Source organism: uncultured Reyranella sp., assembly GCF_945957355.1.
Classification (GTDB): Bacteria; Pseudomonadota; Alphaproteobacteria; order Reyranellales; family Reyranellaceae; genus Reyranella.
The window spans coordinates 275,941-332,049 of the sequence record NZ_CAMFKM010000002.1 but is presented as its reverse complement, the minus strand read 5'-3'; the positions used below and the strand labels follow the sequence as shown (position 1 = coordinate 332,049).

General features: G+C 67.0%; 51 protein-coding genes (2 of these 51 cut by a window edge). 31 read left to right on the top strand and 20 right to left on the bottom strand.

What is annotated here, in order from left to right:
- Nucleotides 1-393: the 5' portion of a carboxymuconolactone decarboxylase family protein gene (locus Q0Q48_RS04670; protein WP_295134714.1), read on the bottom strand. Its footprint begins 165 nt before the window's first position; 393 of the gene's 558 nt are visible here — the first part of the coding sequence; it begins with the start codon at nt 391-393; its stop codon lies beyond the left edge, outside the window.
- Between the two features lie 68 nt (nt 394-461).
- Complete coding sequence (locus Q0Q48_RS04665) at nt 462-656, bottom strand: hypothetical protein (protein ID WP_295134712.1); 195 nt, start codon at nt 654-656, stop codon at nt 462-464.
- Between the two features lie 282 nt (nt 657-938).
- Here Q0Q48_RS04665 and Q0Q48_RS04660 point away from each other — a divergent pair, with 282 nt between their 5' ends.
- Nucleotides 939-1,760 carry an aldo/keto reductase gene (locus Q0Q48_RS04660; RefSeq protein WP_295134711.1) on the top strand — a complete coding sequence of 274 codons (822 nt, stop codon included), beginning with the start codon at nt 939-941 and terminating at the stop codon, nt 1,758-1,760.
- On the opposite strand, the gene Q0Q48_RS04655 is transcribed toward Q0Q48_RS04660, so the two are convergent.
- The 4 genes from Q0Q48_RS04655 to Q0Q48_RS04640 are packed head-to-tail and all read right to left on the bottom strand — an operon-like array spanning nt 1,757 to nt 5,832.
- Nucleotides 1,757-2,656, bottom strand: coding sequence for an NAD-dependent epimerase/dehydratase family protein (locus tag Q0Q48_RS04655; RefSeq protein WP_295134709.1), 900 nt, complete (start codon nt 2,654-2,656; stop codon nt 1,757-1,759). The genes Q0Q48_RS04660 and Q0Q48_RS04655 overlap by 4 nt on opposite strands.
- A 10-nt stretch (nt 2,657-2,666) precedes the next feature.
- Nucleotides 2,667-3,746, bottom strand: coding sequence for a DNA polymerase IV (gene dinB, locus Q0Q48_RS04650; RefSeq protein WP_295134707.1), 1,080 nt, complete (start codon nt 3,744-3,746; stop codon nt 2,667-2,669).
- Between the two features lie 50 nt (nt 3,747-3,796).
- A complete protein-coding gene (locus Q0Q48_RS04645) occupies nt 3,797-5,152 on the bottom strand; it encodes an ATP-binding protein (protein ID WP_295134705.1) in 1,356 nt (451 codons plus the stop codon).
- Nucleotides 5,149-5,832 (bottom strand): response regulator transcription factor, encoded by a 684-nt coding sequence (locus Q0Q48_RS04640; RefSeq protein ID WP_295134702.1) that lies wholly within the window; start codon nt 5,830-5,832, stop codon nt 5,149-5,151. The genes Q0Q48_RS04645 and Q0Q48_RS04640 overlap by 4 nt, the downstream gene beginning before the upstream one ends.
- Nucleotides 5,833-5,967: 135 nt before the next feature.
- On the opposite strand from Q0Q48_RS04640, the gene Q0Q48_RS04635 reads away from it, so the two are divergent.
- The 6 genes from Q0Q48_RS04635 to Q0Q48_RS04610 all read left to right on the top strand — a co-directional run bounded on the left by Q0Q48_RS04635 (nt 5,968) and on the right by Q0Q48_RS04610 (nt 17,071).
- Nucleotides 5,968-7,215 carry an efflux RND transporter periplasmic adaptor subunit gene (locus Q0Q48_RS04635; RefSeq protein ID WP_295134700.1) on the top strand — a complete coding sequence of 416 codons (1,248 nt, stop codon included), beginning with the start codon at nt 5,968-5,970 and terminating at the stop codon, nt 7,213-7,215.
- A gap of 48 nt (nt 7,216-7,263) precedes the next feature.
- Complete coding sequence (locus tag Q0Q48_RS04630) at nt 7,264-10,419, top strand: CusA/CzcA family heavy metal efflux RND transporter (RefSeq protein WP_295134697.1); 3,156 nt, start codon at nt 7,264-7,266, stop codon at nt 10,417-10,419.
- The gene (locus tag Q0Q48_RS04625; protein WP_295134694.1) at nt 10,416-11,951 is read left to right on the top strand and encodes an efflux transporter outer membrane subunit; all 1,536 of its coding nucleotides are present in this window, start codon (nt 10,416-10,418) and stop codon (nt 11,949-11,951) included. Before Q0Q48_RS04630 ends, Q0Q48_RS04625 begins: the two co-directional genes overlap by 4 nt.
- 28 nt (nt 11,952-11,979) lie before the next feature.
- The gene (locus tag Q0Q48_RS04620) at nt 11,980-13,026 is read left to right on the top strand and encodes an adenylate/guanylate cyclase domain-containing protein (RefSeq protein WP_295134690.1); all 1,047 of its coding nucleotides are present in this window, start codon (nt 11,980-11,982) and stop codon (nt 13,024-13,026) included.
- A 71-nt stretch (nt 13,027-13,097) separates the two neighbouring features.
- Nucleotides 13,098-16,256: a CusA/CzcA family heavy metal efflux RND transporter gene (locus tag Q0Q48_RS04615; RefSeq protein WP_295134687.1), complete on the top strand. Its 3,159-nt coding sequence runs from the start codon at nt 13,098-13,100 to the stop codon at nt 16,254-16,256.
- A gap of 20 nt (nt 16,257-16,276) precedes the next feature.
- On the top strand, nt 16,277-17,071 hold the full coding sequence (locus Q0Q48_RS04610; protein ID WP_295134683.1) for an alpha/beta hydrolase: 795 nt from the start codon (nt 16,277-16,279) through the stop codon (nt 17,069-17,071).
- 3 nt (nt 17,072-17,074) lie between these two features.
- Here Q0Q48_RS04610 and Q0Q48_RS04605 read toward each other — a convergent pair whose 3' ends face one another.
- Nucleotides 17,075-18,088: a hypothetical protein gene (locus tag Q0Q48_RS04605; RefSeq protein WP_295134681.1), complete on the bottom strand. Its 1,014-nt coding sequence runs from the start codon at nt 18,086-18,088 to the stop codon at nt 17,075-17,077.
- Between the two features lie 112 nt (nt 18,089-18,200).
- On the opposite strand from Q0Q48_RS04605, the gene acnA reads away from it, so the two are divergent.
- The 6 genes from acnA to Q0Q48_RS04575 all read left to right on the top strand — a co-directional run bounded on the left by acnA (nt 18,201) and on the right by Q0Q48_RS04575 (nt 26,649).
- Nucleotides 18,201-20,888 (top strand): aconitate hydratase AcnA, encoded by a 2,688-nt coding sequence (gene acnA / locus Q0Q48_RS04600; RefSeq protein ID WP_295134678.1) that lies wholly within the window; start codon nt 18,201-18,203, stop codon nt 20,886-20,888.
- Between the two features lie 20 nt (nt 20,889-20,908).
- The gene (locus Q0Q48_RS04595) at nt 20,909-21,463 is read left to right on the top strand and encodes a DinB family protein (RefSeq protein ID WP_295134675.1); all 555 of its coding nucleotides are present in this window, start codon (nt 20,909-20,911) and stop codon (nt 21,461-21,463) included.
- The gene (locus Q0Q48_RS04590) at nt 21,463-22,584 is read left to right on the top strand and encodes an alpha/beta fold hydrolase (RefSeq protein ID WP_295134672.1); all 1,122 of its coding nucleotides are present in this window, start codon (nt 21,463-21,465) and stop codon (nt 22,582-22,584) included. Before Q0Q48_RS04595 ends, Q0Q48_RS04590 begins: the two co-directional genes overlap by 1 nt.
- 6 nt (nt 22,585-22,590) lie before the next feature.
- Nucleotides 22,591-23,262, top strand: coding sequence for a nitroreductase (locus Q0Q48_RS04585; protein ID WP_295134669.1), 672 nt, complete (start codon nt 22,591-22,593; stop codon nt 23,260-23,262).
- A gap of 85 nt (nt 23,263-23,347) precedes the next feature.
- On the top strand, nt 23,348-25,285 hold the full coding sequence (gene acs / locus Q0Q48_RS04580) for an acetate--CoA ligase (protein ID WP_295134666.1): 1,938 nt from the start codon (nt 23,348-23,350) through the stop codon (nt 25,283-25,285).
- Nucleotides 25,286-25,293: 8 nt separating this feature from the next.
- On the top strand, nt 25,294-26,649 hold the full coding sequence (locus Q0Q48_RS04575; RefSeq protein WP_295134662.1) for an amidase: 1,356 nt from the start codon (nt 25,294-25,296) through the stop codon (nt 26,647-26,649).
- Between the two features lie 31 nt (nt 26,650-26,680).
- On the opposite strand, the gene Q0Q48_RS04570 is transcribed toward Q0Q48_RS04575, so the two are convergent.
- Complete coding sequence (locus Q0Q48_RS04570; RefSeq protein WP_295134660.1) at nt 26,681-27,316, bottom strand: flavin reductase family protein; 636 nt, start codon at nt 27,314-27,316, stop codon at nt 26,681-26,683.
- A 94-nt stretch (nt 27,317-27,410) separates the two neighbouring features.
- Here Q0Q48_RS04570 and Q0Q48_RS04565 point away from each other — a divergent pair, with 94 nt between their 5' ends.
- The 8 genes from Q0Q48_RS04565 to Q0Q48_RS04530 all read left to right on the top strand — a co-directional run bounded on the left by Q0Q48_RS04565 (nt 27,411) and on the right by Q0Q48_RS04530 (nt 33,602).
- Nucleotides 27,411-27,989 (top strand): SCO family protein, encoded by a 579-nt coding sequence (locus tag Q0Q48_RS04565; RefSeq protein WP_295134658.1) that lies wholly within the window; start codon nt 27,411-27,413, stop codon nt 27,987-27,989.
- A 127-nt stretch (nt 27,990-28,116) separates the two neighbouring features.
- Entirely contained in the window at nt 28,117-29,286 is a 1,170-nt protein-coding gene (gene phaZ / locus Q0Q48_RS04560; RefSeq protein WP_295135212.1) for a polyhydroxyalkanoate depolymerase, read from the top strand.
- 45 nt (nt 29,287-29,331) lie between these two features.
- Nucleotides 29,332-30,135: a mechanosensitive ion channel domain-containing protein gene (locus tag Q0Q48_RS04555; RefSeq protein WP_295134656.1), complete on the top strand. Its 804-nt coding sequence runs from the start codon at nt 29,332-29,334 to the stop codon at nt 30,133-30,135.
- Nucleotides 30,136-30,153: 18 nt separating this feature from the next.
- Complete coding sequence (locus Q0Q48_RS04550) at nt 30,154-31,011, top strand: metallophosphoesterase (RefSeq protein ID WP_295134653.1); 858 nt, start codon at nt 30,154-30,156, stop codon at nt 31,009-31,011.
- Between the two features lie 75 nt (nt 31,012-31,086).
- Nucleotides 31,087-31,476 (top strand): YciI family protein, encoded by a 390-nt coding sequence (locus Q0Q48_RS04545; RefSeq protein ID WP_295134650.1) that lies wholly within the window; start codon nt 31,087-31,089, stop codon nt 31,474-31,476.
- Complete coding sequence (locus Q0Q48_RS04540; protein ID WP_295134647.1) at nt 31,473-32,714, top strand: RNA polymerase sigma factor; 1,242 nt, start codon at nt 31,473-31,475, stop codon at nt 32,712-32,714. The genes Q0Q48_RS04545 and Q0Q48_RS04540 overlap by 4 nt, the downstream gene beginning before the upstream one ends.
- 78 nt (nt 32,715-32,792) lie before the next feature.
- Nucleotides 32,793-33,203, top strand: coding sequence for a glyoxalase/bleomycin resistance/extradiol dioxygenase family protein (locus tag Q0Q48_RS04535; protein WP_295134645.1), 411 nt, complete (start codon nt 32,793-32,795; stop codon nt 33,201-33,203).
- 9 nt (nt 33,204-33,212) lie between these two features.
- Nucleotides 33,213-33,602, top strand: coding sequence for a DoxX family protein (locus Q0Q48_RS04530; RefSeq protein ID WP_295134642.1), 390 nt, complete (start codon nt 33,213-33,215; stop codon nt 33,600-33,602).
- Nucleotide 33,603: 1 nt separating this feature from the next.
- Here Q0Q48_RS04530 and Q0Q48_RS04525 read toward each other — a convergent pair whose 3' ends face one another.
- The 3 genes from Q0Q48_RS04525 to recQ all read right to left on the bottom strand — a co-directional run bounded on the left by Q0Q48_RS04525 (nt 33,604) and on the right by recQ (nt 39,061).
- Complete coding sequence (locus Q0Q48_RS04525) at nt 33,604-35,643, bottom strand: PAS domain-containing sensor histidine kinase (RefSeq protein WP_295134640.1); 2,040 nt, start codon at nt 35,641-35,643, stop codon at nt 33,604-33,606.
- A complete protein-coding gene (locus Q0Q48_RS04520; RefSeq protein ID WP_295134638.1) occupies nt 35,640-37,133 on the bottom strand; it encodes an ATPase domain-containing protein in 1,494 nt (497 codons plus the stop codon). Before Q0Q48_RS04520 ends, Q0Q48_RS04525 begins: the two co-directional genes overlap by 4 nt.
- A gap of 110 nt (nt 37,134-37,243) precedes the next feature.
- Entirely contained in the window at nt 37,244-39,061 is a 1,818-nt protein-coding gene (recQ, locus tag Q0Q48_RS04515; protein ID WP_295134636.1) for a DNA helicase RecQ, read from the bottom strand.
- A 158-nt stretch (nt 39,062-39,219) separates the two neighbouring features.
- Between recQ and Q0Q48_RS04510 the strand changes: the two genes are divergently transcribed.
- Nucleotides 39,220-39,429, top strand: a complete 210-nt coding sequence (locus Q0Q48_RS04510; RefSeq protein WP_295134634.1) for a DUF3309 family protein — start codon at nt 39,220-39,222, stop codon at nt 39,427-39,429.
- Between the two features lie 65 nt (nt 39,430-39,494).
- Entirely contained in the window at nt 39,495-39,848 is a 354-nt protein-coding gene (locus tag Q0Q48_RS04505; protein WP_295134632.1) for a hypothetical protein, read from the top strand.
- 86 nt (nt 39,849-39,934) lie between these two features.
- Here Q0Q48_RS04505 and Q0Q48_RS04500 read toward each other — a convergent pair whose 3' ends face one another.
- The 3 genes from Q0Q48_RS04500 to Q0Q48_RS04490 form a co-directional block, all read right to left on the bottom strand.
- Nucleotides 39,935-40,708 (bottom strand): SDR family oxidoreductase, encoded by a 774-nt coding sequence (locus Q0Q48_RS04500; RefSeq protein ID WP_295134630.1) that lies wholly within the window; start codon nt 40,706-40,708, stop codon nt 39,935-39,937.
- A gap of 176 nt (nt 40,709-40,884) precedes the next feature.
- Nucleotides 40,885-41,775: an MBL fold metallo-hydrolase gene (locus Q0Q48_RS04495; RefSeq protein ID WP_295134628.1), complete on the bottom strand. Its 891-nt coding sequence runs from the start codon at nt 41,773-41,775 to the stop codon at nt 40,885-40,887.
- A gap of 24 nt (nt 41,776-41,799) precedes the next feature.
- A complete protein-coding gene (locus tag Q0Q48_RS04490; RefSeq protein ID WP_295134626.1) occupies nt 41,800-43,485 on the bottom strand; it encodes a PQQ-binding-like beta-propeller repeat protein in 1,686 nt (561 codons plus the stop codon).
- A 124-nt stretch (nt 43,486-43,609) separates the two neighbouring features.
- Here Q0Q48_RS04490 and Q0Q48_RS04485 point away from each other — a divergent pair, with 124 nt between their 5' ends.
- The 3 genes from Q0Q48_RS04485 to Q0Q48_RS04475 are packed head-to-tail and all read left to right on the top strand — an operon-like array spanning nt 43,610 to nt 45,877.
- A complete protein-coding gene (locus Q0Q48_RS04485; protein WP_295134624.1) occupies nt 43,610-44,761 on the top strand; it encodes a CaiB/BaiF CoA-transferase family protein in 1,152 nt (383 codons plus the stop codon).
- Between the two features lie 24 nt (nt 44,762-44,785).
- Entirely contained in the window at nt 44,786-45,481 is a 696-nt protein-coding gene (locus Q0Q48_RS04480; RefSeq protein ID WP_295134623.1) for an EI24 domain-containing protein, read from the top strand.
- Between the two features lie 9 nt (nt 45,482-45,490).
- The gene (locus Q0Q48_RS04475; RefSeq protein WP_295134622.1) at nt 45,491-45,877 is read left to right on the top strand and encodes a hypothetical protein; all 387 of its coding nucleotides are present in this window, start codon (nt 45,491-45,493) and stop codon (nt 45,875-45,877) included.
- Nucleotides 45,878-45,882: 5 nt separating this feature from the next.
- On the opposite strand, the gene Q0Q48_RS04470 is transcribed toward Q0Q48_RS04475, so the two are convergent.
- The gene (locus Q0Q48_RS04470) at nt 45,883-47,373 is read right to left on the bottom strand and encodes an alpha/beta fold hydrolase (RefSeq protein WP_295134621.1); all 1,491 of its coding nucleotides are present in this window, start codon (nt 47,371-47,373) and stop codon (nt 45,883-45,885) included.
- 119 nt (nt 47,374-47,492) lie between these two features.
- On the opposite strand from Q0Q48_RS04470, the gene Q0Q48_RS04465 reads away from it, so the two are divergent.
- Entirely contained in the window at nt 47,493-48,296 is an 804-nt protein-coding gene (locus Q0Q48_RS04465) for a LytTR family DNA-binding domain-containing protein (protein ID WP_295134620.1), read from the top strand.
- A 2-nt stretch (nt 48,297-48,298) separates the two neighbouring features.
- On the opposite strand, the gene gtdA is transcribed toward Q0Q48_RS04465, so the two are convergent.
- Nucleotides 48,299-49,342: a gentisate 1,2-dioxygenase gene (gene gtdA / locus Q0Q48_RS04460; protein ID WP_295134619.1), complete on the bottom strand. Its 1,044-nt coding sequence runs from the start codon at nt 49,340-49,342 to the stop codon at nt 48,299-48,301.
- Between the two features lie 12 nt (nt 49,343-49,354).
- The gene (locus tag Q0Q48_RS04455) at nt 49,355-50,173 is read right to left on the bottom strand and encodes a gamma-glutamyl-gamma-aminobutyrate hydrolase family protein (protein WP_295134618.1); all 819 of its coding nucleotides are present in this window, start codon (nt 50,171-50,173) and stop codon (nt 49,355-49,357) included.
- A 162-nt stretch (nt 50,174-50,335) separates the two neighbouring features.
- Between Q0Q48_RS04455 and secB the strand changes: the two genes are divergently transcribed.
- Nucleotides 50,336-50,857: a protein-export chaperone SecB gene (secB, locus tag Q0Q48_RS04450; RefSeq protein WP_295134617.1), complete on the top strand. Its 522-nt coding sequence runs from the start codon at nt 50,336-50,338 to the stop codon at nt 50,855-50,857.
- A gap of 139 nt (nt 50,858-50,996) precedes the next feature.
- Here the strand turns inward: secB and dnaQ are convergent, their stop codons facing one another.
- The 3 genes from dnaQ to Q0Q48_RS04435 all read right to left on the bottom strand — a co-directional run bounded on the left by dnaQ (nt 50,997) and on the right by Q0Q48_RS04435 (nt 53,504).
- The gene (gene dnaQ / locus Q0Q48_RS04445) at nt 50,997-51,680 is read right to left on the bottom strand and encodes a DNA polymerase III subunit epsilon (protein ID WP_295134616.1); all 684 of its coding nucleotides are present in this window, start codon (nt 51,678-51,680) and stop codon (nt 50,997-50,999) included.
- A gap of 25 nt (nt 51,681-51,705) precedes the next feature.
- Nucleotides 51,706-52,368 carry a dephospho-CoA kinase gene (coaE, locus tag Q0Q48_RS04440; RefSeq protein WP_295134613.1) on the bottom strand — a complete coding sequence of 221 codons (663 nt, stop codon included), beginning with the start codon at nt 52,366-52,368 and terminating at the stop codon, nt 51,706-51,708.
- Nucleotides 52,369-52,526: 158 nt separating this feature from the next.
- Nucleotides 52,527-53,504 (bottom strand): quinone oxidoreductase, encoded by a 978-nt coding sequence (locus Q0Q48_RS04435; protein ID WP_295134612.1) that lies wholly within the window; start codon nt 53,502-53,504, stop codon nt 52,527-52,529.
- Between the two features lie 113 nt (nt 53,505-53,617).
- Here Q0Q48_RS04435 and Q0Q48_RS04430 point away from each other — a divergent pair, with 113 nt between their 5' ends.
- The 3 genes in view from Q0Q48_RS04430 to Q0Q48_RS04420 are tightly spaced (at most 5 nt apart) and all read left to right on the top strand, a layout consistent with a single transcriptional unit that may run on beyond the window.
- On the top strand, nt 53,618-54,757 hold the full coding sequence (locus tag Q0Q48_RS04430) for a PQQ-dependent sugar dehydrogenase (RefSeq protein WP_295134609.1): 1,140 nt from the start codon (nt 53,618-53,620) through the stop codon (nt 54,755-54,757).
- A gap of 5 nt (nt 54,758-54,762) precedes the next feature.
- On the top strand, nt 54,763-55,362 hold the full coding sequence (locus Q0Q48_RS04425) for a Maf family protein (protein ID WP_295134606.1): 600 nt from the start codon (nt 54,763-54,765) through the stop codon (nt 55,360-55,362).
- A protein-coding gene (locus Q0Q48_RS04420; protein WP_295134605.1) for a shikimate dehydrogenase crosses the window boundary here: on the top strand, nt 55,359-56,109 show its 5' portion. Its footprint extends 140 nt past the window's final position; only the first 751 of its 891 coding nucleotides appear in the window; its start codon is at nt 55,359-55,361; the stop codon falls past the right edge of the window. Before Q0Q48_RS04425 ends, Q0Q48_RS04420 begins: the two co-directional genes overlap by 4 nt.

The following is a 56,109-nucleotide window of genomic DNA, read 5'->3' as shown; positions in this document are numbered from 1 at the left end:
GTTCTCGAACAGGTCGTCGGCGAGCTGCATCAGCGCCGCCTCGTGCTCGTTCCAGCCCTTGGCCTTGGGCCCTTCCTTGAGGTTGGCGATGTCGGCATCGCTGACGCCGCCCCTCTTGGCGATCAGTTCGTGCTGCGCGAACTCGTACTCGGCCTGGTTCAGCCAGCCGATCCGCAGGATCAGCAGCTCGCGGTCGCGGAACGGCAGCGTCTGCTTGGAGAGGATGTGGCCGGCGAACGGCGTCCACCGCTTGGTCAGCGCGGGGTGATTGGCCATCACCTTGAAGATGTTGAACACCTGGCCGTTCATCGCGTTCTTCTCGATGGCCTCGCGATCCTCGGCCTTCATGGTCGAGAGGTCGCGAATCGGAATACGCTGCTTGCGCTTGATCACCACTTTCCTCCGTTGTCGGTCGTGATGTGGACTAGCGTCCCGTCCGGCGACCGACAAGGCGAAAGGACCTACTCCGCGCGCGCGCTTTCGCCCGGCGGCTGGAGCTTCGCCGCCGCGAGCCTTGCCTGACCCGGCGTGTTGAACTGGTGACCGTCGAGTTCGAAGAAGGGGCGGGCGAAGGCATGGAAACGGAACGCATTGCCTTCCTTGAGGACGACGCCGGCGGGCTTTCCCCAGATTTCGACGACGAAGGGCTCGGGCATGGCGCGGTCTCCTTCAGGCTGAGTGGTCTGCGATCCGCTCTGAGATGGTGTCGGCATGGGAGAAGACAATGACCGGAAGTGTCGAAACAACAGACGGTCACAGGAGAACCTTCGCGTACGGCATCAATATGGCGGCAACGCCTTTCCCCGCTGGTGCAGCGGTGATCATTGCTGAACAATGACACTCCAATGTCACGCCCTCTCACCCGTTCACGCCTTATGGGTATCGTCGGTGCCGGCCTGCTCGTTGCAGGCCACGGTGCCGCGCAGTCGGGAGTCCGCATGCATCAACGCAGGATTCCCTCCTCCGGGGAGATGCTGCCGGTCGTCGGGGTCGGCACGTGGCGCACCTTCGATGCCGGCGGCAAGCCGGAGGACCGCGCCCCGCTCGCGGAGGTGCTGCGGCTCCTGTTCGAGGCCGGCGGCTCGGTGATCGACACCTCGCCGATGTACGGCTCGGCCGAGGCGGTGGTTGGAGACCTGCTGGCCGCGGCCAACGCGCGCGCCACGGCCTTCATCGCCACCAAGGTCTGGACGACAGGTCGCGACAACGGCGTCGTGCAGATGCGCAACTCGATGCGCTTGCTCAAGACCGATCGCATCGACCTGATGCAGATCCACAATCTCGTCGACTGGCGCGCCCACCTGCCGACCCTGCGCGCCTGGAAGTCGGACGGCCGCATCCGCTATCTCGGCATCACCCACTACACACAGAGCGCCCACGACGAGCTGGAGAGCGTGATGCGTGCGGAGAAGTGGGATTTCGTGCAGATCAACTACGCGCTGGACGACCGCGCCGTCGAACGCAGGCTACTGCCGCTGGCCGCCGAGCGCGGCATCGCGGTGATCGTGAACCAGCCGTTCGGCGGCGGCGGACTCCTGCGCAAGCTCATGAGCCGCAAGCTGCCCGACTGGGCCGGCGAGATCGGCGTCGCGAGCTGGCCGCAGCTTCTATTGAAGTTCGTGCTGGCGAACCCGGCCGTCACTTGCGTGATCCCCGGCACCAGCAAGCCCGAGCACATGAAGGACAATCCGCAGGCGGGCTTCGGTGCCTATCCAGACGCCGCGCTGCTCAAGAAGATGATCGGCGAGATCGCCATCTAAAGCGGCAGTTCCGCCTCGATCCAGGCCGTCGCGGACGAATGCCTGGGCTGCCAGCCGAGCTCGCGACGAGCGCGCCTCGCACGGACGCGGCTGTTGGAACCGAATGTATAGGCCGCGCTGTTCTCACCGAGTTCCTTCGCTGCGTCTTCAAACGGCCAGGCCTGCGGCTCGCCCAGCTTCAGGCGGCGCGCGATGGCCACGCAGATATCGCGATACGATGCCTCGCCGTTCTCGGCGAAATAGAAGGAGCCCGCCGGCGCTCCGGCGAGCGCCAGGCGATAGAGGTCTGCCACGTCCTCGACATGGACGTTCGACCAGATGTTCAGGCCCTTGCCGACATGGTGCACCACGCCGGTCGCCTTTGCCTTTCTTGCGAGACCGGGGATCTGGGCGCTGTCGCGCGCCAGGCCGAGACCATTGCCGTAGATCATGGTCGGGCAGACCACGATGGAGCGCACGCCGCCGCGGCTCGCGTCGCGGATCGTCCGGTCGATCGCGACCCGCGACTGCTTCCCCGGCATGGGCTCGAACGGCGTGTCCTCGTCGTGGATCTTCTGCGAGGCGAAGTCGCCGTGGGCGTCGTCGGCCACGATGCTGGAGCCGCTGGTATGGATGAACGGCTTGTCCGATCCGGCGAGACCCTCGAGGAGCGCCTCCACGGCGCCGCGATGGTCGCTGTTGGCCGTGTTCACCACCGCATCGGCGCGCCGGGCTTCCACCATCAGCATGGCAGCATCGTCGAGGCTACCCGTCACCGGCTCCACGCCGAATGAGGCGAGCCTGCGGGCCTTCTCCGTATCGCGGACGAGACCACGCACCCTGTGACCGTCGTCGAGCAGGCGGCGTGCGATCGTACCGCCGATATAGCCGGTCGCGCCGGTCATGAAGATGTTCATGGAGTTGCTCCTAGAGGGCCAGCGTCATCTGCGGCGGCACGGTGCGCTCTTCGCGCTGGTGCAGGTTATGGAGGGAGACGCCGAGCAGCCGCACTTTCTTCTCGAGGGGAAAGACGGATCGCACCAGTTCGCGCGCCGTACGTTCCAGGACTTCGCGGCTTTCGACACTTTCTTCGAGCGTGCGGCTCCTCGTCACGATCCGGAAGTCGGCATACTTGATCTTCACGGTCACCGTGCGGCCGACGATGCCGGTGCGCTCGCAGTAGGACCACACATCGCCGAGCACCGAGGCGACGCCGTCCTCCACCGCGGCCGGCCGGTCGAGATCCTCCATGAAAGTCGTTTCCGAGCCGACCGACTTGCGCGGCCGGTTGGGCACGACCCTGCGCTCGTCGTGGCCGCGCGCAATGGCGTGATAGTAGGTGCCGGCACGCCCGAAATACTGCTGCAGGAACTCCAGCGACTGCGCCTTCAGGTCGGCGCCGGTATGTATGCCCAACCGGTTCATCTTCTCCGCCGTCTTCGGTCCGACACCGTGGAAGCGGCCGACCGGCAGCACCTCGACGAACGCCGGTCCCTTCTCCGGCGGAATCACCGTCTGGCCGTTGGGCTTGCGATGGTCGGAGGCGAGCTTGGCCAGGAACTTGTTGTAGGAGATGCCGGCCGATGCGGTGAGGCCCGTGCGCTCCAGGATGCGCGCCCGGATCTCGCGGGCGATTTCGGAGGCAAGCGGCATGCCCTTCAGGTTGGTCGTGACGTCGAGATAGGCCTCGTCGAGCGACAGCGGTTCGACCAGCGGCGTGTAGTCGAGGAAGATCTCGCGGATCTGGCGCGACACCTCCTTGTAGACGTCGAAGCGCGGCTTCACGAACAGCAGCGCGGGACACAGGCGCTTGGCGGTGACCGAGGGCATGGCCGAGCGCACGCCGAACTTGCGTGCCTCGTAGCTCGCCGCCATCACGACGCCGCGCTGCCGACCACCGACCGCGACCGGCTGGCCGCGCAGCGAAGGATCGTCGCGCTGCTCCACGGACGCGTAGAAGGCGTCCATGTCGACGTGGATGATCTTGCGGATCTCTGCTTCCGCCATGAGCGGAGTATAGGCCCGTGGAGGAGGGCGGTCCCCCTCGTCGTCCCCGATCAGGCGGGACGCAGGCGGAGCGTGAAGACCGCCCCTCCCCCGGGCCGGTCGTCGACCGAAATGGTGCCGCCATGAGCGGTGGCCACGCGGGTCACGATGGCCAGTCCCAGCCCGCGGCTCTCGGGTCGCGCCCGGTCGCGCCGCCAGAAGCGCTTGAAGATCGTCTCGCGCTCGGCCTGCGGCACCCCGGGGCCCTCGTCCAGGACCCGGACCGTCCCGTCCGTGGCGACGTCGACCTCGATCGCCCCGCCGGCCGGCGTGTGGCGAATGGCATTCTCGATGAGATTGCGGACCGCCCGAAACAGCGCTTCCGGATGGCCATGCACCCACACCGGCGCTTCGGTGCCCGTCAGGCCGATTGTCTTGTCGCTGTCGACGACGAGCGGCGCCATGAAGGCCACCGCATCGGCACAGACGTTCTGCAGATCCGCCCGGGAGCTGCCGTCCACCACGAACGCCTCGAGTTCGGCAATGTCGAGGACCTGGTTCACCGTGCGCGTCATGTTGACGATGTCGGTTTCCAGCGACCGGCGCAGCGGCGTGTCCTCCATCGAATCGATGCGGGCGCGCATGATGGCGAGCGGCGTCCGCAGTTCGTGCGCCATGTCGGCGGTGAATTCGCGCTGTGCCTGGAAGCCCGCTTCCAGACGGTCAAGTGCCTGGTTGACCGCATGCACGAGCGGCACGATCTCCGCCGGCATCGACTGCTCGGAAAGCCGGACGTCGGTACTGGTCGGGCCGATCGACGCCGCCGTGTCGGAGGCGGCGCGGACCGGATCGAGCGCGCGCCGGAAGATCATGATGTCGATCAGCAGAAGCAGCAGCAGGATCGGGAAGGTGATCCAGGCGACGCGCGGCAGGAACGAGGCGACGATATCGTCGATGATCACGTCGCGGTGCGCCAGGTCCTGCCCGACCTGGATCCAGTAGAGGCGGTCGCCGATGGGGCGCGGCACGTTGACCCCGATGAGCAGGGTGCCCTTGCTGCGATGCCGGGTAAAGGAATCGTTGGTCATCGGATCGCCCGGCGCCGAAAGCGGCGCATCGTCCGGACGCGAGGTGAACAAGACGTTCCCCTTGGAATCAAGGACGGCATAGGCATAGAGGGCGTAGTCGCCCGAATAGATAGGCTGCGCCTCCGGCGGGATATCCAACGCAACGCCCCCGCCATCGGGCGTGGGGCGCAGGAAGCTCGCGATCGTTAGGGCCTGGCTACGCAGCGCATCGCGATGGAGGCTGTTGGCGGCCTCGTTGAGCAGCCAGTAGAGCGCCAGCGGCATCAGGATGGACGTGGCGCCGATCGCCACGACATGCAGCGCGACGACGCGCGAGATGATCGAGCGGAAACGCCTCAAGCGGCAGCCTTTTCCTCGGCCAGCAGATAGCCGACCCCGCGGACGGTATGAATCTTCACCGTCGCACCGCAATCCTGCAGCATCTTGCGCAGGCGGTGGACATAGACCTCGACCGCGTTCGAGCCGACATCGCCCGACAGGCCGAAGAGCTGGTCCTCGAACAGGCGCTTGGGCACGACGTTACCGCCACGCCGCAGCAGGATTTCGAGGATGGCCGTCTCGCGTGCCGGAAAGACGCGGACCGTGCCGTCGACAAAGACCTGCCGCCCCTCCGTCTCCAGCGAGACGTTGCCGAAGGTGAGCTGGCGGCCGAGCAGGTTGCCGGGCCGGCGCAGCAACGCCTGCAGGCGCGCCACCAGCTCCTCCATGGCGAACGGCTTCACGAGATAGTCGTCGGCGCCGGCCCTGAGCCCGTTGACCCGGTCGCTCACCCCGTCGCGTGCCGTCAGCACGAGGACCGGCGTCGAATCGCCGCGCGCGCGGATGCTGCGCAACAGCGACAGCCCGTCCTGATCGGGCAGGCCGAGATCGAGCACGATGGCCGAGTAACGCATGGCGGCCAGGGAGTGCGCGGCATCGCCGGCATTGCCCACTGAATCCGCCGAGAAACCATTGCGCGCCAAGCCCTTGACCAGCAAGGCGACGAGTTCGGCATTGTCCTCGACGAGAAGGACTCTCATGGGTGTCCTCCCTCCCTGAGCATGTTCGCAATCGAATCGATCCTAGCACGGCCCCGGCGCGGCCAGCGTGCCGCGAATCGCCGTCTGAAGGTCAATTCAGGCGCACGTAATGTGAAGCCACTAGTTTTTGCGGCCATGAGCACCGCGCCCAAGATCTCAACCGCCACCCGCCTTCGCCGCCACCGCCTGTGGTTCGCCGGCGCCGGCATCGCAGCCCTCGCGCTCGTCGCGGTCTGGACCATCGACACCGGCCCGACCAACGCCCTGGTGCGCCCCGCGGCGCCGGCGGTCGAGAACGACGGCACGTTCCATCCGAGCGAGACCCAGTGGGCCGGCCTGCGCTTCGCTCCGGTCGAGGCGATGTCCTTCCGCGACGAGCGCGCAACCGACGGCAAGATCGGCATCAACGAGGACACCACGACGCCGGTCTTCTCGCCTTACTCGGGACGCGTCACGCGCCTGATCGCCAAGCCGGGCGACCATGTCGAGCGCGGCGCGCCGCTGTTCGCCATCGAGGCCAGCGAGTTCGTCCAGGGCCAGAACGACCTGGTGAGCGCCGTCGCAGCCGTCGAGAAGGCGCGCTCCAAGCTCGCCCTCGCGCAGAATTTCGAAAAGCGCCAGAAGGAACTGCTCTCGATCCGCGGCGGTTCGCTGAAGGACCTCGAACAGGCCCAGTCGGACCTCGTCGCAGCGCAGGGCGACCTGCGCTCCTCGGAGATCGCGCTGGCCGCCGTGCGCAACCGCCTGCGGATCCTCGGCCGCACCGACGCCGAAATCGACGCACTGGAGAAGGTCGATCATATCGGCGCGGAAACGATCGTCTCGGCGCCGATCGCTGGCACCGTGATCCAGCGCAAGGTCGGGCTCGGCCAGTACATCAACGCCGGCGCCACCGATCCGGTGTTCAACATCGGCGACCTCTCGAAGGTCTGGCTGGTCGCCAACGTCCGCGAATCCGACGCGCCCAAGATGAAGGTCGGCGCCCCGGTCGAGGTTTCGGTGCTGGCCCATCCCGGCCGCACGTTCAACGCCAGGCTGGCCTATGTCGCGCCGGCGCTCGACCCCAACACCCGCCGCCTGCCGGTTCGCGCCGAGATCGTGAACGCCGACCGCGAGTTGATGCCCGAGATGTTCGCCAGTTTCCGCATCGTCACCGGCGAGCCGATGACCAACCCGGCGGTGCCGCAGGAAGCCGTCGTCTACGAAGGCGCCAACGCCCGCGTCTGGGTGACGCGTCCGCAGGACAAGTCCGTGGTGTCGCGCCCCATCGAGGTCGGCACGACGTCCAACGGCATGGTCGAGGTCAAGAAGGGCCTGGCCGTGGGTGAGAACGTGGTGACCAGCGGCACGCTTTTCATCGATCGCGCCGCCAAGCGCGACTGATGCCCGCCGCGCCGTCGCGGCTCCTCTCCTCAACACGACGTTAGCGCCATGAAGTCCATCGTCGCCGCCGCCCTCAAGCAGCGAATCCTCGTCGTCATCCTGAGCCTGGTGCTCTCGGTGGGCGGCCTGTTCGCCTATGCCCGCCTCAATATCGAGGCCTATCCCGACCCGGTGCCGCCGCTGGTCGACATCATCACCCAGAATCCTGGCCAGTCGTCGGAGGAGATCGAGCGCTACATCACGATCCCCATCGAGATCCAGATGGCGGGCCTGCCCTATATCCAGGCCATCCGGTCGGTGTCCCTGTTCGGCCTGAGCGACGTAAAGATCCAGTTCACCTACGACGTGACCTACCAGCAGGCCTCGCAGATGGTGATCAACCGCCTGTCGCAGCTCGGCCCCCTGCCCAACGGCGCGCAGCCCACCCTGTCGCCGACCAGCCCGATCGGCGAGGTCTTCCGCTACCGCATCGTCGGCCCGCCGGGCTATTCCGTGTCTGACCTCAAGACGCTGCAGGACTGGGTGCTGCAGCGCCGGCTGAAGGCGATCCCGGGCGTCGTCGACGTCACCGGGTGGGGCGGCATGACCAAGACATACGACATCACGGTCAATCTGGACCGCCTGCTGGCCTACGGCCTCACCCTGAAGCAGGTGCTCGACGGTCTGAACAACGCCAACATCAATGTCGGCGCCAACACCGTGAACATCGGCTCGCAGTCGGCGATCGTGCGAAGCGTCGGACAGATCCGCTCGATGGACGACATCCGCAACACCATGCTGACCGTGCGCGACGGCGCGCCGGTACTGGTCTCCGATGTGGCGGATGTCACCGTTGGCCACCAGCCGCGGCTCGGCATCGCCGGCCAGAACGACGACGACGACATCGTGCAGGGCATCGTGCTGATGCGGCGCGGCGCGGAGACCATGCCGACCCTGAGCGGCGTGCTGGCCGAGGTCGAGAGGATCAACAACAGCAACATCCTGCCGCCCGGCGTGCGCATCGAGCGCATCTACGACCGCAGCTCGCTCGTCAACATCACCACCCACACCGTGCTGCACAACATGGTGGTGGGCGTCTGCCTCATCTTCCTGATCCAGTGGCTGTTCCTGGGCGACCTGCGCAGCGCGCTGATCGTCTCCGCCACCATTCCCTTCGCCCTGCTGTTCGCCGTGGTCGTCCTGGTGCTGAGCGGCGAGTCGGCCAACCTGCTGTCGATGGGCGCGATCGACTTCGGCATCATCGTCGATGCCACCGTCATCATGGTCGAGAACATCTTCCGGCATCTGTCGGAAGGCGAGCACAGGACAGGTCCGCTGCGGCGAGCGCCGGACGGCCTCACCGGCAAGCTGGCGACGATCTTCAATGCCTCGACCGAAGTCACCCAGGCGATCTTCTTCTCGGCCACCATCATCATCGCGGGCTTCCTGCCGCTGTTCACGCTCTCCGGCGTCGAAGGCCACATCTTCGGGCCGATGGCGCGGACCTACGCCTATGCCCTGCTGGGCGGCCTGATCGCCACCTTCACCGTGTCGCCGGCACTGGCCGCGCTGCTGCTGCCCGACAAGATGGCCCATGTCGAGACCCGCGCCGTGCGGATCCTGCGCCGCGCCTACGAGAAGCTGCGCAACGCGGCGCTGGCCAGCCGCCGCGCTACGGTCGCCGCAGGCATGGGTGCGCTGGTGCTGGCCGGGCTGGCCGGCGGGTCGATCGGACTCGAGTTCCTACCCAAGCTCGAGGAAGGCAACATGTGGATCCGCGCCGTGATGCCGGCGTCGATCTCGCTCGAGGCGGGCAACGACTACGCCAACCGCATGCGCAAGCTCATCAAGAGCTTCCCGGAGGCCGAGACCGTGATTTCCCAGCACGGCCGGCCCGATGACGGCACCGATTCGACCGGCTTCTTCAACGCCGAGTTCTTCGTGCCGCTGAAGCCCATGGACCAGTGGCGCAAGGGCCTCGACAAGGAAGCCCTCATCGCCGAGATCAACGGCGCTCTCGAGAAGGCCTTCCCGGGCGTCGAGTTCACCTTCTCGCAGTACATCCAGGACAACGTCCAGGAAGCCGCTTCCGGCGTGAAGGGCGAGAACTCGGTCAAGATCTCGGGCAACGACCTCGAAACGCTGGCCAAGCTCGGCAACGAGATCAAGGCGGTGCTGGCCACCGTGCCCGGCATCACCGACCTCGCCGTTTCGGCCTCGCTCGGCCAGCCGACCATCCGCATCGACATCGACCGCGCCAAGGCCGCGCGCTACGGCCTGTCCCCGGGTGACATCAACGCCACCGTGCAGGCGGCGATCGGCGGCCAGGCCGCGGGCGACGTCTATGAGAGCGGCAGCGACCGCCACTTCCCGATGGTCGTCCGCCTGGCGTCGCGCTACCGCGAGAACCTAGACGCGATCAACCGCATCCAGATCGGCGTCCAGGGTGCGAACGGCGTGACCCAGGTGCCGTTGAGCGAAATCGCCAAGGTCGAGCTGGTCTCCGGCGCCTACTACATCTACCGCGAACAGCAGGAACGCTACGTCCCGGTGAAGTTCAGCGTGCGCGGCCGTGACCTCGGCAGCGCCATCATCGAGGCGCAGCAGCGCGTCGCGGAGCAGGTGAAGATTCCCGGAGGCTACCGCATCGAGTGGGTCGGCGAGTTCGGCAACCTGAAGAACGCGTTGCAGCGCCTGGCCGTCGCCGTGCCGATCGCCATCGGCCTGATTGGATTGCTGCTCTACATGAGCTTCGGCTCGTTCCGCGACACGCTGCTGGCCGCCAGCGCCATCCCGATGGCCCTGGTGGGCGGTATCCTGGGCCTCTGGGTAACGGACATGCCGTTCAGCATCTCGGCCGCCATCGGCTTCGTTGCCCTCTTCGGCATCGCCGCCATGAACGGCATCATGGTGCTGAGCTGCTACAACAGGCTGATCGACGATGGCCGCCACCGCGACATGGCGCTCTACGAGACCTGTTCGCTGCAGATGCGCCCCGTCCTGATGACCTGCGTTGCCGCCGCCGTCGGCCTGCTGCCCGCCGCCTTCTCGACCGCCATCGGCAGCCAGGTCCAGCGGCCCCTCGCCATCGTCGTGGTCGGTGGCACCCTGCTGGCGCCCTTCCTCTTCCTCACCGTCCTGCCGGCCACCATCGGCCTGTTCTCGCGCCGCCGTTCGGCCGTGCCGGCCGCCCACGTCCACGATCCAGTCGCGGAGACGACATGATGCGACGCTCCCTCCTTGCCGTCCTGCCGCTCCTTGCGATGGGCGCCCTCGCCGGCTGTACGGTCGGCCCGGACTTCGCGTCCCCGGACGGGCCGAAGACGGCGACCTATGTTCCCGACCAGAAGAGCGACCTGATCGCCGCCGGCATTCCCGGCGGCGAAGCACAGCGCATCGTGCAGAGCATGGACATTCCCGGCCAGTGGTGGGGCGTGTTCCAGTCGCCGCAGCTCAACAACCTGATCGAGCGGTCGCTGCGCGCCAACCCCGACGTGAAGGCCGCCGTCGCCGGGCTGCGGGTTGCCCAACAGAATGCCCGCGCACAACGGGCCACCCTGTTCCCGACACTCCAGGGCAGCTTCAGCGCCACCCAGAATCAGACCCCCGCCAGCCTGCAATCGGCCACGGCCGACCAGCAGCCGATCTACGGCCTGTTCGTCGCCGGTCTCCAGCTCACCTATGCGCTCGATCTCTGGGGCGGCAATCGCCGCCAGATCGAATCGCTCGAAGCGCTGGCCGAGGCGCAGTGCTTCCAGCTCGAAGGAACCTATCTCTCGCTGGCATCCAACGTCGTCGCGGCCGCGATCGTCGAGGCGTCGCTGCGCGGACAGGTCGAGGCCACCAAGCGCATCATCGCCGTCCAGCGCGATACGCTGGGCATCCTGAACAAGCAGTCGGGCCTCGGCGCGATTCCCGGCGCCGACGTCGCCACCCAGCAGGCCGCACTCGCGCAGGCCGAGTCGACGCTGCCGCCGCTTGAGAAGGCGCTGGCGCAGCAGCGCAACCTGATGGCCACGCTGACCGGCAGCCTGCCCAGCAATCCGGTTGCCGAGCGCTTCGAGCTCACCGATCTCAAGCTGCCGCACGAACTGCCGCTCACCCTGCCATCGCAGCTGGTCGAGCAGCGGCCCGACGTGCGCGCCGCCGAGGCCAACCTCCATGCCGCCAGCGCACAGGTCGGCGTCGCCATCGCCAACCAGCTTCCGCAGGTGACGCTGGGCTTCGGCCTCAACAGCAGCGCCCTGTCGCTCGGCACCCTGTTCATGCCGGGCCTTGCCGGCGCGACCACAGGCGCCAGCGCGATCCAGACACTGATCGACGGCGGCGCGCTCGCGGCCAAGAAGCGGTCCGCCGTCGCGGCGTTGGAACAGGCCGACGCGCAGTACCAGTCGATCGTGCTGACCGCCTTCCGCAACGTCGCCGACACGCTGAATGCGCTCGAATACGACGCGCTGGCGCTCAAGTCGGCCGTCGAGGCGGAACGGGCGGCGGCCACCGCCCTCAGCATCGCGCGAAAGCGCCTGGAACTCGGCGACACGACCTATGTCTTCGTGCTGATCGCCGAGCTCACCTACCAGCAGACGCTGCTTACGCGGGTTCAGGCGCAGGCCGCGCGTCTCACCAACACCGCCGCGCTGTTCCAGGCACTGGGCGGCGGCTGGTGGAACCGCGACGGTTCGGGGCCGGGCAACGGCCGGTCGCGCTGCAAGCCGCCGGCGTCTCCCTGGTCCATCTCCTCGAACACCCAGCGCTGACACGGCGGATGGACGTGCCGTGCCGGGCATGGCCACGAAGCGGCGCCAGCCGGCCGCCGGGTTCAAGGCGGCGATATTGGTGGGGGCCCTCGTCGCGTCGACCGCGGTGGGCTATGCCGACATCGTCACCGGCGACCTGCGGCTCACGGCGCTCTACCTCGTGGTCATCTTCGGTGCGTCGTGGTTCGCGGGCCGATGGGTCGGCATTGCCGCGGCATCGATCGCTTTCGCCTGGATGATGGGCGCGAACCCGCCGCCGGCTTTCGTCAGCGCCCGGTTCACCTACTACGGCATCGAAGCCATCGGCACCGTCGCGGTGTTCCTCGCCTGCGCGCTGATGGCCGACCGGCTGAGGCATAGCCTCGACCGCGAACGGCTGCAGAACCTCAACCTGTCGCGCTACCTGCCGGCCGAGCTCGTCGACCATCTGGCGCGCGAGGGGTTGCGCGCCGCCCGGGGCCGGCGGAGCAAGGCCGCGATCCTGTTCGTCGACATGCGCGACTTCACGGCGTCGGTGCAGACGATGGAACCCGACGCCCTGTTCGGCTTCCTCCAGGAGTATCGCACCGTGGTCTCGCGCATCGTCGAGGCCGAGGGCGGAATCATCGACAAGTTCATCGGGGATGGCGTGCTGGCGGTGTTCGGGGCCCTGCGCCCGTCGCCCGAGGACGCGGCCGCCGCCATCCGGTGCGGCCTCCGGCTGCTCGCCGCGATCGATGGCTGGAACGTCGAGCGTGCGCGCCATGGCGAGCCATCAGTACGGATCGGCGTGGGCATCCATCATGGCGAGGTCGTCATGGGCGCCATCGGCGACGAGCAGAGGCTCGAATATTCCGCCGTCGGCCATGCGGTGAACGTGTGCTCGCGCATCGAACGTCTGACGAAGAAGTATCGCTGCCCTCTACTGGTATCGGAGGAGACCCTGACCGAGGCCGTGCGGAGCGGCATGTCGTTCGACGGATGGCGCCATTTCATCGACGAGGATGTGCAGGGCATATCCGGCGAATTGCGACTGGCGGCGCCCCGAAGTGCAGACGAGGCGCAGGTTGCATCTGTGATGTACTCGCAACGCTAGTGTGCCTGCGTGACTTGTGTATTAGCTGCCACGGGAGGCGAGCTGTCATCGGCCCGCCATGAGGGCCGCGGATGCATGCAATCGTCGGCGCTGCACTACGTCAGCGCATTCTCGTCTTAATTCTCGCCGTCCTGATGATCTGCGGCGGCCTGTTCGCCTACAAGCGACTCAACATCGAAGCCTATCCCGACCCGGTGCCGCCGCTGGTCGACATCGTGACGCAGAATCCCGGCCAGTCATCCGAGGAGATCGAGCGCTACATCACCGTCCCGATGGAAGTGCAGATGGCGGGACTTCCCTACGTGAAGTCGATCCGCTCCATTTCCCTGACCGGCCTCAGCGATGTGAAGGTGCAGTTCACCTACGACCTCACCTATCGCGAGGCCGCGCAGCTCGTGACCAACCGGCTGGCGCAGCTCGGCCCGCTGCCCAATGGGGCGCAGCCCATCATCTCGCCGACCAGCCCGATCGGCGAGATCTTCCGCTATCGCGTGGTCGGCCCGAAGGGTTTCAGCGTCATGGACCTGAAGACCATCCAGGACTGGATTTTGCTACGCCGGCTGAAGGCGGTGCCCGGCGTGATCGACGTCACGACATGGGGCGGCAAGAGCAAGACCTTCGACGTCACCGTCGATCTCGACCGGCTGCAGGCGCACGGTCTCACCCTGAAGCAGGTGATCGACGGGTTGAACAGCGCCAACATCAATGTCGGCGCCAATACGGTCAATCTCGGGCCGCAGTCGGCGGTCGTGCGCGCGGTCGGCCAGATCCGGTCGATGGACGATATCCGCGGCACCATGCTGACCGTGCGCGACGGCTCGCCCATCCTGGTGGGCGACATCGCCGACGTCGCGGTGGGCAACGAGCCGCGGCTGGGCGTCGCGGGCCACGACGACGACGACGACGTCGTCGAGGGCATCGTGCTGATGCGCCGCGGCGCCGAGACCATGCCGACCCTGCGCGCCGTCGAGCGCGAGATCGAACGCATCAACGGCTCCGACCTGCTGCCGCCTGGCGTGCGCATCGAACGCATCTACGACCGCAGCGTCCTGGTCGAGGTGACGACCCATACCGTGCTGCACAACATGGTGATGGGCGTCGGCCTCATCTTCCTGATCCAGTGGCTGTTCCTCGGCGACCTGCGATCGGCCCTGATCGTGTCCGCCACCATCCCGTTCGCGCTCCTGTTCGCCGTCGTCATCATCGTGATGAACGGTGACTCCGCGAACCTGCTGTCGATGGGTGCGATCGACTTCGGCATCATCGTCGACGCCACCGTCATCATGGTCGAGAACATCTTCCGCCATCTTGCCGAGGCCAGTCATGGCGGAACCTCGCGTTCGGTACGGCAGGAACCGGAGGGTCTCACCGGCAAACTGTTCACCATCTACGAAGCCTCGGGCGAGGTCACCAAGGCGATCTTCTTTGCGGCCACCATCATCATCGCGGGCTTCCTGCCGCTGTTCACGCTCTCCGGCGTCGAGGGTCGCATCTTCGGGCCGATGGCGCAGACCTACGCCTACGCGCTTGCCGGCGGCCTGATCGCGACCTTCACCGTGTCGCCGGCGCTCTCCGCCTTGCTGTTGCCCGAGAAGGTTTCGGAGACCGAGACATTCCTGGTCCGCTCCTTGCGCAGGGCCTATCGCCGGGTGTTTGCCCTGGCGCTGGATTGGCGCCATGCCACGCTCGTTGTGGGTCTTGGGGTTCTGGTGGCGGCCGGTCTCGCGGCCAGCACCGTGGGCCTCGAATTCCTGCCCAAGCTCGAGGAAGGCAACATCTGGATGCGCGCGGCCCTGCCGCCCTCGGTCTCGCTCGACGAGGGCAACGGCTATGTGAACCGCATGCGCAAGCTGGTTAAGAGCTTCCCGGAGGTCGAGACGGTGATCTCCCAGCACGGGCGGCCCGACGACGGCACCGACCCCGACGGATTCTCCAATGCCGAGTTCTTCGTGCCGCTGAAGCCCGCCAGCAAATGGCGCAAGGGGCTGGAAAAACCCGACCTCATCAACGAGATGAGTGACGCGTTGCGCAAGGCTTTCCCCGGCGTCAACTTCGCTTTCTCGCAGTACATTCAGGACAACGTCCAGGAAGCGGCATCCGGCATCGACGCCGAGAACGCGATCAAGATCTCGGGCCCCGACCTCGCCACGCTGCGCAAGATCGCCGTCGACATCCGCAGCGTCCTGGAAGGCGTGCCCGGTATCACCGACATCCAGGTGCCGCCTCTGCTCGGCCAGCCGACCATCCGCATCGACATCGACCGCGCCAAGGCCGCGCGTTACGGCCTCTCGCCCGGCGACATTAATGCGACGATCCAGGCCGCGGTGGGCGGCCAGGCCGCGGGCGACCTCTTCGAGGAAGGCAGTGACCGCCACTTCCCGCTGCTCGTCCGCCTCGCACCCCGCTATCGCACGGACATGGATGCGATCCGCCGCATCGCGATCGGCACGGTCGGGCCCAGCGGCAGCGTCGTGCAGGTGCCCCTGGGCGAAGTGGCGACCGTGAAACTCGCCACCGGCGCCTTCTACATCTACCGCGAGCAGCAGGAGCGCTACATCCCGGTGAAATTCAGCGTGCGCGGCCGGGACCTCGGCGGCGCGGTGCTGGAGGCGCAGCAGAAGGTGGCCGAGCAGGTCAAGCTGCCGAGCGGCTACCGGCTCGACTGGGCCGGCGACTTCGTGAACTTCGAGAGCGCCATCGCACGCCTCGCCATCGCCGTGCCGATCGCCATCGGCCTGATCCTGCTGCTGCTCTATCTCAGCTTCGGCTCGTTGACCGATACGTTGCTGGCGGGCGCCGCCATGCCGCTGGCGCTGTCGGGCGGCATCATTGCGCTGTGGGGCGCCGACATGTCGTTCAGCATCTCGGCCGCCATCGGCTTCGTGGCCCTGTTCGGCATCGCCGCCATGAACGGCATCATGCTGGTGAGCTGCTTCAACCGGCTGATAGCCGTGGGCATCGAGCGCGAGAAGGCGTTGCGCCTGACCTGCGAACAGCAGATGCGCCCCGTCCTGATGACCTGCGTCGCCGCCGCCGTCGGCCTGCTGCCCGCCGCCTTCTCGACCGCCATCGGCAGCCAGGTCCAGCGGCCCCTCGCCATCGTCGTGGTCGGCGGCACCCTGCTCGCGCCCTTCCTCTTCCTCACCGTCCTGCCGGCCGCGATCGCCATCTTCTCCCGCCGCCGGGCCGCGGTCGCCTTGCCGCATGACGCCGCCTTGACCACGGCCTGAGGCGCCCCGAAAAGAGGGCGATGCCCTCCGCGGACGAACTCATCAATCTCGGCGACCGCCGCCTGCGCGTGCGCCGCCTCACGCCGGCGCACGACGACGGGCTCGACCGCACGGTGCTGGTCTTCCTGCACGAGGGGCTGGGCTGCATCGAGATGTGGCGCGACTTCCCCCAGAAGCTCTGCGACGCCACGCGCTGCAGCGGCATCGTTTACGACCGCACCGGCTACGGCCGGTCGAGCCCCTGGCCCTCCGATCCCGGCGCCCGTTACATGGAGATCGAGGCCGACCTCGTCCTGCCGCGCCTGCTGGCGGCCCTCGGCATCGAGGATTGCGTACTGGTGGGCCATAGCGACGGCGGCACGATCGCCCTGAACTACGCCGCGGCCGACCCGGAGCCGCTGCGCGCGGTGGTGACCTTGGCCGCGCACGCGATCAACGAACCGGTCTGCGTCGCGGCGATCCAAGCGGCCCGCGCGGCCTTCGCCTCGGGAGACCTGCGGCAGAGGCTTGCGAAATATCACGACGATGTCGACGGCGCCTTCCATCTCTGGGCCGATGCCTGGGTCGCGCCGGGCTTCGAGCCGATGGACGCCAACGGCCGGCTGCCGGGAGTCACCGTGCCGGTGCAGGCCATCCAGGGCGAGGACGACGAATACGGCACCGAGCTGCAGCTCGGCATCATCGCCGGCAAGGTCGACGGCTATTGCGAGACTCGGCTGGTGCCGGATTGCGGTCACAGCCCGCACCTGCAGCAGCCGGCCCAGGTCCTGGCCGAGATCACCCGCTTCGTGTCACCGCTGGCGCTGCTGGGATAGTCGCTACAGCCGCTTCAACTCACTGGAGGCGGCCCAGTTGAGTTCCGACACGGTGGGGCAGCGGGCCTGGGCGAGCTGGAACTGTTCGCGGGCGCGCTGCTTGTCGCCGCGGCGAACGGCGTCCATGCCGATGAAGAAGGCGGCCGGGCACTTGCCGTTGGCGCGCTTGGCTCCGTCATCGGACTCGGCGGCGACCTCGAGCTCGCCGGCCGTGCTCTTGCCCATCAGGAAGCGAAGGATCGGGCCGGGCCATTCGTTCAGGCTTTCCGCGCCAACGTCGCGCACGAGGGCCGTGCGGGCATCGCGCCGGGCGCGGATCTGCGCCGCGTAGCGCCACAGCAGCGGCGCCTGCTTCGACTTGAAATTGGGCCGGCCCGCCAGCGAAGCGTCGAAATCGTCGGCCGCCTGGGCGTAGTTGCCGAGATTGAAATTCGCATGGCCGCGGTAGAACAGCGCCGAGCGCCGCTCGCCCGGCGTCTGGGCGCCGGCCAGGGCGGCATCGAGCAGGCCGAGCGCGCGCTGGAAATCGGCGATCTGCATGTAGACCTGGGCCTGCGCGATCGTGAGCGACGGGTCGCCCGGCTTGCGCTGCAGGGCGCTGTCCAGCGTGCGCAGCGCCGCCGCCCGGTCGCCGCCACCCGCCAGGCCCGGCATCGTGCTCGACAGCACGACCTGCCAGTCGCCCGGCAGGACCTTGCCCATCTCGGCAATGTCCTTCTGGCTGTCGGCCTCGCGGCCCAGGCGGCTCAGCTGGAAGGCGCGGATGCTGAGGTAGATGGACCGGTCGAAGGCCGAGAGCTGCGACGCCGAGAGGATCTTGTTCAGCGATTCGAGGGTCGCGCCGCCGCCGCTTCCGCCTGGCGCACCTGGCCGTGGCGGCACCGCGGCTCCGCCGGGCGAAAAGTCACGCGCGCTGGGATCCCAGGACTCGACCGCATTGCGTTGCGCCACCGCCTCGCCCGTCAGGGTCAGAAACGCTGCAAGAACCCCAAATACGTGACCGATTTGACGTCGCATGCGTCCAATCTGACACAACGGGCGCAAAGCCGCATCCGCCGATTGCCTGGGAAGGTTCATGCCCCTATTTTGCCCCACATCCGCAGAGAACCGACCTTCCAGGAGTGTAGATATGGCCGCCGCCCATCCCAATAGCTTCAAGGCCCGAAAGACGCTGAAGGTCGGTAGCCGCAGCTATACCTATTTCAGCCTGAAGGCGGTCGAGAAGGAGGTCGGTGACCTGTCCCGCCTGCCGTTCTCGCTCCGCGTGCTGATGGAAAACCTGCTGCGCAACGAAGACGGCACGACCGTCAAGAAGACCGACATCGCGGCCTTCGCCGCCTGGATCAAGAATGGCGGCCGCTCCACCAAGGAGATCAACTTCCGTCCGGCCCGCGTGCTGATGCAGGACTTCACCGGCGTCCCGGCCGTGGTCGACCTCGCCGCCATGCGCGACGCCATGGGCAAGCTGGGCGGCGACCCCAAGAAGATCAACCCGCTGGTCCCGGTCGATCTCGTCATCGACCACTCGGTGATCGTCGACAATTTCGGCAATTCGAGCGCCTTCGGCGCCAACGTGAAGCTCGAGTACGAACGTAACCTGGAGCGCTACCAGTTCCTGCGCTGGGGCGCGATGGCGTTCGACAATTTCCGCGTCGTGCCGCCGGGCACCGGCATCTGCCACCAGGTGAACCTCGAATACCTGGCGAAGGTCGTGTGGACCAAGAAGGAAGGCAAGGAGACGATCGCCTATCCCGACACGCTGGTCGGCACCGATTCGCACACCACGATGGTGAACGGCCTGGCCGTGCTGGGCTGGGGCGTCGGCGGCATCGAGGCCGAGGCCGCCATGCTCGGCCAGCCGCAGCCGATGGTGATCCCCGATGTGATCGGCTTCAAGCTGACCGGCAAGCTGCCCGAGGGCGCGACCGCGACCGACCTGGTGCTCACCGTCACCCAGATGCTGCGCAAGAAGGGCGTGGTGAACAAGTTCGTCGAGTTCTACGGCGAGGGCCTCGACGAGATGCCGCTGGCCAACCGCGCGACGATCGCCAACATGGCGCCGGAATACGGCGCGACCTGCGGCTTCTTCCCGATCGACGACATCACCCTGGGCTTCCTCAAGACCACCAATCGCGGCCAGGCCGCCAAGCTCACCGAGGCCTATGCCAAGAAGCAAGGCCTGTGGCGCTCGAAGAAGTCGCCGGAGCCGGTCTTCACCGACACGCTCTCGCTCGACCTCGGCGACGTGGTGCCGAGCCTCGCCGGACCGAAGCGCCCGCAGGATCGCGTGCCGCTCGCGGAAGCCGCCCACCAGTTCGTCGCGAACATGGAGAAGGAGTTCGACCGCAAGGACGACGGCAAGCGCATCAAGTGCGAGGGTACCAACTATGACCTCGGCCACGGCGACGTGGTGATCGCGGCCATCACCTCCTGCACCAACACCTCGAACCCCTACGTCATGCTGGGCGCCGGCCTGATCGCGCGCAACGCGGTGAAGCTCGGCCTCAAGGTCAAGCCGTGGGTGAAGACCTCGCTGGCCCCCGGCTCGCAGGTCGTGACCGAGTATTTCGAGGCGTCGGGCCTGCAGAAGGACCTGAACAAGATCGGTTTCAACCTGGTCGGCTACGGCTGCACGAGCTGCATCGGCAACTCCGGCCCGCTGCCCGACCCCGTCACCAAGGCGATCGGCGACGGCGACCTGGTCGTGAGTTCGGTCCTCTCCGGCAACCGCAACTTCGAGGGCCGCGTCAATCCGCTGACCCGCGCCAACTACCTCGCCTCGCCCATGCTGGTGGTGGTCTATGCCCTCGCCGGCTCGATGAAGATCGACATCACCAAGGATCCGATCGGCATCGGCAAGGGCGGCAAGCCCGTCTACCTGAAGGACATCTGGCCTTCGAACATGGAAGTCGCCAAGACGGTCGACAAGTTCGTGACCGCCAAGGCCTTCAAGAAGCGCTACGCCGACGTCTTCGAGGGCGACCGGTTCTGGCGCGGCATCAAGACCAAGCCCAGCCTGACCTACGCCTGGGACGACAAGTCGACCTACGTCCGCAACCCGCCCTACTTCGAAGGCATGGGCAAGACACCGGCAGCGCTCACCAACATCACCGGCGCCCGCCCGCTCGGCCAGTTCGGCGATTCGATCACCACCGACCACATCTCGCCCGCCGGTTCGATCAAGAAGGACAGCCCGGCCGGCAAATACCTGATGGAGGAAGGCGTCGAGGCCAAGGACTTCAACCAGTACGGCACGCGGCGCGGCAATCACGAGGTGATGATGCGCGGCACCTTCGCCAACATCCGCCTGAAGAACGAGATGGTCCCGGGCATCGAGGGTGGCTACACGCACCACTACACGACCGACCAGCCCGAACCGATCTACGACGTGGCGATGCGCTACAAGAAGGAGCACACGCCGCAGGTGCTGATCGCCGGCAAGGAATACGGCACCGGCTCCTCGCGCGACTGGGCGGCCAAGGGCGTCAACCTGCTGGGCGTGAAGGCGGTGGTCTGCGAGACCTTCGAGCGCATCCATCGCTCGAACCTGGTCGGCATGGGCGTGCTGCCGCTGCAGTTCAAGGACGGCATGACGCGCAAGACGCTGAACCTCACCGGCCGCGAGACCTACGACGTGGGCGGCATCGACGGCGAGCTGAAGCCGGGCATGGACGTGCCGCTGACCATCCACCGTCCCGACGGCGCGTCGGAGACGATCATGCTGACCTGCCGCATCGATACCGCGGAAGAGGTCGGCTACTTCAAGAACGGCGGCGTGTTGCACTACGTGCTGCGCAACCTGGCCCACGCGGCCTGACGCCGCCGGACACGGGACCCATGGCGACGGGGCTGCCAGGCCATGCCGTCGCCATGGCCCGCAACAACATCTGGGCGAACCACCGGCTGCTGACGGCCTGCAAGGCGCTGACACCGGAAGAGTTCGCTGCGCCGCGCACCAGCTTCTTCCCGTCGCTGCGCGCCACGCTCAATCACATCCTCTGGGTCGACCTCTATTACATCGACGCGCTGCACCGCGATCCGACGGTGCTTGAGCGCTATCACGACCCGATTCCCGACTATCCCGACGCCGCCGCGCTGTACGGGCCGCAGATCGCGAGCGACCGGCGGCTGCTCGCCTTCTGCGAGCGCCAGACCGAGGAGAGCCTGGCCGCGGGCCTGTCGCTGCCACGGCCCAACCGCACGCCGCCACCCTCCAGCGTCATCTCGATCCTGGAGCATCTGTTCCAGCACCAGACGCATCATCGCGGGCAGGCCCACGCCATGCTGGCCGGCACGAGGGTGAAGCCTCCGCAGCTCGACGAGTTCTTCCTGGCGGGCGAACAGGATCTGCGCCGCGACGAGCTGCTGGCCCTGGGGCTCGAGCCGAGCTGATGCGGCCGCGTTCTTCCTTCGCCGGTGCGGCCATCGAGGTGAGCGACCTCGCCCGCTCCGTCGCCTTCCATCGCCTGTGGCTGCCGATGCTGGGCTTCCATCGTGTCTGGACCAGCCCCGACCGGGTGATGTGGTCGCGCGGCTACGACCATTTCGTGATGCGCCAGGCCAAGGACGGAATCTCCTACGGGCCGGGCGCGCTGTGGCTTGCCGTCTCGGCCGAAAGCCGCGGCCAGGTCGACCAGGTCTTCGCCGAGCTGCGCGATGCCGGCGCGGAGATCATCCAGCGGCCGCAGGAACTCGACTATCTCGCGCCCGGCTACTACTCGGTGGGCTTCCGCGATCCCGATGGCGTGCCCATCGAAGTCATGCATCGCTGGGATGACCTGCCCGATGTTCCCGATGCCGAACAGGTGCGCGTACCCGGCCACGGCGTCAGCCTGGGCGGCTATTTCTTCAAGCCGGTGGCCGGCCAGCCGCCCTATCCGGCGCTGATCCTGCTGCACGGTTTCGCGGGCCACGCCCACAACATGGTGGGGCTGGCACGGGCCGCCGCAGCCAACGGCTACGCGGCGCTGGCACTGTCGCTGCGCGGCTGGCTGGGGTCGGAAGGCGAGAACGACCAGGGCCTGCGCCAGCCGCTCGACGTGCTGGCCGCCATCGACTGGCTGGCCAAGCGGCCGCTGGTCGACCGCGACCGCATCGCGCTGGTCGGCGCCTCGATGGGCGGACAGGTGGCGCTGCTCGCCGCCGCCCACAAGCCGCCGATACGCGCCGTCGCCGCCTTCTACGCGCCGACGGATCTGGCGCGCTGGCGCGAGGCCAACCCCTACATGCGCGACTATCTCGACGATCTCTGCGGGCCGGAGGGCCTGCCGGTGCGTTCGCCGATCCTGCGGGTCGCGCAGATCGACGCGCCCGTCCTGCTGCTGCACGGCGACCGCGACGAGAACGTGCCGGTAGACCAGTCGCTCGCCATGGCCGAGGCGCTGCGCAATCACGGCAAGGACGCCGAGGCCGTCGTGATCCCTGGCGCCACCCATTATTTCACCGAACAGCAGAACGCCGCCGCGCGGCGCACGCTGTTCGACTTCCTGCGTCGTCACCTCAGCCGGAGCTAGCCGTCCATGCGCGTGTCAGAAGCCGTCACCTCCCGCCGCTCCATGCGCGTCTTCAAGCCCGATCCCGTGGCCAAGGCCGACATCGAGTGGATCATCGAGACCGCCAACCGCTCGGCCTCGAACGGCAACCTGCAGCCCTGGAAGCTCTATGTGACCATGGGCGCGGCGCGGAAGCGACTGTCGGCGGCGATCCTGAAGGCCATGGACGAGGGCGATAACGGCCCGGGCGCCGAGTACGACGTCTATCCGCGGGAATTCACGCCGGTCTACGACGCACGCCGCAAGCTGGTGGGCAAGCAGCTTTACACCCTACTCGGCGTGCCACGCGGCGACGCGGCAGGCATGTTGAAGCAGTTTCGCAAGAACTACGAATTCTTCGACGCGCCGGTCGGCATGATCCTCTGCGTCGAGAAGCGCATGGGCAACGGCCAGTGGATCGACTGCGGCATCTTCCTCGACCAGCTCATGCTGCTGGCGCGCGAAAAGGGCCTGCACACCTGCCCGCAGGCCGCCTTCAGCCGCTACCAGCATGTGGTGCGGCGCGAGCTCAAGATTCCCGACGACCAGACCGTGATCTGCGGCCTGGCACTCGGCTATGCCGATCCCGACGTGGCGCCCAACAGCCTGGTCACGGACCGCGCGCCGATCGCGGATTTCACGACCTGGTTCAGCGAGTGACGCCCAAAGTCGAATTGCCGAGCCCGCCGGCAGCGGGCTAGAACGCAGGTAATTCAAGGCATAAAGCCGAAGCTGGAGGAAAGCCATGGCCGATGAAGTGATCGCCGTCAGCGCGGACTGGGCCAAGCGCGCCTATGTCGACGAGGCCAAGTACAAGGCGATGTACGAGGCCTCGATCGCCGACCCTGCAACGTTCTGGAACGAGCACGGCAAGCGGATCGACTGGATCAAGCCCTACAGCCCCGGCGCCGTGCGCGACGTCGACTACAACGGCGACGTCCGCATCCGCTGGTTCCACGACGGCGTGCTGAACGTCTCGGCCAACTGCATCGACCGTCACCTCGCCAAGCGCGCCGACCAGACCGCCATCATCTGGGAAGGCGACGATCCGGCCAAGTCCGAGAAGATCACCTATCGCAAGCTGCACGACGAAGTCTGCCGCATGGCGAATGCGCTGAGGGAACTCGGCGTCAGGAAGGGCGACCGGGTCACCATCTACCTGCCGATGATCCCCGAGGCGGCCTACGCGATGCTGGCCTGCACGCGCATCGGCGCCATCCATTCCGTCGTGTTCGGCGGCTTCTCGCCGGACAGCCTCGCTAACCGCCTGGTCGACTGCGACAGCAATGTCGTGGTCACGGCCGACGAGGGCCTGCGCGCCGGCAAGCACGTGCCGCTCAAGGCCAATTGCGACGAAGCGCTGAAGAAGGCGCCCGGCGTGAAGAAGGTGCTGGTGGTGAAGCACACCGGCGGCAAGGTCGACTGGAACGCCGATCGCGACGTCTGGTGGCACGAGATCGCCGCCAAGGTGCCGGCGGAGTGCGTGCCGGAGCCGATGGGCGCCGAGGATCCGCTGTTCATCCTCTACACGTCGGGCTCGACCGGCAAGCCGAAGGGCGTGCTGCACACGACCGGCGGCTACATCGTCTATGCGTCGATGACCCATCAATACGTGTTCGACTATCACGACGGCGACGTCTACTGGTGCACCGCCGACGTGGGCTGGGTGACCGGCCACAGCTACATCCTCTACGGACCGCTGGCCAACGGCGCCACGACACTCATGTTCGAGGGCGTGCCCAACTATCCCAATTCCAGCCGCTTCTGGCAGGTGATCGACAAGCACCAGGTGAACATCTTCTACACCGCCCCCACCGCCATCCGTGCGCTGATGCGCGAGGGCGAGGCGCCGGTGAAGAAGACCAGCCGGAAGAGCCTGCGCCTGCTGGGCTCGGTCGGCGAGCCGATCAATCCCGAGGCCTGGCTCTGGTACCATCGCGTGGTCGGCGACGATCGCTGCCCGATCGTCGACACCTGGTGGCAGACCGAGACCGGCGGCATCCTGATCACGCCGCTGCCCGGCGCGACGGCGCTGAAGCCTGGCTCGGCGACCCTGCCCTTCTTCGGCGTGCAGCCGGTGATGGTCGATGCCGAGGGCAACGAACTGCAAGGCCCCTGCACCGGCAATCTCTGCCTGATCAACTCCTGGCCGGGCCAGATGCGCACGGTCTATGGCGATCACCAGCGCTTCATCGAGACCTACTTCAGGACCTATCCCGGCAAATACTTCACCGGCGACGGCGCCCGTCGCGACAAGGACGGCTACTACTGGATCACCGGCCGGGTCGACGACGTGATCAACGTTTCGGGCCATCGTATCGGCACCGCCGAGGTCGAGAGCGCGCTGGTCGCCAATACCAAGGTGGCCGAGGCTGCCGTGGTCGGCTTCCCGCACGACATCAAGGGCCAGGGCATCTATGCCTACGTCACCCTGAAGGCCGGCGAGCAGTCCTCCGAGGAGCTGCGCAAGGAGCTGGTCGCCTGGGTGCGCAAGGAGATCGGCCCGATCGCGACGCCCGACGTGATCCAGTGGGCACCCGGCCTGCCCAAGACCCGCTCGGGCAAGATCATGCGCCGCATCCTGCGCAAGATCGCCGAGAACGACTTCAGCAACCTGGGCGACACGTCCACCCTCGCCGACCCGATGGTCGTCGACGATCTCGTGAAGCACCGCGGCAAGTAAGGATTCCGATGGCCAACCCGACGATCACCCAGCTCGCTGCGGACCTGGCCACCGGCCGCACCACCTCGCGCAAGCTCACCGAAGAGGCGCTTGTCCGCATCGAAGACCCGAAGGGCGAAGGCAAGCGCGCCTTCGTGAAGATCTGGAAGGACCAGGCGCTGGCCGCGGCGGATGCCAGCGACGGATTGCGCAAGGCCGGCCTCGTGCCTTCGCCGCTCGCCGGCCTCCCGGTCTCGATCAAGAACCTGTGCGACGTGGCGGGCGAAACGACCCTTTCGGGCTCGAAGGCGCTCGATGATGCCAAACCTGCCACGGCGGACGCGCCGGTAGTGGCGCGCCTGCGCGCGGCCGGTGCGGTGATCGTCGGCAGCACCAACATGAGCGAGTTCGCCTTCTCAGGCGTCGGCTTCAACCCGCATTACGGCACGCCGGGAAATCCGGCCGACCGCACGCGCGTCCCGGGCGGCTCCTCAGCCGGCGCCGCCGTCTCGGTGGCCGACCGCATGGCCGTCGCGGCACTTGGCACCGACACCGGCGGCTCCGTGCGCATTCCAGCCGCGGTCTGCGGCCTGGTCGGCTTCAAGCCGACGGCGCGCCGCGTGCCCATCGACGGCGTCATCCCGCTCTCGACCTCGCTCGATTCGATCGGACCGCTCGCCAACTCGGTCGAGGACTGTGCCCTCGTCGACGCGGTCTTCGCCGGTGAACTCGCAAAAGGGCCGGTCTCGGTGCCCGATCCTGCGCCGCTCGCGGGGCTCCGCTTCGCGATCCCGAAGCATTTCGTGATGGACGATCTCGATGCGACGGTCGCCAAGGCCTTCGAGCGCGCGTGCAAGGCATTGGCGGCGAAGGGCGTGAGGATCGAGGAGATCGACCTCGCCGAACTGAACGAGCTGCCGGGCATCAACGCCAAGGGCGGGTTCGCCGCTTCCGAGGCCTATGCCTGGCACAAGGAGCTGATCGCGCGCCGCGGCAAGGATTACGACCAGCTGGTCTATCCGCGCATCATGCGCGGCAAGGATATGACGGCGGCCGACTATATCGAGCTGCTGGCCCGGCGCGCCGACCTCTGCCGCCGCGTCTCGGCGATCACGGCGAACTACGACGCGGTGATCATGCCGACCTGCGCCATCGTCGCGCCGACCATCGAGGAAGTCTCGACGCCCGAGGGCTTCACCAAGAAGAACCTGCTGCTGCTGCGCAACACCACGGTCGGCAATTTCCTCGACCGCTGCGGCATCAGCCTGCCGTGCCACATTCAGGGCGAACTGCCCGTCGGCTTCATGCTGATGGGCGAGGCGATGGCGGACAAGCGCGTGCTGGCGATAGCGCGGTCGGTCGCGCCGGTCGTCGCGGGTCATTGATTAAGAAAGCTCCGGTCGAGACGACGGGATTTCACTGAAACCGCGGATCGTCCGGTCGGCGCATCTTCCAGACGTTCTCGACCGTCGTGTATTCGCTATAACCCAGCCGCGCGACCGGCTTCATCGACAGGATGTCGACCCGACCGTCCTTCAGGATGGCGTCGTCGATGTGGATGCCGACTACCTGGCCCAGCACGATCGAGCCGCGCTTGGCCTCGTGGCCCGGCTCTTCCGGCAGTTCGATCGTCTTCCAGTACTTGCACTCGAGCGCAACCGGCGATTCCTTGACGCGCGGCGGCTTCACGAAGCGGCACGGTTCGGGAGTCAGGCCGGCGAGCTTCATTTCGTCGATGCCGTAGGCCACCATCGCGGTGGTGATGTTCATCTTCTCGCTCATCTCCGCGGTCACCATGTTGACCACGAACTCGCCGGTCTCCTCGGCGTTCATGCGGCTGTGCTTGGTCGGCGTGTCGCCGTAGGTGCCGGTGATGGCGAAGTAGACCATGGGCGGAAACTCACCGACGCCATTGTAGAAGCTGTAGGGCGCGAGATTGACCCGGCCCTGGCCGTCGACGGTCGAGATCCAGCCGATGGGGCGCGGCACGATCAGCGCCTTCAGCGGATCCTGCGGCAACCCGTGGTCGCGCTTGGCGGCATCGTAGAACATCGTACTTCCCTCTCGGTCGGAGCATTCACCCAGAGAGCTTGTGCGACGAGCGGTCCGGCTTGTCGAGCCGCTCGCAACGGCCCATGTTCGGCGCATGTCACGCACCATGAAGGCGCTGCTCGGCGTCTGGGTCGCCGCGCTCGTCGTCGCGGCGGGCTGGATCGGTTGGGATGCCACGCAGGGCGGCAAGCCGTCGATCGGCGGGCCGTTCAAGCTCGTCGATCAGGACGGCCGCCCTTTCTCGAGCGATCAGCTCAAGGGCAAACCCACCCTGATCTATTTCGGCTTCACCTATTGTCCCGACGTCTGCCCGACCTCGTTGCTGTTGATGGAAACCGCCCTCGAGAAGCTGGGACCGGACGCGGCCAAGAAGGTGAACCTCGTCTTCATCACCATCGATCCGGAGCGCGACACGCCGGAACTGCTCAAGGGCTATGTCCCGAACTTCGGGGCGGGGATCATCGGCCTCACGGGAACGCCCCAGCAGATCGCCGACGTCGCCAAGGCCTATCGGGTTTACTACCAGAAAGTGCCCGGCAAGGAGGGTTCGCCCTACCTCATGGACCACTCCTCGATCATCTACCTGCTTGATCGCAACGGTCGCTTCGTCACCCACTTCACCCATGACGCCAAGGCCGAAACGATTGCCAATGCCGTAGGGCGCCTGATCTAAGTCATTGATTTTTCACAATTGTTGCGTCGCAATAGGAGCGTGACATAGGCGGCGCGGGGCGTACAATCCGCGGCCCATGCTTTATCAAGCCTACGAATTCCAGCGCCAGCTCGCCGCCCCCATCCGGATGTGGGCCGGCGCCCTCGAGCAGGTCTATTCCAGCCCCTACAATCCTTGGGCGGAAACCTGGTTCGGCAAGTCGATCGCCGCCAGCGCGGAGATCATGACCCGCCTCACCCGCAGCTACGGCAAGCCGGCGTTCGGGTTGAAGACGACGACGGTCGGCGACGAGACCGTTGCGGTCAACGAGGAGATCCTGCTGCGCAAGCCGTTCTGCCAGCTGCTCCGATTCCGTCGCGACACCACGCGGCGCGATCCCAAGGTGCTGGTGGTGGCGCCGATGAGCGGCCACTACGCCACCCTGCTGCGCGGTACGGTCGAGGCGCTGCTGCCGGACCATGACGTTCACATCACCGATTGGATCGACGCGCGCGAGGTGCCGCTGAGCCAGGGGAATTTCGACCTCGACGACTACATCGACTACGTCGCGGATTTCTGCCGCTATCTCGGCCCCGACGTCCATGTCATCGCCGTCTGCCAGCCCTCGGTTCCCGTGATGGGCGCCGCCGCGCTGATGGCCGAGGCGAAAGACCCGCGCCAGCCCAAGTCGCTCACCCTGATGGGCGGACCGATCGACACCCGCGTCAGCCCGACGGTCCCCAACGACCTCGCGATGCGCAACTCGATGATGTGGTTCCGCCAGAACGTCATCACGACGGTGCCGCTCAACTATCCGGGCGCGATGCGCCGGGTCTATCCGGGCTTCCTGCAGCTCACCTCGTTCATCAGCATGAACCTCGATCGCCACGTGAACGCGCATATGCGGCAGTTCGAGCACCTGGTGAAAGGCGACGACGACCCGGCGAGCGCCCACCGTGCCTTCTACGACGAATATCTCGCGGTGATGGATCTCAGTGCCGAGTTCTATCTCCAGACCATCGAGGTCGTGTTCAAGGAGCACCTGCTGCCGCGCGGCGAGTGGGTGAGCCGCGGCCGGAAGATCGATCCCTCCTTCATCGAGACCGCCCTGATGACGGTCGAGGGCGAGCTCGACGACATCTCGGGCGTCGGCCAGACCAAGGCCGCTCATGCGCTGACACCCAACATTCCCGGCGCGCGGCACGTGCACTGGGAACAGCCGCGGGTCGGCCACTACGGCATCTTCAATGGCCGCAAATGGCGCGAGCAGATCATGCCGCGCATCCGCGCCTTCATCCGCGAGAACGACGTTCGCTAGAGGCTGGGAAGCAACCGCGGCCTTCCATGCCGCGTTGGCTTCTCCATGGATATCGAACAGCAGTGGGAGAACGCGGCCAACGTACTGGTCGCGTTGGTCACCACCTATGGCCTGAGGGTGCTGGGCGCCATCATCATCCTGTGCGCGGGGTGGATGACGTCGCGCCTGCTCTACGGGGCGGTGGTCCGGCTATGCCAGAAGTCGCCGCGCATCGACCGCACCGTGGCGCTCTTCATCGGCAATGGCGTTCGCTACACCGTCCTCGTCTTCACTTTCGTGGCCGTGCTCACGACGTTCGGCATCGCCACGACGAGCTTCGTCGCCGTCCTCGGCGCCCTGGGCATCGCCATCGGCCTCGCCCTCCAGGGCACGCTGAGCAACCTTGCCGCCGGCATCATGTTGGTCGTGTTCCGGCCCTTCCATATCGGTGACAGGGTCGAAACCGGCGGCGTGGGCGGCACGGCGCGCGAGATCAACCTGTTCTTCACCGAGATCGACGGCGATGACAATACACGCGTCATCATCCCCAACGGCAAGCTGTGGGGCGAGATCGTGAAGGTGCCGACGCGCAATGACACCGCCCGGCTGGAGTTCCGCGTCCCCCGGCCCGCCAACGAGGACGTGAATACGTCGATCTGGCGACTTCAGAAGCTTATCGAGCGCGATGCCCGCGTCCTCAGCCTGTCGGCGATCGGGATCGATTCGCTGGACGCCGACAAATACACACTGGCTGCGCAGGTCTGGACACAGCGGACGTCGATGGACCAGGTGAAATACGACCTGAACCGGAGCATCAAGGAAGAGTTCGATCGCAAACCGCCGGCCACTGTGGAGCGCCGCGCCGGATAGGGCTAGCATTGCCCCTCCATGACCGACCTGCCCGTCACCATTTCCGAGTGGAAGCCCGCCCCCTTCGACCTGAAGGGAGAGACGGTGTTCGCCATCGGCGACGTCCACGGCTGTGCGGCGGAACTCGGGACGCTCCTGAACTCGATCGCCACCCTGGCGGCCAAGTCCAAGGGCAGGCGCCGCCTCATCTACCTCGGCGACATGATCAACCGCGGCCCCGACAGCGTCGGCGTGCTCCAGCTTTGGGCTCGCGACGAGGACGCCCACGGGGTCGACCATGTCGACCGGCTGATGGGCAACCATGAGATCATGATGATGCACACGGTCGTCGGCGGGCCGCACGCCCACAAGGCCGAGACCATGTGGCTCAGCAAGCGCATGGGCGGCCACATGCTGCTCGACGAGATGGCGGCCCGTGCCGGCCGTCCGGCGGCCCATGCCGACCAGGCCCTGCTGCACGACGCCCTGGGCGAGACGGTCGTGCATCGGCTGCAGGGCATGCGCTCGCACGTTCGGCTCGGCAACACGGTATTCGTCCATGGCGGCCTCGATCCCCATGCCGACGAGGACGAGTTTCTCGCCCGCCCCTGGCTGATTTTCACCGAGGCCCGCTGGGCCTGGATCAACCACGGCTTTCTCGACTGGAAGCAGGGCTTCGGCGGCACGCTGGTCGTGCACGGCCACACGCCACCCGACAAGCACAGGAAGATCAGCGGCATGGAAGACCCGCACCTCTTCGAGGGCGACCGGCTCGGCCTCGACGGCGGCAGCGCCCGCACGGGTATCGTGACCGGCGCGCAAATCGAGGATGGCCGCTATCGCATCCTGAAGGCTGGCACGCCCTTCGAGAATCCGGTCTCTTCCGACGCCGAATAGGCGAAAATTATCCCGAGCGGACTGTCGGCAAACGGCCTGTCCTTACGTCCTGGGTAACAGAGGAACCGCAAACCCATGCTTTACGCCATCCTTTGCTACAATTCCGAAGAAGCCGTCGGTTCGTGGTCGAAGGAGTACCACGACGAGACGATGACGAAGCTCTACGCCGTGAACGACAAGCTCGCGAGGCAGGGCCGGCTGGGGCCGGTGGCTCGCCTGTTGCCGACGACAGCGGCAACGACCCTGCGCAAGGGGCGTGAGGAGATGGTAATCGACGGGCCGTTCGCCGAGACCAAGGAGCAGCTCCTTGGCTTCTACGTGATCGCCTGCGCCTCGCTCGAGGCCGCCATCGACACGGCGAAGGAACTCGCCAAGGCCAATCCCGGGACCGGCAGCTACGAGATCCGCCCAGTGGCCGAATTCCATCCCAGCCAGCTTCCCGACGCGAAGAAGCCGGCAGCATGAACGACCTCGGCTGGATCGATCCGGTTCTGGGCGCCGCGCGTCCCCAGGTGATGGGAGCGCTGCTGCGCTACTTCCGGAATCTCGATACCGCCGAGGAAGCGTTCCAGGAAGCCTGCCTGCGCGCGCTGAAGACCTGGCCGCAGAACGGCCCACCCCGCGACCCCGCCGCCTGGCTGATCCTGGTCGGGCGCAATGCCGCGATGGATCAGGTCCGCCGGCAGGCCAAACAGACGGAACTGCCCGACGAGGCGGTGTTGTCGGACCTCGACGATGCCGAGGCGTCGCTGGCCGACCGGCTCGACGGCGAACACTACAAGGACGACATCCTGCGGCTACTGTTCATCTGCTGCCATCCCGAGCTGCCGGCAACGCAGCAGATCGCGCTGGCGCTGCGCATCGTCTGCGGCCTCTCGGTGAAGCAGATCGCCCAGGCCTTCCTGGTGGGCGAAACGGCGATGGAGCAGCGCATCACCCGCGCCAAGGCCCGCATCGGCAATGCCGGCATGGCCTTCGAGACACCAGGCGCACCGGAGCGGGCGGAGCGGCTCGGCGTCGTCGCCGCCATGATCTACCTCCTGTTCAACGAGGGTTACTCGTCGAGCAACAGCCGCGAGGCCGAGGCGCGCAAGCCGCTGGCCGAGGAAGCGATCTGGCTGGTCCGACTGCTGCTGCGCCTGTTTCCCGCCGAGCCCGAGATCATGGGTCTCGGCGCCTTGATGCTGTTGCAGCGGGCGCGGGCAAAGGCCCGCTTTGACGGGGACGGCAACGTCGTGCTTCTGGAGGACCAGGACCGCAGCCTGTGGAGCCAGCCGCGCATCGCCGAAGGCCTGGCCCTGATCGACAAGGCGATGCGCCACCGCCGGCCCGGCCCCTATCAGGTCCAGGCCGCCATCGCCGCGCTGCACGCGAGGGCGAAGCGCGCCGAGGATACCGACTGGACGCAGATCGACCTGCTCTACGCCAATCTCGAACGGCTGCAGCCGTCGCCGGTGGTGACGCTCAACCGCGCCGTCGCCGTGTCCAAGGTGAAGGGCCCCCAGGCCGCGCTCGAGATGATCGAACCGCTCGGCGAACGGCTGAAGGGCTATTTCTATTTCCATGGCGTAAAGGGGGCGCTGCTTGAGCAGCTCGAGCGGCCCGTCGAGGCCCGGGAGGCCTTCAGCCACGCGATTGCGCTGGCCAACAGCCCGGCCGAAGCCGCGCACATTCGCCAGCATCTCGACCGGCTCTCGTCCTAGAAAAAAAGTTCCTCGGCAATGTCGGAGTCCGCATTGGCCGGCCGTCCTCGGGAAATGACATCAGCCAAGGAGACCGTCATGACCCAAGCCGTTCAGCCACCCGTGCTCGGTGGCCCCTGCCCCTACCTCTCGGTCAGCAACGCGGCCAAGGCCGCCGACTACTACGTTGCCGCGCTCGGCGCCCGGGAAGTCATGCGCATGCCGCCCGACGACAAGGGCCGCTACATGCACATCCATCTGGTGATCAATGGTGGCTCGCTGATGCTGGCCGACGCCTTCCCCGAGCACGGCGCACCGCTGGAGAAGCCCGCCGCCTTCACCCTCCACCTCCAGGTCGACGATGTCGACGCCGCCTTCGACCGGGCGATCAAGGCCGGCGCCACGGTCGCCCTGCCGGTGCAGGACATGTTCTGGGGCGACCGCTATGGCCAGTTCCGCGATCCGTTCGGCGTCCTCTGGTCGATGGGCGCGCCCATCAAGAAGGGCTGATCGGTCGTGATGTCGACCAAGGCATTGTGGGCGGGCCGCGTGCTGAGCGGCCTCGCCATCCTGTTCCTGCTCTTCGACGGGCTGATCAAACTCCCGCCACTGGAGATCGTGACCACGACGTCGAAGGAAATGGGTCTGCCTGCGACGGAATCCTTCGCGCGTTTCCTGGGCATCGTGACGCTCGCCTGCACGGCCCTCTACGCCTGGCCGCGCACGGCGCTGCTGGGCGCCGTCCTGCTGACCGGTCTGTTCGGTGGCGCGATCGCGACCCACCTTCGGATCGGCAGCCCTCTGTTCAGCCACACGCTGTTCGGCGTCTATCTGGGGGTTGTCGTCTGGGGCGGGCTCTGGCTCCGCGACGAGCGCGTGCGGCGGGTGATGCCATTCCTGTCTCGATGACTCAGCCGAGCAGGCCCCGGATCTGCTCGGCCAGTTGCGCCTGCTGATAAGGCTTGTGGAGCCGGGGCAACTCGAACTTGGCATGCGTCGGCAGGTCGGCGTAGCCGGTGGCCAGCAGGATCGGCAGGCCGGGCCGCAGCGCGCGTGCTTCCTCGGCAAGCTGCAGGCCGGTCATGCCCGGCATGGCGTAGTCCGTGATCATCATGTCGATCGGCCTGCCCGCCCGCAGGACTTCGAGAGCTTGCGATCCCGACGAGGCCGTGAGGACCGTGTATCCGAGATCCTCCAGCAGCGACGTCGTGCTTAGGCTGATGAGGAAATCGTCGTCGACGAACAGCAGCGTCGCATGGCGTTTGCCGTCGGGCGTCTGCGCCGCGGCTTCCGGGACCGCGGCCTCCGTCGCGTCATGTGCCACCGGCAGCCACAGTTCCGCGCGCGTGCCACAGCCGGGCGTACTGAACAGGCGCAGTGTGCCCTTGAGCTGCTGCGCAAGGCCATGAATCATCGAAAGGCCGAGGCCGGTTCCCTTGCCGACTTCCTTTGTGGAGAAAAAGGGCTCGATCGCCTTGCGCAGGGTTTCGTCATCCATGCCCGAGCCTGTGTCGGAGACGGTGAGCCTTACATAGCGGCCGGCCGCGAGATCTCGCGTCGCGTCCGTCTCCGCGAGATCGAGCGCGAGCGTGAGCGTGCCGCCGTCGGGCATGGCGTCGCGGCTGTTGACCGCAAGGTTGAGCAGCGCGAGCTCAACCTGGTTGGCATCGACATGGGCGGGTGGAATGCCGGCCGGGAAATCCTGGATCATCGTGACCGAGGGGCCAAGCGACCGGCGCAACAGGTCGTCCATGCCCCGCACCAGCTCGGCGAGGTCCACCGCCCGGGCATCGAGTGCCTGGTGCCGCGCGAATGCCAGCAGGCGCTGTGTCAGCGCAGCACCGCGCTGCGCGCCCTGCATCGCGCCATCGATCAACCGATCGCTGGACGGACTGGACGGAACGCGCTTGCGGAGCAGTTCCAGGTTGCCGATCACCGCCGTCAGGAGATTGTTGAAGTCGTGGGCGACGCCGCCCGTGAGCTGGCCGATCGATTCCAGCTTCTGCATCTGGCGCAACTGCGCCTCTGTGCGCTCGCGCTCGGCGATCTGCGCCAGCAGTTCGTCGTGAGCCTGGCGAAGCTGCGCGGTGCGCTCCTGAACACGCCTTTCGAGCAATTCGTTCAGGCCCTGGAGGCTCGCTTCGGCGGCCTTGCGAACCGTGATGTCGGATGCGACGCCCACGAAGCGCTGTGGCGATCCATTGGCGCCACGGACGAGGCGCGCCCGGACATCCAGCCAGAGGCTTTCCCCATCGGGCTGCCCGAACCGGAGGTCCACGGCAAAGTCCTCGCCCGTGCGTATGCTTCGGCCGAGCGCCTCCGCTACCGGAGCGCGGTCGTCGGGTGCGATACCGCGCATCAGGTCCTCCAGCCCGACCTCCTGCAGCTCGGTGCGGCCCAGGAGCTTCTTTCCCTCGGCGGACACGATGAAGCGTGACGTTGCGAACCCGAACTCCCAGGCGGCCAGCCGTCCGGCATGCAGAGCGGTCCGAAGCCGCTGGTCGCTCTCGCGCAAGTTGGCGAGCAGCTGGCGGGTATCGTGCTGGCGACGCCTTCCCTTCACGGCGGCGCGCGAAACACTGAGAAGAGTCGTGGGATGAAAGGGACGTTCGATGAAGGAGACGTTGCCCAGCGAATCCAGCCAGCGCGCCGCGATCGGGTTTCGCTCCGGCCCGCCGCCGTGATCGGTCACCAGCAGGAAAGGCAGATCGGACCAAGGCGGCTGGCTGGCAAGCCAGGCCGAGAGAGGAGCGAGATCAGCACCGTGAATTGCCTCCTCGGTTATCAGCAGGAAGGCGACATCCTCGTGGAGGCACTGCACGACGGCCATGAGGTCGGGGCAGGCGACACAGGACACGCCTGTCTGCTCGATCAGGGAGCACGCCACCGCCGCATCGCGTCCGCGCGGCGCCAGAACCAGGGCACGCAATTCCCGGGACGCCTCGGTCATTCGCGCGGCACCGGGCGGACAGGCGCGCGATTGGACGGTAACAAGGGGGTTCCACGCAGCACACCATGAAACTGCGAAAGAGGTTCGCCGATGTGAAGGCCCCGGTCGAGCCAGAATTCGCGGATCGTGTCCTCGTGCCTGCCGCCCCTTTTCTTGATCACAGACAGGGCGCGCCGGACCGCCCCCTCCGCCTCGAAGAAGCGCAGCAGGATCACGGCGTCGGCTAGATAGGTGACGTCTACCGGCGACTTCATTTCGCCGATGATCCCGTGCTGGGCCACGGTGACGAAGGTCGAGACGCCGGTGCGATTGAGGTACTGGATCAACTCGTGCAAGTGCAGGATGAGCGAGTTCTCCTGCGGCATGGCGGCCTGATAGCCGTTCAGGCTGTCGATGACGACGGTCTGCATTGCAGGATCGTCCGCCACCAGTCGGACGTTGTGCGCGAACTCTCCCGGTGACAACTCCGCCGCATCGAGTTGCAGGATCTGCAGCCTCCCGGTCGCCTGCATGGCCGGAAAATCGAATCCCAGAGGCCTGGCACGATCGAAGATGAGGCCGATCTCTTCGTCGAACACGAACATCGCGGCCTTGTCGCCCTTGCGAATTGCTTCCGCCACGAACTGCCAGGCCAGCGTGGTCTTGCCCGAACCGGCCGGTCCGACCAGCAACGTGCTCGAGCCCCGCTCGACCCCGCCGCCGAGAAGGGCGTCGAAGGCTGGAAGACCCGTTCCGATGCGCCCGCGCTCGAAATTGCTACGGTGCTCTGCTGCAACGAGGCGGGGGAAGACCTGCGCCCCGCCGGTGCGAATGACGAAGTCATGGTAGCCGCCCCGGTATCCCTGCGCCCGATACTTCACGATGCGCAGCCGCCGGCGCTCGGCACCATAGTCTGGCGTGAGTTCCTCCAGCCGGATGACGCCGTGTGCGACGCTGTGCACCGTCTTGTCGAGCGTGTCGGTCGTTAGATCGTCGAGCATCAGGACGGTGGCGCCATGGCGCGCGAAATAGTGCTTGAGTGCCAGGATCTGCCGGCGGTAGCGCAGCGAACTCTGGGCGAGCAGCCGGATCTCCGACAGCGAATCGAGCACGATGCGCTGCGCTTTGCTGCGTTCGACGGCCTGGAAGATGAGCTTCACCGTCTCGCCCAGTTCGAGATCGGAAGAATAAAGCAGGCTCTGCTGCTGGTCGGAATCCAGCAGGCTCTCCGGCGGCACGACCTCGAAGACCTCGATCTTGCCGTTGAGCTCCCAGCCGTGGACCTCCGCGGTGTGGTGCAACTCGGTGGCGGTCTCGGACAGGGTCACATAGAGACCGCGCTCGCCTGCCCGGGCTCCCTCCAGCAGGAACCGCAGGGCCATGGTGGTCTTGCCGGTTCCGGGACTTCCCTCGAGCAGGAAGACCCGACCGGTTGCCAGTCCGCCCAGTAGAATATCGTCGAGGCCCGGTACGCCAGTCCGGTCCTTGGATGTACCCGCCCTGGCGTCCATGGTTCCTCTCTGATCTTCGCCCGTAGGCCGCTTGGATCGCCTGTCCGTGAACAGGCAAAGGCGACCTTCACAACGAAGAAAAGAGGCGAAAAGTTCCGGGTTCGCCCCGGTCAGGGCCCGCGCGGCTCGATCACGGCCAGGAACTCGGCCCCGTAGCGGTCGAGTTTGGCATCGCCAATTCCGTGGATCTCGCGCATGGCGGCCAGTGTCGAGGGCCGGTGGGTCGCGAGTTCGACCAGCGTGCGGTCGGAGAAGACAACATAGGCCGGCACGTTCTGCGCCCGCGCCAGCCGGGTCCGCAGCGAGCGCAGGGAGTCGAGAAGCTCGCTGTCGGCATCGCTGACGATCGGCGGCGCCACGGCCCGCCCGCGGCGCTCGCCCCTGGAGGTCGCCGACGACGCGATCTTGCGCAGCTCGACCTTTTGTTTGCCCTTCAGGACGGCCCAGCCCTCGTCGGTGACCCACCAGCGGCCATGTTCCATAAGGTCCTGCGCAATCAGGCCGACCGCCGAAAGCTGGCGGAAGATCGAGCGCCAGTCCGCCGCCTTGCGGTTCTTTCCGACACCGAAAGTCGGCAACTGGTCGTGATTGTACTTGGACACGTTGTCGGTGAGGTCGCCGGTCAGGATGGCGACGAGGTGCTCCATGCCGAAACGCTCGCCGGTGCGCACGATGGCCGACATCGCCTTCTGTGCATCGACCGTCGCATCGAACAGTTCGACGCCCTCGACGCAGAGATCGCAGTTGCCGCAGGGCTCCGACGCCTCGCCGAAATAGGCGAGCAGGGTCTGGCGGCGACAGCGCGGCGCCTCGGCGAGCGCCAGCAGCGCACCCAGCCGCTGGCGCTCGATGCGCTTGCGCTCGTCGGAGGAGTCGCTCTGCTCGATCTGAAGGCGGCGCAGCTGCATGTCGCCCAGCCCGTAGAGTGTCAGGGTGTCGGCGGGCAGACCGTCACGGCCGGCGCGTCCGATCTCCTGATAGTAGGCCTCGACGTTGGATGGCAGGTCGGCGTGGCAGACGAAGCGCACGTCGGGCTTGTCGATACCCATGCCGAAGGCGACGGTGGCGGTCATCACCAGCCCGTCCTCCTGCTGGAAGGCGTCCTGGTTGCGATCACGCACCGACTTCTCGAGACCGGCATGATACGGCCGGGCGTTGATCCCCGCAGTCTTGAGGGTCTCGGCTAGTTCCTCGACCTTGCGGCGCGACGAGCAGTAGACGATGCCGCTCTCGCTCGGATGGGCGTGCACGAAGGACAGGACCTGGCGTGTCGAACGCTCCTTCGGCTTGAACGCCAGCCGCAGGTTGGGACGGTCGAAGCTGCGCACGAAGACGCGCGGCTCGCTGGCGAAAAGCTTCTCGACGATGTCGCCGCGGGTCGGCGCATCAGCGGTGGCGGTGAATGCCAGCGTCTGCAGCCGGCCACCGATCTGCCGCGCCAGGTTGCCGAGCGTCAGATACTCGGGGCGGAAATCATGGCCCCATTGCGAGACGCAATGCGCCTCGTCGATCGCCATCATCGTGACCTGCGCCTCGGCAAGCATCTCGACCGTGTCGGGCCGCGCCAGCCGTTCCGGCGCGACATAGAGCAGGCGCAGCTCGCGTCGGCGCAGCAGGCCCATCACCCGCGCATTCTCCGCCGGCTCGTTGCTCGAATTGAGGCTGCCGGCCGCCACGCCAGCGGCCGTCAGGGCCTGGACCTGGTCGCGCATCAGGGCGATCAGCGGCGACACGACGAGGGTCAGGCCCGGTCTCGCGATGGCGGGAAGCTGGAAGCAGAGCGACTTGCCGCTGCCGGTGGGCATCACGGCCAGCACGTTCTCGCCGGCCAGCACCGCGCGCACGATCTCCTCCTGACCAGGGCGGAAAGCGTTGAATCCAAAGACGGAATGCAGCAGTGCGCGGGCGTCGGAGAGGGGATCGTTCATTATTGCAGGCAAACTACCCTCACCCGCCGGCCAGCGACCATGTGGAATGCCGTCGCTGGGGGATGGCGCGCCGGCCGGCGCCGTATCGAAAAAGACTTCCTTGTGGTGGAACCCGCATTGCGCGTGATCGTTTCACTGCCAAGACTATGGGGATACGAATGCTGGGTTTGAGCCTCGCCCTGCTCCTGGTGGCTGCGGGCGTCGCCGTTTTTCCGTGCTGGCGGTACAGCGCCGACTGGGGCTACGGGCCGAGTGCAGTGGCGGGCGGCCTGCTGATGCTCATCGCGGCCGTTACGCTGAGCGATCATGCTGCTGCCGGCTCCTCCCTCCAGACCGCGCCCACAAGGATCGTCGCCCAACGGGTCTAAGCGACGCGACTAATGAGTTGCCATTTGCTATCGCTCTCCCGGAGATCATCAAGGGAGATCGATCAATGCTTCGCCTTGCCACTTTGGCCGCCCTCTTCGTCGCCGCTTCGGCCGGCTCTGCCCTGGCGCTCGACTGCCCCAAGCCGCAGCCGACGGCCAAGCCTGGCATCCTGAAGGAAACGCCGGCCCAGATGGCCGCCGTCGGCAAGCAGCTCGCCGGTGGCGACACCTTCAACGCGATCGCCTCGGCGACGGCCGACCTTCGCGTCCGCTATCCCGGCGTCGAGAGCGCAGAGGTGGTGAACTATCTCGTCACCGCCTACTGCCCGGCCGTGGCGGCCGACAAGAAGCTCAGCGAAGCGCAGAAGAAGGCGGCCGTCGACGGCTTCGCCGCCCTGGTGATGCGCCAGGTATACTGATGGGCTGAGCGCAGCTCAGCCCCAGGAGCGACAGGACATTGCCTATGGCAATGTCCGAGAGCGTCGAAGGAAGAGCGACCATCGGACTAGTGGCGGGCCGCCTGCCCGCCGTCGAGGGTCATGACCACGCCGCTGATGTAGCTGGCGCGGTCGGAGGCCAGGAACACGGCGAGGTCGGCGACCTCGTCGGGCTCGGCGGCGCGGCCGAACGGCATGTGCTTCGTGAGCTCGGGCCAACGCTCCGGATCGCCGAACTGCTGTTCGGCCACGTTGCGCAACCGTGTCAGCATCCGGTCGGTACGGGTGGCCGGCGGATTGATTCCCACCACCCGCACGCCATGATCGACACTCTTCGATCCCACCGCGCGGGTGAAGGCCATGATGCCGGCGTTACCCATCGTGCCGGCGACGTAGTCGTAGTTGAAGCTTTCGCCGGCGAGGCCGATCACGTTCACGACCACGCCCTTCTTGCGGGCGTACATCTTTTCCAGCATGGCGCGCGTGGCGTTGATGTAGCCGAACACCTTGAGGTCCCAGGCCTCGCGCCATTTGGGCTCGGTCATGCCGAAGATATCGCCCTGCGGGATGGCGCCGGCATTGTTCACGAGGATGTCGGCATGGCCGACCGCCTCGACGACGCTGCGCGCGGTGTCGCCGCTCGAGAAATCGGCCGGATGGATCTCGACCGGCACATTGTGACGGGCGCGGATCTTTTCCCGCGCGGCCTCCAGCGATTCCTTGGACCGCGAAGCGATGTGCACGGCGCAGCCCTCGGCCGCGAAGCCCATGGCGCAGGCGAAGCCGATGCCGCGGCTGCCGCCGGTGATCAGCACGGTCTTGCCGGAAAGCTTCAGGTCCATCGTTCGTTTCCCCCTTGGCAGGCTATTGAAACGGGTTTTTGCAGGCGCCGGCGAGAAACATCGGCCCCGGAGCGGTATCAGGATACCGGCCCGACGGGTGTGACTCTCGTTTCATTTGCTTCGTTTATTTCGTTTGTTTCGTTTATTCGCCCGAAATCGGCCTTCTCGGCCGCGTGTCAGAGCCGATAGACGCTGTCGATGGCAGCGCGTCCGTCCTCCGTCTTGACCCGTCCGTCCTTCACCATCTGGACGAGATGGGCCAGCATCGAGCGGCCGGCCGCCGGATGCAGATGGACAGGCGTGTCGGCATAGTTCTTCGCGACCATCTGCGGGATGGTCTGCGGCCCGTCCTTGAGGCGCGCGATGATCTGCGCCTCGCGGCCCAGCCGATGCTCGATATAGGCCTGCACGAACGGGTTGGGATCGCGGATCTCGGCGCCGTGCGTCGGGATGTAGAGGCTCTCGTCGCGCGGCAGCAGCTTGCGCAGCGAGGCGAAGTAGTCGGCCATGTTGCCGTCGGGCGGCGAGATCACCGCCGTCGACCAGCCCATGACATGGTCGCCCGAGAGCAGCGCCTTGTCTTCCTTCACCGCGAAACAGAGATGATTGGAGATATGGCCGGGCGTATGGACCGCCTCGACGTTCCAGCCGTCGCCCTGGATCACGTCGCCGTCGTTCAGTTTCACGTCGGGCGCGAAAGAGAAATCGCCCTCCTGCTCGGCCGTCACGCCTTCAGGGGTCGGATGCGGCCCATAGCTGTAGACCTTGGCACCGGTCGCCCGGGCGAGCGCCGGCGTTGCTGGCACATGGTCGACATGGGTGTGTGTCACCAGGATGTGCGTCACCGTCTCGCCGCGCAGCGCGCGCAGCACGGCGTCGATGTGCTCCTGATCGTCGGGACCGGGATCGACGACCGCGACGTTGCCGTGACCGATGATATAGGTGCCGGTGCCCTTGAAGGTGAACGGATTCGGGTTTTTGGCGACGACCCGCCGGATCAGCGGCGTCACCTCCATCGCCGTGCCGTAGTCGAACTTGAAGTCCCTGATGAACGGAATGCCGGCCATGTCAGCCTCTTTGGAGTGCGCCGACTACGGCGGCGTCAATTTATAGAGCGAGTTCCGGATGTCGGCGCTGACATAGACGATGCCGGTGCGGCCGACCGCAACGCCGGTCGGTACGAGCGCCGGCGGCCCTCCGGGGAACGGCGCCAGGCCGATGTCGAGGTTGGAGGCGATCACGGTCTTCGCGCCGGTGGCGGGATCGATCGAAACGACCCTCTTCTGGCCGACTTCGGCGACGTAGAGCTTGCCATCCGGCCCGAGGTCGATTCCTTCCGGGCCGGTGAGATTGTCGGCCACCACCTTGCGCGTGCCCGCGGCCACGTCGATCTCCGTGACGACGCCGGCCGAGATCTCCGTGATGTAGATCAGCGGGCCCGCCCCATGCACCATGGCCACCGGACCGCGCAGCTCCTTCATGACGGTGCTCCGCTCCTTGCCGTCGGCACTCACCTTCACGAGGTTGCCGCTCGCCAGCTCGGCCACGTAGATCGTGCCGTCGGCGAATTCCACCGCATCGACGGGCGCGGCGAATTCGCCGAGCGTCGCCACCAGCTTGCCGGTCTTGCGGTCGACCTTCTCGACGGTGTTGGAGAACCAGCTCGACAGCAGCACGTTCTTCGGGCCCACCGAGATGCCGATCGGATAGGCGTGGGTCTCGCCATGCACGCGCAGAACGTCCGTCACGTCGCCGTTGGCGCCGTCGACCGTGCGATAGCTGAACACGTCGGCCACATGCACCGTGTCCTTGCCGCCCTCGCTGGTGACGGCGAGGTCGGCCGGGACGGCGAGCTTGCCCTCGACGATGGTGCGATGCGCGCCCGTCTGCTTGTCGACCAGGTAGACGCCGTTGTCGGTCATCGAGGTCACGAACAGGCGGCCGCGCGAATCGAAGGCGAGATTGTCTAGGCCGGGCTTCATCGAGGCGACCAGCTTCTTGGCCTTGCTGGTGAGGCTCACGCTCCAGATGCCGCCGGTGCCGGTGTCGACGACATAGACGTTGTCGCGGTTCTGCGGATCGATGTTGGCGGCGGCCGGTGTCTTGAACCCCGAGGCGATCACCTCGGCGGCGCCGGTCTCGAGGTTCACCTTCACGATCTCGCCCTTGAACCAGAGCGGGCCGTACAGGAAGCCGTCGTCCTTGTGCACCTCGAAACCATTGAGGCCACCCAGCTTCTCAGCGATGCGGCGCAGCTCGTTGCGCGCCAGCGGCTTGAAGTCGGGCTTGTCGACGTTCTTGATGTCGATCTCGTAGAGCGCGTCGCCGAGGAAGACTTCGGAGACGAACAGCCGCCCGTCCTTGCCGAACGCGAGCGAGTTGGGGCCGGTCATGCCATTGGCGACTTCGATGGTCTTGCCGTTCGGCTTGCGGATATAGACCTTGCCGATCAGGAACGCCGTCCACGCCATCGTGCCGTCGTCGGCAAAGGCGATGTCGTCGGCCATGCCGGTCGGCGGATCGATCACGCGGTCGACCTCGCCCGAGTCGATCTGGACGCGATACAGCGTCTGGCCGATCACCGAACCGGCGAACAACTGGTCATCCTTGTTGAAGGCCAGCCCGTGCACGCCGTGGAACCAGGAACCCGGCACCAGGAACTGCTGGCTGTATTCCCTGGTCGCGGCCGGCGGCGGCGTTTCCGCCTTCTGCGCCCACGCGCCGTTGGCTACGCCGAACGCAAGCACCGCCGACGCGACAATGCGGCCCAACCCCATCCCGTTTCCTCCGACGTCCCACTTCGCGGCGCGAACTTTAGACCGGGTGATACGTTTTGTAACGCCGAACCCTTCGGCTACCATTCGTCCGACAGAAGAACGCGCATTCTGCAGGAGGAAAATCATGGCGGGTCCGCTCACTGGACTGACGATCGTCGAACTGGCCGGAATCGGTCCGGGCCCGATGTGCTCGATGATGCTGGGTGACATGGGCGCCGACGTGATCCGGGTCGACCGTACCAAGGCGCATGTGATGGACCGCCTCGCCGATCCGAAGTTCGCGGTGCACAACCGGAGCCGCCGTTCGGTATCGGTCGACCTGCAGAGCAAGGAAGGCGTCGAGGTCGTTCTGCGCCTGATCGAGAAGGCCGATGGCATGACCGAGCCCTTCCGGCCCGGCGTCGCCGAGCGGCTGGGCCTCGGCCCCGATGCCTGCCTCGCCCGCAATCCCAAGCTCGTCTATGGCCGCATGACCGGCTGGGGCCAGGAAGGCCCGCTCGCCAAGGCCGCTGGCCACGACATCAACTACATCGCGCTGACCGGCGCGCTGCATGCGATCGGCGGCAAGGACAAGCCGGTACCGCCGCTCAACCTCGTGGGCGATTTCGGCGGCGGCGGCATGCTGCTGGCCTTCGGCATGGTGTGCGGTCTGTTCGAGGCCCAGCGCTCCGGCAAGGGGCAGGTGGTCGACGCGGCCATGGTCGACGGCGCGGCCCTGCTGCTGGGCGGAATCTACGGCATGGCCGGCGCCGGCCTGTGGAGCGACCAGCGGGAGAGCAACATGCTCGACGGCGGCGCGCACTTCTACGGCACCTATGAGACCAAGGACGGCAAGCATGTCTGCATCGGTTCGATCGAGCCGCAGTTCTATGCCCTGCTGCTCGAAAAGACCGGCCTCAAGGACGAGCCGCTGCCGGCGCAGATGGATCGCAAGGCCTGGGGCCAGCTCAAGGAGCGGCTGGGCACCATCTTCAAGACCAGGACGCGCGACGAATGGTGCGAGATCATGGAAGGCACCGACATCTGCTTCGCGCCGGTCCTCTCGATGAAGGAAGCGCCACACCACGCCCACGCCAAGGCGCGCAACGCCTATGTCGACGTGGCCGGTTTCCCGCAGCCGGCGGCGGCACCGCGCTTCTCGCGCACCAAGGAAGGCGTGCAGGGCCCCGCAGCCCGGCGCGGCCAGCACACCGACGAGATCCTCGGCGAGCGCGGCTTCTCGGCCAATGAGATCGCCGAGCTGAAGGCCGCCGGCGTCGTCGGACCGCAGGCCTGAGGTCGTATCCATGATGGGACGCCCATGATCCGCGCGTTCGAACTGGCGGTGCAGCAGCTTGGCGATCCCAAGCTGCGCGTCATCGTCTGGCAGTCGCTGGCGCTATCGCTGGTGCTGCAGATCGCGCTGGGCGTCCTGGCCTGGTGGGCGTTGCAGTCCTTTGCGACCTTCCAGTGGTCGTGGGTGAACGAGACGATCCGCTGGCTGGGCGGCGGCGCCGTGACGGTGCTGGCGCTGATGCTGTTTCCGGCGAGCTTCGGCATCGTCATCTCCATCTTCATGGAGCGCATCGCCGACATCGTCGAAGCCCGGCACTATCCGCACCTCGGTCCCGCACGGGGCATTCCCGTCTGGACCGGCCTCTGGTCGGGCATCCTGTTCCTGTTCGCCCTGCTGGCGATCAACCTGGTGATGCTGCCCTTCTATATCGTGGCCCTGTTCGTGGCCGGGCTGGGCGCGGTCCTGTTCTACGGCGTCAACGGCTGGCTGGCGGGCCGCGAATATTACGAGCAGGTGGCGCTGCGCCGGCGCGACCCGGCCGAGGTGAAGGCCTGGCGCAAGGCGAACATCGGAACCCTGTGGCTCACCGGAATCGCCATCGTCTTTCTAGGCACCATCCCGATCCTCAACCTGATCGTGCCGGTCCTCGGCGTGGCGGCGATGGTCCATATCGCCCAGACGCTCAAGCCGCCCCTTAACCGGCCAACGACGCCGCGTTAAAGTGTGCGCATGAAATCTGCATTCGGGGCACTCGCAGCCTTCCTTCTGCTGGCCGGCTGCCAGACCGGCACTCAGGAATATTCCCTCGGCGCCGGGGAGAAGGGCGTCTTCAGTTCCCGCAACGCGGGCTCGCCGATCCCGGCGGACCGCATCAAGGGCCTAGACGAGGCGCAGCTCGTCGCCTTGTTCGGCGCACCGCAGCTCGACCGCAAGGACGGAACGGCGCGCGTGCTGCGCTACAAGTCGGACGCCTGCACGCTCTTCGTGTCGATGTACCAGCGCGACGGCCAGCCCTTTAAGGCCGAGTTCGCCGACGCCTACGACCCCCAGCTGCGCCCCCTGCCGCCCGACCAGTGCGCCGGCTCGATCGCGGCGCAGAAAAAGCGGGTGGCCTGACCGGTTCAGGTCCCGCCTTCGCCTGAGAGCCGTCGCCACAGGGCAGCGACGGCGGCACAGGCCCGCTCCTGGGCGATCATGTCGAGATGGCCGAGGCCCGGCACGACCTCGACGGAGATCTGCGGGTTCAGTTCCTTAAGCAGCGGCGCGTACTGCTTGGCCCGGAACAGTTCGTCGTTTGCGCCGACGGCGACGATCGTCGGCCGGTCGATCCGCGCGATTTCGTGCCGCCAGTCGCGGCCCAGCTGAAGGCCGGCGGCGAGCCGGAAGGAATAGGCCGGTGTGCGATTCTCGCTCGGCCCCGATGCGGTTGCGAAGCGGACGACCGGGAGCCCCTGGAACCAGGGCATGCCGAAGCCGTCGAGGATCGTGAGCGCGACCACACGCGGCACGGCCACGCTCGCCCAGCCGCCCGAAGCGGGGCGCGTCGTGGGCGAATCCGGTGCGATGTAGGGCGAGATCGCGAGATAGGCGTCGAAAATCTGCCGGTTGGCGCCGCTCGCCGTGCGCAGCACGAAGCCGCCGCCGGAGGAGAAGCCGATCAGCGTCTTCTGGATTCCTTGATCGGCGAGTCCGACCGCCTTCACAAAATCCACCAGGTCGTCGTCGAGCTGGTCGCGATAGGACGTGTCCCCAATGGCCGTGCCGCTGCCGCCATGGCCGCGCAGGCTGATCGAGTAGACGGTTGCCCCCGCGGCCTGCAGCGCCTGCGCCGACTTGTGCATCGAGATGCTGGCGCTCGACGAGCCGTGGACCAGCACGACCGCGCGGTCGGCGCGGGCCGAATAGACCCGGTAGGCGAGCGGTGCGCCATCGCGCGCCGCCACGCGCTGGACCGGCGGAAGCTCGGCCCAGTTCCAGGTCGACATGCCTGGCAACGAATCGCCCGCGAGCAGGCGCGGCAGTTCACCCGGTGTGCTGAAGCCAATGACGCCGCCGAACCCGGTGGCACCGGCCAGCAGCAGGATGGCCGGGGTCCAGCCGAGACGCCGGACCCAGCGGCTGGACCGGCCGCCCACGCCGCCCAGCCAGCCGAGGCCGACGCCCGCCACGAAGCCGCCGACGGCGCCCGCCGCGGCGATCCACGTCGGGTCGGCCCGCAGCGCCGGCGCCATCCCGAAGACGATACCCAGGGCGTAGCGCACGGCGAAGATCGAGATGCCGAAAACCAGCATGAACCAGCCGCCGCCGATCTCCAGCCGGCCGTCATCGAGACGCCGGACGGTGCGGCGACGGCCCAGCTGGAACCCCAGGGGCAGGGCGACCGCCAGCGCCGCCAGCCATGCGACCAGGGCCAGTGCCGGCCGGGGAGACTGGCCGATGCCGGCCAGGGACAGGCCCAGCCCGACGACGGGCAGGATCGCCAGTCGCCAGAGCGGGAGGGTCCGGGTCCGCAGCCCCTTCACCCCCAGCCAGACGACGAGGACCATCAGCGGCCACACCCAGAGCGGGGTGTTCGTGACGATCTGGAAAACGATCTGCAGTGGCTGCGACATGACAGGCTCCGGACAGGACAGCGTTGCCCTCACCTTCCGTGCAGGGCCGCTCCCGATCCATCGCAGCTACGTGGAAGTGCTGGCGTTTTTCGCGATCTGCCGTCATTCATCCGTTCACGATGCGCGAATCGCCCTATGTCCGGTCGTTGCCGTATCAGCTTCTGCCGGTCCTCGGCGTCGCCCTGGTGCTGGCCGTGCTCGGACCGTTTGGCACCTACGAGCGCATGGCCCTGGTCCAGCGCCTGGCCCAATTCGGCATCATCGGCGCCTTGAGCTGGATCCAGGTCGTCCTGCTCGCCGCCTGGTTCGGTACCATCGAGCCGATCGACCGCTGGCCGGTCGCCGGCCGCATGACCCTGGTCGGCCTGCTGGCAGCGATCCCCAGCACCTTCGAGGTCATCGCCGTCCATTCCTGGCTGGTGCGGCCCATTCCACTCTCCCTGGCACCGAAGCTGTACCCGGAGAATGCCTTCCTGACCGTGGTCGTCTCGGTGATGATCGGCCTGTTCGTCGAGCAGCGCCTGCGCGCCAGGGCCGACGCCGAGCGCGAGCGAGTCGCGGCCCTGCCCGTGCCCCGGGCCGAGTCCGACCAGCCGGCGCCGGCCCCGCCCGACTTCTTGCGTCGCATTCCGCCTGCGCTGGGACGCGACCTGCTGGCTCTCGAGATGGAGGATCACTACCTCCGCATCCACACCGCCCTGGGCAGCGATCTCGTCCTCATGCGGCTGCGCGATGCCCTGGCCGAACTGCCGCCCGAACGCGGCCGTCAGGTTCATCGTTCGTGGTGGGTGGCGGAAGGCGCCGTCGCCTCGGTCGACCGAAGCGCCGGCCGGCTCCTCCTGGTCCTGCGCAACGGCCTGCAGGTGCCGGTCAGCAAGACCTATCGCGACAGCGTCAGGGACGCAGGCTGGGTCGGCCCGTAGCCCTACTTCCCGCCGCGATCGTCGCGCCACAGGTCGAGCTTTTCCTGGATGGGACGATCCGAGAAGGAAAACAGCACGGCGTCGCTGTCGGCGCGATGCTCGACCGGGGCCCAGCTCGGTACGACGAAATGGTCGCGCTTCTTCCAGCGCATCACCTGGTCGCCGATCCGGCTCTCGCCCTCGCCTTCGACCACCGAGAAGACCGTGCCGTCGGTACAGCGATAGGGCGCTGTCGCGAAACCCTTCGGCAGGAGCTGCATGAAGGTACCCATGGTGGCGATCGGCGCGCCGCCGCTTGCCGGATTGACGTAGCGCAGCTTGTAGCCATGGCAGGGATCGGGGCCGCCGGCCCGGGCGAGCCCGTGCAGCGCCTCGCGCGTGCGCGCGTAGGGATAGTTGAAGATCGGCGAGGTCTGCCGCGACGGTTTCCAGTCCACCGGCAGGAGGCCGCTCGCGAACTTCGCGTCTGACGTGCCCAGCGGCGTCGTGACGGCCTGCTCGTCGGTCTCGCCGGTCTCGGCAAAGCCCGCGTTGAACATCGCGACCAGCGGGATGTCGAGCCCGTCCAGCCACACCATTGGTTTGGACGAATCGTTACCGTGATCGTGCCATGTCCAGGTCGGCGTGATCACGAAGTCGCCCTCGTGCATGATCGTGCGCTCGCCGTCGACTGCGGTGTAAGCGCCTTCGCCCTCGACGATGAAGCGCAGCGCCGACTGGGTATGGCGATGGCTGGGCGCCACCTCGCCCGGCAGGATGAGCTGCAGGCCGGCATAGAGCGTGGGCGTGATACAGGCGCTACCCGTCATCGCCGGATTCTCGAGGATCAGCACCCGCCGCACCGCTTCCTTGGCGGTGATCAGCGCGCCCGACTCCATCAGGAACGGCCGCACCTTGTCGTAGTCCCAGTGCGCCGCCTGGTACTTCGGCGCCGGGCTCGGCGGCACGAGCTGGTGCAGCGATTCCCAGAGCGGCGCCATCGAGAGTCCGCCGATGCGCTCGTAGAAATCGCGCCGCGCGTTGTTACCTGTGGTCGGCGCGGACATGGGGGACGTTCCCTACTCGGCGGCGCGCAGCAGCGGTGCGGTGCGCGCCGTCATGCGCGCGCGGCAGGCCGCAGCAAATGCGTCGAACAGTTTCATCGAGACCGGATTCTCGAGCGCCTTGTATTCGGGATGCCATTGCAGCGCGAGGACGAAGCCCGGCGCGTCGGGCACGCTCAGCGCCTCGATCTGTCCGTCGTCGCAGCAGGTCGCTTCGAGCCGCGCCCGCGGCGCCAGCACGTCGACGCCCTGCCCGTGAAGCGAATTCACCCTCACGCGCGTCTCGCCCAGCAGGCTGTGCAGGAGGCCGCCTTCGGCCACGTCGATGTCGTGGGCCGGCGCATAGTTCACGTCCATGTCGGGCGACTTGGGCGAACGGTGATCGCGCCTTCCCTCGACCTCGTGCACGTGCTGGTGCAGCGAGCCACCCAGGGCGACATTGACCTCCTGCAGGCCGCGACAGATCGCGAACAGCGGCACGCCGCGGTCGATCGCGTGCCGGATCAGCGGCAGGGTCGTGGAATCGCGCGCGGGATCGTGCAGCGTGCCGTCGCGGCTCTCCTTGCCGTAGTGATGCGGCTCGACATTCGAGGGGCTGCCGGTCAGCAGCACGCCGTCGAGACCGTCGAGCAAGCGATCCATCGCCTCGAGGAAGCCTGGCTCGTCATCGCCGAACTCCGGGCCGATGGCGGGAATCAGGACCGGCAGGCCCCCGACGGCGCGAAGCGCGGCCTGGACGTATTTCTCGCCGACCGTGTGATGCCAGCCACCCCGTCCGTTCTCCTTGAGACAGGCGGAAACACCGATCAGGGGGCGAGAAGAAGAGCGATTCATGGCTGCCGGGGCGTGCAAATAGCGGAAAAGTCATTTTCGCTGCTGCATCCCGCCTTGGCAATCGCGGCGCGCCCGGGCCCGCCCGCAGCTTGTGCAGTGCTGCCCTGCATGGTACCGCCGCGCCGCAGCAAACGTTTGTCCAAGACGATTGGAAAGAGCGCCATGACGACCACCCCTCCGCCGTCCGCCCCGCCCTCCGGCACGACCGCCCAGGCGGGCCCCGCCGCGCCGCTCACCCTGCACGGCCAGTACATCAAGGACTTCAGCTTCGAGAATCCACGGGCGCCGCAGAGCCTGATCGAGCAGACCACGCCGCAGCTCACGCTGAACGTGCAGGTGGCCAACCGCCAGTTCGACGCCAAGACCTTCGAAGTGTCGCTCACCATCGAGGCTTCCGCCCATACGCCGGAAAAAGAGCCCCTGTTCATGCTCGAACTGGTCTATGCCGGCACGGTGACCCTGGGCGAGCTGCCGCAGGAGGCATTCGGCCCGATGCTCTTCATCGAGACGCCGCGCCTGCTCTTCCCGTTCGCCCGCGCCATCGTGGCCAACGCCACGCGCGAGGCCGGCTTCCCGCCGCTCAACATCGCCCCGGTCGATTTCGTGGCGCTCTTCCGCCAGCAGCTCGAGGCCAATGGCGGCCAGATGCCGGGCATGCCCGCCGGCCCGGTCGGCCACGCTTAGAGTTTTTCCGACATAGACAATCTCTTCCCCTTTGCGGGCTCCGCAAAGGGGAAGTGCCCTCGCCTTACGAGGGCGATGGGGTCATGACCCCTCCGTCGCGCGAGGCGCGACACCTCCCCAGCTGACTGGGGAGGACGTGTTAAGCGTCGACTTTCAGCCAGAGTGGCTCGCTGATCTTCTTCAGGAACTCCGCATGCGCTGCGAGCTCTTCGGGGCTGGCCGCGTGCGGACGGGCCGGGCGGACGGGCCGGCTCTGGTCGGCCAGGCCTTCGAGGCCCGCCGCCGCCATCTCCGGGGCGAGGCCGAGATCGCGCTGTCGGCCGCCGCTCAGCTCCAGATAGACTTCCGCCAGCAGCTCCGAATCGAGCAGCGCGCCGTGCTTGGTGCGCTTGGTGTTGTCGATGCCGAAGCGGTCGCACAGGGCATCGAGGCTGGCGCGCTGGCCGGGAAACTTGCGCCGCGACAGCGAGACCGTGTCGACATAGTCGTTCGCAAGCTTGGGCTTGCCGACACGCGCGAACTCGGCGTTGAGAAAGCCCAGGTCGAACTGCGCGTTGTGGATGACGAGCTGGGCGTCGCCCAGGAACTCCAGCAGTTCCTCGGCCTTCTCGGCGAACAGGGGCTTGTCGGCCAGGAACTCGTCGGTGAGGCCGTGCACTTCCTGTGCGCCGGCCGGCATCGGCATCTCGGGATTGAGGTAGAGCTGCAGCGAACGGCCGGTGGCCACCAGATTGACCAGCTCGATGCAGCCGATCTCGACCACGCGATGGCCGGCAAGAGGATCGAGGCCCGTGGTCTCGGTATCGAGGACGACTTCACGCATCCCGATCTTCTAGCCCGTTGGCGACCTACTTGCGACGCGCGCGCGCGAGACGGGCTGTGAATTTCTCCCGCCACGGGTTGGGTGGCCAGAACTGTCCGCGCAGATCGCGCAACTCGGCCACCGCCTTGCCGAGCGCGGCACGGGTCGGCGCGAGGCCCATGCCAGTCGGGATCACGATGCTGGCCTTGCGCCGCTTCAGCGCGTCCGGCACCTGCTGACGCAGGATGCCTTCGAACTTTTCGACCGTCATGCCAGGTCGCGCCAGGACACGGCGACGCTGCAGGAAGGAAGGCGCACTCACGACGAGGGTGGCATCCACACGCCGCTCGCCCAACCCTTCGAACAGCAGGGGAATGTCGAGCACGACCAGCTTCTCGCCCGCCAGGGCCGCGCGCCGCAGGAAGGCGCGCTGCCTCTGGCCGACCAGCGGATGCACGATCGCCTCGAGCCGGCGTAGTGCTTCCTTGTTGCCGAAGACGCGGGCACCCAGCGCCTGACGGTCGAGCACCCCCGCCTTCACGACACCGGGAAACGCTGCCTCGATGCCGGGCAGCGCCGCGCCGCCCGGCGCCTGAAGCGCGTGGACGGCGGCATCGGCGTCGTACACGGGCACACCCATCTCCCGCAGCATTTTCGCTGCGGTCGACTTGCCCATGCCGATCGAGCCGGTCAGTCCGACGATGACCATTTAGAACTCTTTCCGCCTCAAGTTCCCCCCGCCTACCTCATCCTGAGGAGGCCGCGCAGCGGCCGTCTCGAAGGATGGGCCACAGACGTGGTGCTCGTGCCCACCCTTCGAGACGCGCTCCTTGCGGAGCGCTCCTCAGGGTGAGGCCTTAGTTGGCGCTATGGGACCAGAACGGTCTGGCCCGTGGTCTTGCGGCTCTCCAGGTCGATATGCGCCTGGGCGGCTTCGGCCAGCGGATAGTGCTGGTCGATCGAGATCTTTACCTTGCCGCTCTTCACCATCTTGAACAGCGAACGGGCGCTGGCTTCGAGATCGGCACGCGTGGAGGTGTAGGCGAAGAGGCTCGGACGCGTGACGTAGAGCGAGCCCTTGGTGTTGAGGACGCCAAGGGGAATCGGTGCGACGGCACCCGAGGCGTTGCCGAACGACACCATCAGGCCACGGGGCTGCAGGCAGTCGAGCGAAGCCGCCCAGGTATCCTTGCCGACGCCGTCGAACACCACGGGCACGCCCTTGTTCTTGGTGATCTTCTTCACCTCGGCCACGATGTCCTGCTTGGTGTAGTCGATCACCCACTTGTAGCCATTCTTCTTGGCAAGGGCGGCCTTCTCGGGCGACGAGGTCGTGCCGATCACCTTGTAGCCGCGCGCCTTGGCCCACTGGCCGAACAGCAGCCCGACGCCGCCGGCGGCGGCATGGAACAGGATCGTGTCACCCTTCTTCAGCCACGCCTTGGCAGTCCGGTCGACGAGATACTCGGTCGTCATGCCCTTCAGCATGATCGCGGCCGCCTGCTCGTCGCTGACGCCCGTCGGCACCTTCACGAGCTGGTCGACGCCCATCAGGCGCTCCTGGCAGTAGGCGCCCAGCACGCCGCAGTACGCGACGCGGTCGCCCTTCTTGAAGCCCTTCACCCGGGGGCCGACCTCGACGATGACGCCGGCAGCCTCGCGGCCGACCGCGTTGGGCAGCGGCGTCTGGTACAGGCCGGAGCGGGTGTAGACATCGATGAAGTTGAGGCCGATCGCCGTATGACGCAGCTTGACCTGGCCGGGACCGGGCTTGCCGACCTCGACCTCTTCGAGCTGCATCTTCTCCGGACCGCCGTTTTCATGAATCAGGATGGACTTCGACATCTGAATTTCTCCCCTTGCCGCGGCGACCGAGGAACGTCGCCCGCTTGCGCGCGTCGAGTATAGTGACAGGCCTTTAAGGCGCCAGCCCGGCGCGGCCTTCGACAGGAGAGTTTATGCTCGGGAAGGTCTTTCTCGGACGTCGCCGCCTCCTCGCCACGACCGCCGCGGCGGCGCTGGCCGCTCCCGCCGTCGCGCGCGGCCAGCAGGTCCTGCGCAGCAGCAAGGCTTCCTACAGCCTGAGGATGCTCACGCTCGACCTCGAACAGCCGTGGGGCATGGCCTTCCTGCCTGACGGCCGGCTGCTGATCACCGAGCGGCCGGGCCGGCTGCGGATCTTTGCCAATGGCCGGCTGGAACGGGCGCCGGTGGGCGGCCTGCCAAAGGTCTATGCCCGCGGCCAGGGCGGGCTGCTCGACGTCTGCCTGCATCCGGACTTCGCCCGGAAACCGGTGCTCTATCTCACCTATTCAGGAGAGGGCGAGGGCGGCGCCGCGACGGTGCTGGCGCGGGCCCAGTTCCGCAACAACGCCCTGGTCGGTATGCAGCGGATCTTCGAGGCCCTGCCCCGCACGTCCGGGGGGCTGCATTTCGGCTCGCGAATCGTCTTCGACCGGGCGGGCCTGCTCTACGTGACCTGCGGCGAGCGCTACCAGATGCAGCGCGCCCAGAACCTGGCGGATCTCGGCGGCAAGGTGGTGCGGCTGCGCGACGACGGCTCGGTCCCGCCGGACAATCCCTTCGTCGGTCGCGACGGCGCGCGGCCGGAGATCTTCACCTATGGCCATCGCAATCCGCAGGGCATGGCGATGCATCCCGGCACCGGCCGCATCTGGCTGGTCGAGCACGGTCCTCGCGGCGGCGACGAACTCAACCTGCTGAAGGCCGGCGCGAACTACGGCTGGCCACGCGCCACACACGGCATCGACTATAGCGGCGCGACCATCAGCCCGAACAAGAGCCTGCCCGGGATGGAAGATCCGGTGAGGGTCTGGGTGCCATCGATCTCGCCGAGCGGCCTCGCCTTCTACACCGGCGACCGGTTCCCCGGCTGGAAGGGTTCGGTCTTCACCGGCGCGCTGTCGGACAACGCGCTGCACCGCATCGAGCTCGACGGCGACCGGTATGTCGGCGAAGAGCGGTTGCTCGTCGACCTGCTTCCCTATATCCGCGACGTTCGTCAGGGGCCCGACGGCCTCCTCTACATCGTCACCCACACCGACAGTGGGGGCCTCTACCGCCTGGAGCCTGCGTAACGCCCATGCTGATCCTCGCCTCCGCCAGCCTGTCACGCCGGCAGATGCTGCAGAATGCCGGTCTCGACTTCACGGTCGAGACATCGGGCGTCGACGAGGACGAGGTGAAGCTGAGCCTCATCGCCGAAAAGGCGACGCCGCAGGACATCGCGGAGACCCTGGCCGAGCTGAAGGCGAAACGAGTCTCGATGCGGCGGCCCGGGGCATTGGTGATCGGCGCGGACACGACGCTCGCCTGCAACGGCCGCCTGTTCGACAAGCCGCCGACGATGGCAGCGGCCCGCACGCAGCTTCAGGCGCTGGCCGGCCAGACGCATGAACTCCATTCCTCGGTCGTCGTCGCCCAAGGCGGCGCGCGGCTGTGGCATTGCAACGAGCGGGCGCGGCTCACCATGCGACCGCTGCCCGACAGGTTCCTCGATGCCTATCTCGCGCGCGCCGGTGAGGCCGTCACCCAGTCGGTCGGCGCCTACCAGCTCGAAGGCGTGGGCGCGCATCTCTTCGCGAAGGTCGACGGCGACTATTTCACCATCCTCGGCCTGCCGCTGCTGCCGCTGCTTTCGTTTCTCGCCGGGCATGGCATCGGACTGGAGAACGCCGCATGAGCGCTTACGACACGCTTCTCGCCGAGGCCGCCGGCCGGCCCTTTGCCGCCATCGTCGGCTGGCCGGTCGAGCATTCGCGCTCGCCGGCGCTGCACGGCTACTGGCTGAAGCAGCACCATATCGACGGCCACTATGGCCGGCTGCCCGTGAAACCCCAGCGCGCCGCGCTGGAGGAGCTGGTCGCGTTCCTGAAGAGGACGCCGAACGCGCGCGGTTGCAACCTCACCCTGCCGCACAAGGTCGAGATCCTGCCGCTGCTCGATCGCATCGATCCCGCCGCCCGGCGAATCGGCGCGGTGAACACCATCGTGAAGCAGCCCGACGGCGTGCTGGAAGGCCGCAACACCGACGGGTTCGGTTTCCTCGAAGCCCTCAAGTACAACGCGCCGCACTGGATGCCCGACACCGGACCGGTCGTCGTGCTTGGCGCCGGCGGAGCGGCCCGCGCGATCGTCGCCAGCCTGATCGATGTCGGTGTGCCCGAGCTGCGGCTGGTCAACCGGACGCGCGAGACCGCGGTCGATCTCGCCGTCACGCTCACCCCGCCGGGCGGGCAGCGCATCGTGGTCGGCTCATGGGACGAGCGCTCCGGGCTGCTGGATGGCGCGACCCTGCTCGTCAATACGACATCCCTCGGGATGAAGGATCAGCCCGCTCTCGACATCGACCTCGCGAAGCTGCCGCACGAGGCGGTGGTCTACGACATCGTCTATGCGCCGCTGGAAACCTACCTGCTGGCCGCCGCCC

Coding starts and splice junctions, on each gene's coding strand:
- Q0Q48_RS04435 (WP_295134612.1), bottom strand. CDS start 53,504: ATGTCGAAGTCCATCCTGATTCATGAAAACGGCGGTCCGGAGAAGATG.
- Q0Q48_RS04555 (WP_295134656.1), top strand. CDS start 29,332: ATGGATATCGAACAGCAGTGGGAGAACGCGGCCAACGTACTGGTCGCG.
- coaE (WP_295134613.1), bottom strand. CDS start 52,368: ATGGTCATCGTCGGACTGACCGGCTCGATCGGCATGGGCAAGTCGACC.
- Q0Q48_RS04665 (WP_295134712.1), bottom strand. CDS start 656: ATGCCCGAGCCCTTCGTCGTCGAAATCTGGGGAAAGCCCGCCGGCGTC.
- Q0Q48_RS04535 (WP_295134645.1), top strand. CDS start 32,793: ATGACCCAAGCCGTTCAGCCACCCGTGCTCGGTGGCCCCTGCCCCTAC.
- Q0Q48_RS04490 (WP_295134626.1), bottom strand. CDS start 43,485: ATGGGGTTGGGCCGCATTGTCGCGTCGGCGGTGCTTGCGTTCGGCGTA.
- Q0Q48_RS04565 (WP_295134658.1), top strand. CDS start 27,411: ATGTCACGCACCATGAAGGCGCTGCTCGGCGTCTGGGTCGCCGCGCTC.
- Q0Q48_RS04570 (WP_295134660.1), bottom strand. CDS start 27,316: ATGTTCTACGATGCCGCCAAGCGCGACCACGGGTTGCCGCAGGATCCG.
- Q0Q48_RS04625 (WP_295134694.1), top strand. CDS start 10,416: ATGATGCGACGCTCCCTCCTTGCCGTCCTGCCGCTCCTTGCGATGGGC.
- Q0Q48_RS04550 (WP_295134653.1), top strand. CDS start 30,154: ATGACCGACCTGCCCGTCACCATTTCCGAGTGGAAGCCCGCCCCCTTC.
- Q0Q48_RS04640 (WP_295134702.1), bottom strand. CDS start 5,832: ATGAGAGTCCTTCTCGTCGAGGACAATGCCGAACTCGTCGCCTTGCTG.
- Q0Q48_RS04540 (WP_295134647.1), top strand. CDS start 31,473: ATGAACGACCTCGGCTGGATCGATCCGGTTCTGGGCGCCGCGCGTCCC.
- Q0Q48_RS04495 (WP_295134628.1), bottom strand. CDS start 41,775: ATGGCCGGCATTCCGTTCATCAGGGACTTCAAGTTCGACTACGGCACG.
- Q0Q48_RS04520 (WP_295134638.1), bottom strand. CDS start 37,133: ATGGACGCCAGGGCGGGTACATCCAAGGACCGGACTGGCGTACCGGGC.
- Q0Q48_RS04615 (WP_295134687.1), top strand. CDS start 13,098: ATGCATGCAATCGTCGGCGCTGCACTACGTCAGCGCATTCTCGTCTTA.
- Q0Q48_RS04655 (WP_295134709.1), bottom strand. CDS start 2,656: ATGAACATCTTCATGACCGGCGCGACCGGCTATATCGGCGGTACGATC.
- Q0Q48_RS04585 (WP_295134669.1), top strand. CDS start 22,591: ATGCGCGTGTCAGAAGCCGTCACCTCCCGCCGCTCCATGCGCGTCTTC.
- Q0Q48_RS04575 (WP_295134662.1), top strand. CDS start 25,294: ATGGCCAACCCGACGATCACCCAGCTCGCTGCGGACCTGGCCACCGGC.
- Q0Q48_RS04635 (WP_295134700.1), top strand. CDS start 5,968: ATGAGCACCGCGCCCAAGATCTCAACCGCCACCCGCCTTCGCCGCCAC.
- Q0Q48_RS04620 (WP_295134690.1), top strand. CDS start 11,980: ATGGCCACGAAGCGGCGCCAGCCGGCCGCCGGGTTCAAGGCGGCGATA.
- Q0Q48_RS04465 (WP_295134620.1), top strand. CDS start 47,493: ATGCGCGAATCGCCCTATGTCCGGTCGTTGCCGTATCAGCTTCTGCCG.
- Q0Q48_RS04470 (WP_295134621.1), bottom strand. CDS start 47,373: ATGTCGCAGCCACTGCAGATCGTTTTCCAGATCGTCACGAACACCCCG.
- Q0Q48_RS04545 (WP_295134650.1), top strand. CDS start 31,087: ATGCTTTACGCCATCCTTTGCTACAATTCCGAAGAAGCCGTCGGTTCG.
- phaZ (WP_295135212.1), top strand. CDS start 28,117: ATGTGGGCCGGCGCCCTCGAGCAGGTCTATTCCAGCCCCTACAATCCT.
- Q0Q48_RS04610 (WP_295134683.1), top strand. CDS start 16,277: ATGCCCTCCGCGGACGAACTCATCAATCTCGGCGACCGCCGCCTGCGC.
- Q0Q48_RS04660 (WP_295134711.1), top strand. CDS start 939: ATGCATCAACGCAGGATTCCCTCCTCCGGGGAGATGCTGCCGGTCGTC.
- Q0Q48_RS04630 (WP_295134697.1), top strand. CDS start 7,264: ATGAAGTCCATCGTCGCCGCCGCCCTCAAGCAGCGAATCCTCGTCGTC.
- Q0Q48_RS04605 (WP_295134681.1), bottom strand. CDS start 18,088: ATGCGACGTCAAATCGGTCACGTATTTGGGGTTCTTGCAGCGTTTCTG.
- Q0Q48_RS04510 (WP_295134634.1), top strand. CDS start 39,220: ATGCTGGGTTTGAGCCTCGCCCTGCTCCTGGTGGCTGCGGGCGTCGCC.
- secB (WP_295134617.1), top strand. CDS start 50,336: ATGACGACCACCCCTCCGCCGTCCGCCCCGCCCTCCGGCACGACCGCC.
- gtdA (WP_295134619.1), bottom strand. CDS start 49,342: ATGTCCGCGCCGACCACAGGTAACAACGCGCGGCGCGATTTCTACGAG.
- Q0Q48_RS04430 (WP_295134609.1), top strand. CDS start 53,618: ATGCTCGGGAAGGTCTTTCTCGGACGTCGCCGCCTCCTCGCCACGACC.
- Q0Q48_RS04505 (WP_295134632.1), top strand. CDS start 39,495: ATGCTTCGCCTTGCCACTTTGGCCGCCCTCTTCGTCGCCGCTTCGGCC.
- Q0Q48_RS04595 (WP_295134675.1), top strand. CDS start 20,909: ATGGCGACGGGGCTGCCAGGCCATGCCGTCGCCATGGCCCGCAACAAC.
- Q0Q48_RS04485 (WP_295134624.1), top strand. CDS start 43,610: ATGGCGGGTCCGCTCACTGGACTGACGATCGTCGAACTGGCCGGAATC.
- Q0Q48_RS04525 (WP_295134640.1), bottom strand. CDS start 35,643: ATGACCGAGGCGTCCCGGGAATTGCGTGCCCTGGTTCTGGCGCCGCGC.
- Q0Q48_RS04500 (WP_295134630.1), bottom strand. CDS start 40,708: ATGGACCTGAAGCTTTCCGGCAAGACCGTGCTGATCACCGGCGGCAGC.
- Q0Q48_RS04530 (WP_295134642.1), top strand. CDS start 33,213: ATGTCGACCAAGGCATTGTGGGCGGGCCGCGTGCTGAGCGGCCTCGCC.
- Q0Q48_RS04425 (WP_295134606.1), top strand. CDS start 54,763: ATGCTGATCCTCGCCTCCGCCAGCCTGTCACGCCGGCAGATGCTGCAG.
- Q0Q48_RS04480 (WP_295134623.1), top strand. CDS start 44,786: ATGATCCGCGCGTTCGAACTGGCGGTGCAGCAGCTTGGCGATCCCAAG.
- Q0Q48_RS04475 (WP_295134622.1), top strand. CDS start 45,491: ATGAAATCTGCATTCGGGGCACTCGCAGCCTTCCTTCTGCTGGCCGGC.
- recQ (WP_295134636.1), bottom strand. CDS start 39,061: ATGAACGATCCCCTCTCCGACGCCCGCGCACTGCTGCATTCCGTCTTT.
- Q0Q48_RS04455 (WP_295134618.1), bottom strand. CDS start 50,173: ATGAATCGCTCTTCTTCTCGCCCCCTGATCGGTGTTTCCGCCTGTCTC.
- Q0Q48_RS04590 (WP_295134672.1), top strand. CDS start 21,463: ATGCGGCCGCGTTCTTCCTTCGCCGGTGCGGCCATCGAGGTGAGCGAC.
- dinB (WP_295134707.1), bottom strand. CDS start 3,746: ATGGCGGAAGCAGAGATCCGCAAGATCATCCACGTCGACATGGACGCC.
- acnA (WP_295134678.1), top strand. CDS start 18,201: ATGGCCGCCGCCCATCCCAATAGCTTCAAGGCCCGAAAGACGCTGAAG.
- acs (WP_295134666.1), top strand. CDS start 23,348: ATGGCCGATGAAGTGATCGCCGTCAGCGCGGACTGGGCCAAGCGCGCC.
- dnaQ (WP_295134616.1), bottom strand. CDS start 51,680: ATGCGTGAAGTCGTCCTCGATACCGAGACCACGGGCCTCGATCCTCTT.